61 protein-coding genes (2 of these 61 running past the window's edge) are annotated in these 57,671 nt (G+C 36.0%); 43 read left to right on the forward strand and 18 right to left on the reverse strand.

What is annotated here, in order from left to right; translation table 11 throughout:
* On the forward strand, positions 1–908 hold the 3' portion of the coding sequence (locus tag BLS35_RS09005) for a hypothetical protein (RefSeq protein ID WP_090780029.1). Its footprint begins 535 nt before the window's first position; the window shows 908 of its 1,443 coding nt (coding positions 536–1,443); the start codon falls outside the window, past its left edge; the stop codon is at positions 906–908.
* 131 nt (positions 909–1,039) lie between these two features.
* Positions 1,040–1,303, forward strand: a complete 264-nt coding sequence (locus BLS35_RS09010) for a hypothetical protein (RefSeq protein ID WP_090780030.1) — start codon at positions 1,040–1,042, stop codon at positions 1,301–1,303.
* Positions 1,304–1,306: 3 nt separating this feature from the next.
* Here the strand turns inward: BLS35_RS09010 and BLS35_RS09015 are convergent, their stop codons facing one another.
* Complete coding sequence (locus BLS35_RS09015) at positions 1,307–1,552, reverse strand: helix-turn-helix domain-containing protein (protein ID WP_090780032.1); 246 nt, start codon at positions 1,550–1,552, stop codon at positions 1,307–1,309.
* Positions 1,553–1,705: 153 nt separating this feature from the next.
* On the opposite strand from BLS35_RS09015, the gene BLS35_RS09020 reads away from it, so the two are divergent.
* The 6 genes from BLS35_RS09020 to BLS35_RS09050 all read left to right on the forward strand — a co-directional run bounded on the left by BLS35_RS09020 (position 1,706) and on the right by BLS35_RS09050 (position 4,847).
* Positions 1,706–2,218 (forward strand): hypothetical protein, encoded by a 513-nt coding sequence (locus tag BLS35_RS09020; protein ID WP_090780033.1) that lies wholly within the window; start codon positions 1,706–1,708, stop codon positions 2,216–2,218.
* Between the two features lie 4 nt (positions 2,219–2,222).
* Positions 2,223–2,444, forward strand: coding sequence for a hypothetical protein (locus BLS35_RS09025; RefSeq protein ID WP_132225972.1), 222 nt, complete (start codon positions 2,223–2,225; stop codon positions 2,442–2,444).
* A gap of 443 nt (positions 2,445–2,887) precedes the next feature.
* Positions 2,888–3,388, forward strand: coding sequence for a hypothetical protein (locus BLS35_RS09035; RefSeq protein WP_132225971.1), 501 nt, complete (start codon positions 2,888–2,890; stop codon positions 3,386–3,388).
* A 67-nt stretch (positions 3,389–3,455) separates the two neighbouring features.
* Complete coding sequence (locus BLS35_RS27715; protein WP_165973280.1) at positions 3,456–3,620, forward strand: hypothetical protein; 165 nt, start codon at positions 3,456–3,458, stop codon at positions 3,618–3,620.
* Between the two features lie 148 nt (positions 3,621–3,768).
* Complete coding sequence (locus BLS35_RS09040; RefSeq protein ID WP_090780042.1) at positions 3,769–4,218, forward strand: hypothetical protein; 450 nt, start codon at positions 3,769–3,771, stop codon at positions 4,216–4,218.
* 260 nt (positions 4,219–4,478) lie between these two features.
* Positions 4,479–4,847, forward strand: coding sequence for a hypothetical protein (locus tag BLS35_RS09050; protein WP_090780046.1), 369 nt, complete (start codon positions 4,479–4,481; stop codon positions 4,845–4,847).
* Between the two features lie 57 nt (positions 4,848–4,904).
* On the opposite strand, the gene BLS35_RS09055 is transcribed toward BLS35_RS09050, so the two are convergent.
* Positions 4,905–5,111, reverse strand: coding sequence for a hypothetical protein (locus BLS35_RS09055; RefSeq protein WP_090780048.1), 207 nt, complete (start codon positions 5,109–5,111; stop codon positions 4,905–4,907).
* 175 nt (positions 5,112–5,286) lie between these two features.
* Positions 5,287–5,793 (reverse strand): hypothetical protein, encoded by a 507-nt coding sequence (locus tag BLS35_RS09060; protein ID WP_132225970.1) that lies wholly within the window; start codon positions 5,791–5,793, stop codon positions 5,287–5,289.
* An 851-nt stretch (positions 5,794–6,644) separates the two neighbouring features.
* Between BLS35_RS09060 and BLS35_RS09065 the strand changes: the two genes are divergently transcribed.
* From BLS35_RS09065 to BLS35_RS09085, 5 genes are all read left to right on the forward strand, one after another.
* Positions 6,645–7,046, forward strand: a complete 402-nt coding sequence (locus BLS35_RS09065; protein ID WP_090780052.1) for a terminase small subunit — start codon at positions 6,645–6,647, stop codon at positions 7,044–7,046.
* Positions 7,047–8,345: a phage terminase large subunit gene (locus tag BLS35_RS09070; protein WP_090780055.1), complete on the forward strand. Its 1,299-nt coding sequence runs from the start codon at positions 7,047–7,049 to the stop codon at positions 8,343–8,345.
* A 69-nt stretch (positions 8,346–8,414) separates the two neighbouring features.
* Positions 8,415–9,767 (forward strand): phage portal protein, encoded by a 1,353-nt coding sequence (locus BLS35_RS09075; RefSeq protein ID WP_090780057.1) that lies wholly within the window; start codon positions 8,415–8,417, stop codon positions 9,765–9,767.
* 31 nt (positions 9,768–9,798) lie between these two features.
* Positions 9,799–11,475, forward strand: coding sequence for a phage minor head protein (locus BLS35_RS09080; RefSeq protein WP_090780059.1), 1,677 nt, complete (start codon positions 9,799–9,801; stop codon positions 11,473–11,475).
* Positions 11,476–11,487: 12 nt separating this feature from the next.
* Positions 11,488–11,727: a hypothetical protein gene (locus BLS35_RS09085; protein ID WP_090780061.1), complete on the forward strand. Its 240-nt coding sequence runs from the start codon at positions 11,488–11,490 to the stop codon at positions 11,725–11,727.
* A 1-nt stretch (position 11,728) separates the two neighbouring features.
* On the opposite strand, the gene BLS35_RS09090 is transcribed toward BLS35_RS09085, so the two are convergent.
* Together BLS35_RS09090 and BLS35_RS09095 are read right to left on the reverse strand one after the other, a co-directional pair.
* A complete protein-coding gene (locus tag BLS35_RS09090) occupies positions 11,729–12,124 on the reverse strand; it encodes a hypothetical protein (RefSeq protein WP_090780063.1) in 396 nt (131 codons plus the stop codon).
* Positions 12,124–12,579, reverse strand: coding sequence for a Panacea domain-containing protein (locus tag BLS35_RS09095; RefSeq protein WP_090780065.1), 456 nt, complete (start codon positions 12,577–12,579; stop codon positions 12,124–12,126). The genes BLS35_RS09090 and BLS35_RS09095 overlap by 1 nt, the downstream gene beginning before the upstream one ends.
* A 173-nt stretch (positions 12,580–12,752) precedes the next feature.
* Here BLS35_RS09095 and BLS35_RS09100 point away from each other — a divergent pair, with 173 nt between their 5' ends.
* The 7 genes from BLS35_RS09100 to BLS35_RS27495 all read left to right on the forward strand — a co-directional run bounded on the left by BLS35_RS09100 (position 12,753) and on the right by BLS35_RS27495 (position 18,308).
* Positions 12,753–13,502 carry an HK97 family phage prohead protease gene (locus BLS35_RS09100; protein WP_090780067.1) on the forward strand — a complete coding sequence of 250 codons (750 nt, stop codon included), beginning with the start codon at positions 12,753–12,755 and terminating at the stop codon, positions 13,500–13,502.
* 8 nt (positions 13,503–13,510) lie between these two features.
* Positions 13,511–14,608, forward strand: coding sequence for a phage major capsid protein (locus BLS35_RS09105; protein ID WP_090780069.1), 1,098 nt, complete (start codon positions 13,511–13,513; stop codon positions 14,606–14,608).
* A gap of 73 nt (positions 14,609–14,681) precedes the next feature.
* A complete protein-coding gene (locus BLS35_RS09110; RefSeq protein ID WP_090780071.1) occupies positions 14,682–14,972 on the forward strand; it encodes a head-tail connector protein in 291 nt (96 codons plus the stop codon).
* Entirely contained in the window at positions 14,972–15,346 is a 375-nt protein-coding gene (locus tag BLS35_RS09115; RefSeq protein WP_090780073.1) for a phage head completion protein, read from the forward strand. Before BLS35_RS09110 ends, BLS35_RS09115 begins: the two co-directional genes overlap by 1 nt.
* Before the next feature lie 93 nt (positions 15,347–15,439).
* Positions 15,440–16,648: a phage upper tail fiber protein gene (locus BLS35_RS09120; protein WP_090780075.1), complete on the forward strand. Its 1,209-nt coding sequence runs from the start codon at positions 15,440–15,442 to the stop codon at positions 16,646–16,648.
* Entirely contained in the window at positions 16,648–17,688 is a 1,041-nt protein-coding gene (locus BLS35_RS09125) for a hypothetical protein (RefSeq protein ID WP_090780078.1), read from the forward strand. The genes BLS35_RS09120 and BLS35_RS09125 overlap by 1 nt, the downstream gene beginning before the upstream one ends.
* Positions 17,689–18,122: 434 nt before the next feature.
* The gene (locus BLS35_RS27495; RefSeq protein WP_132225969.1) at positions 18,123–18,308 is read left to right on the forward strand and encodes a hypothetical protein; all 186 of its coding nucleotides are present in this window, start codon (positions 18,123–18,125) and stop codon (positions 18,306–18,308) included.
* A gap of 283 nt (positions 18,309–18,591) precedes the next feature.
* Here BLS35_RS27495 and BLS35_RS09130 read toward each other — a convergent pair whose 3' ends face one another.
* Positions 18,592–18,885, reverse strand: a complete 294-nt coding sequence (locus BLS35_RS09130) for a hypothetical protein (RefSeq protein WP_090780080.1) — start codon at positions 18,883–18,885, stop codon at positions 18,592–18,594.
* A gap of 25 nt (positions 18,886–18,910) precedes the next feature.
* Between BLS35_RS09130 and BLS35_RS09135 the strand changes: the two genes are divergently transcribed.
* From BLS35_RS09135 to BLS35_RS09190, 11 genes are all read left to right on the forward strand, one after another.
* Positions 18,911–19,408 carry an HK97 gp10 family phage protein gene (locus BLS35_RS09135; RefSeq protein ID WP_132225968.1) on the forward strand — a complete coding sequence of 166 codons (498 nt, stop codon included), beginning with the start codon at positions 18,911–18,913 and terminating at the stop codon, positions 19,406–19,408.
* A 622-nt stretch (positions 19,409–20,030) separates the two neighbouring features.
* Positions 20,031–20,468, forward strand: coding sequence for a DUF3168 domain-containing protein (locus BLS35_RS09145; RefSeq protein ID WP_090780085.1), 438 nt, complete (start codon positions 20,031–20,033; stop codon positions 20,466–20,468).
* Position 20,469: 1 nt separating this feature from the next.
* Entirely contained in the window at positions 20,470–24,207 is a 3,738-nt protein-coding gene (locus tag BLS35_RS09150; RefSeq protein ID WP_090780087.1) for a phage tail tube protein, read from the forward strand.
* 154 nt (positions 24,208–24,361) lie between these two features.
* On the forward strand, positions 24,362–24,781 hold the full coding sequence (locus tag BLS35_RS09155; protein WP_090780089.1) for a phage tail tube protein: 420 nt from the start codon (positions 24,362–24,364) through the stop codon (positions 24,779–24,781).
* A gap of 24 nt (positions 24,782–24,805) precedes the next feature.
* Positions 24,806–25,189 carry a hypothetical protein gene (locus BLS35_RS09160; protein ID WP_090780091.1) on the forward strand — a complete coding sequence of 128 codons (384 nt, stop codon included), beginning with the start codon at positions 24,806–24,808 and terminating at the stop codon, positions 25,187–25,189.
* A gap of 20 nt (positions 25,190–25,209) precedes the next feature.
* Entirely contained in the window at positions 25,210–25,500 is a 291-nt protein-coding gene (locus BLS35_RS09165) for a hypothetical protein (protein WP_090780092.1), read from the forward strand.
* Between the two features lie 59 nt (positions 25,501–25,559).
* Positions 25,560–28,040, forward strand: coding sequence for a tape measure protein (locus tag BLS35_RS09170; protein WP_090780094.1), 2,481 nt, complete (start codon positions 25,560–25,562; stop codon positions 28,038–28,040).
* Complete coding sequence (locus tag BLS35_RS09175; protein WP_090780096.1) at positions 28,040–30,007, forward strand: hypothetical protein; 1,968 nt, start codon at positions 28,040–28,042, stop codon at positions 30,005–30,007. Before BLS35_RS09170 ends, BLS35_RS09175 begins: the two co-directional genes overlap by 1 nt.
* A gap of 15 nt (positions 30,008–30,022) precedes the next feature.
* Entirely contained in the window at positions 30,023–30,466 is a 444-nt protein-coding gene (locus BLS35_RS09180; RefSeq protein ID WP_090780098.1) for a lysozyme, read from the forward strand.
* On the forward strand, positions 30,463–30,915 hold the full coding sequence (locus BLS35_RS09185; protein WP_132225966.1) for a hypothetical protein: 453 nt from the start codon (positions 30,463–30,465) through the stop codon (positions 30,913–30,915). Before BLS35_RS09180 ends, BLS35_RS09185 begins: the two co-directional genes overlap by 4 nt.
* Before the next feature lie 619 nt (positions 30,916–31,534).
* Positions 31,535–32,035, forward strand: a complete 501-nt coding sequence (locus tag BLS35_RS09190; protein WP_090780104.1) for an FKBP-type peptidyl-prolyl cis-trans isomerase — start codon at positions 31,535–31,537, stop codon at positions 32,033–32,035.
* Between the two features lie 3 nt (positions 32,036–32,038).
* Here BLS35_RS09190 and BLS35_RS09195 read toward each other — a convergent pair whose 3' ends face one another.
* From BLS35_RS09195 to BLS35_RS09215, 5 genes are all read right to left on the reverse strand, one after another.
* Positions 32,039–32,458, reverse strand: coding sequence for a Fur family transcriptional regulator (locus BLS35_RS09195; RefSeq protein ID WP_090780106.1), 420 nt, complete (start codon positions 32,456–32,458; stop codon positions 32,039–32,041).
* Between the two features lie 2 nt (positions 32,459–32,460).
* Positions 32,461–32,904 carry a hypothetical protein gene (locus BLS35_RS09200; RefSeq protein WP_090780108.1) on the reverse strand — a complete coding sequence of 148 codons (444 nt, stop codon included), beginning with the start codon at positions 32,902–32,904 and terminating at the stop codon, positions 32,461–32,463.
* Positions 32,905–32,927: 23 nt separating this feature from the next.
* Positions 32,928–34,187 (reverse strand): ABC transporter permease, encoded by a 1,260-nt coding sequence (locus BLS35_RS09205; protein ID WP_090780109.1) that lies wholly within the window; start codon positions 34,185–34,187, stop codon positions 32,928–32,930.
* A complete protein-coding gene (locus tag BLS35_RS09210; RefSeq protein ID WP_090780112.1) occupies positions 34,184–34,813 on the reverse strand; it encodes an ABC transporter ATP-binding protein in 630 nt (209 codons plus the stop codon). Before BLS35_RS09210 ends, BLS35_RS09205 begins: the two co-directional genes overlap by 4 nt.
* A gap of 206 nt (positions 34,814–35,019) precedes the next feature.
* The gene (locus BLS35_RS09215; protein WP_090780114.1) at positions 35,020–35,415 is read right to left on the reverse strand and encodes a MerC domain-containing protein; all 396 of its coding nucleotides are present in this window, start codon (positions 35,413–35,415) and stop codon (positions 35,020–35,022) included.
* Positions 35,416–35,517: 102 nt separating this feature from the next.
* Here BLS35_RS09215 and BLS35_RS09220 point away from each other — a divergent pair, with 102 nt between their 5' ends.
* Positions 35,518–36,711: a GTP-binding protein gene (locus tag BLS35_RS09220; protein WP_090780116.1), complete on the forward strand. Its 1,194-nt coding sequence runs from the start codon at positions 35,518–35,520 to the stop codon at positions 36,709–36,711.
* 201 nt (positions 36,712–36,912) lie between these two features.
* Here BLS35_RS09220 and BLS35_RS09225 read toward each other — a convergent pair whose 3' ends face one another.
* Positions 36,913–38,538 (reverse strand): ABC-F family ATP-binding cassette domain-containing protein, encoded by a 1,626-nt coding sequence (locus BLS35_RS09225; protein WP_090780118.1) that lies wholly within the window; start codon positions 38,536–38,538, stop codon positions 36,913–36,915.
* 90 nt (positions 38,539–38,628) lie between these two features.
* Between BLS35_RS09225 and BLS35_RS09230 the strand changes: the two genes are divergently transcribed.
* The 3 genes from BLS35_RS09230 to BLS35_RS09240 all read left to right on the forward strand — a co-directional run bounded on the left by BLS35_RS09230 (position 38,629) and on the right by BLS35_RS09240 (position 40,319).
* A complete protein-coding gene (locus tag BLS35_RS09230) occupies positions 38,629–39,192 on the forward strand; it encodes a hypothetical protein (protein WP_090780121.1) in 564 nt (187 codons plus the stop codon).
* 98 nt (positions 39,193–39,290) lie between these two features.
* Positions 39,291–39,869, forward strand: coding sequence for a nitroreductase family protein (locus tag BLS35_RS09235; RefSeq protein ID WP_090780124.1), 579 nt, complete (start codon positions 39,291–39,293; stop codon positions 39,867–39,869).
* A 3-nt stretch (positions 39,870–39,872) separates the two neighbouring features.
* Complete coding sequence (locus BLS35_RS09240; RefSeq protein WP_090780126.1) at positions 39,873–40,319, forward strand: 3-oxoacyl-ACP synthase; 447 nt, start codon at positions 39,873–39,875, stop codon at positions 40,317–40,319.
* A 2-nt stretch (positions 40,320–40,321) separates the two neighbouring features.
* Here the strand turns inward: BLS35_RS09240 and BLS35_RS09245 are convergent, their stop codons facing one another.
* Positions 40,322–41,179: a polysaccharide deacetylase family protein gene (locus tag BLS35_RS09245; RefSeq protein WP_090780128.1), complete on the reverse strand. Its 858-nt coding sequence runs from the start codon at positions 41,177–41,179 to the stop codon at positions 40,322–40,324.
* A 27-nt stretch (positions 41,180–41,206) separates the two neighbouring features.
* Entirely contained in the window at positions 41,207–42,112 is a 906-nt protein-coding gene (locus BLS35_RS09250; RefSeq protein ID WP_165973279.1) for a polysaccharide deacetylase family protein, read from the reverse strand.
* A 128-nt stretch (positions 42,113–42,240) separates the two neighbouring features.
* Between BLS35_RS09250 and BLS35_RS09255 the strand changes: the two genes are divergently transcribed.
* Positions 42,241–44,754, forward strand: a complete 2,514-nt coding sequence (locus tag BLS35_RS09255; RefSeq protein WP_254778783.1) for a S9 family peptidase — start codon at positions 42,241–42,243, stop codon at positions 44,752–44,754.
* Between the two features lie 49 nt (positions 44,755–44,803).
* On the opposite strand, the gene BLS35_RS09260 is transcribed toward BLS35_RS09255, so the two are convergent.
* Positions 44,804–45,910, reverse strand: a complete 1,107-nt coding sequence (locus BLS35_RS09260; protein WP_090780130.1) for a C1 family peptidase — start codon at positions 45,908–45,910, stop codon at positions 44,804–44,806.
* 129 nt (positions 45,911–46,039) lie between these two features.
* Positions 46,040–46,642, reverse strand: a complete 603-nt coding sequence (locus tag BLS35_RS09265) for an outer membrane beta-barrel protein (RefSeq protein ID WP_090780132.1) — start codon at positions 46,640–46,642, stop codon at positions 46,040–46,042.
* Positions 46,643–47,019: 377 nt separating this feature from the next.
* Between BLS35_RS09265 and BLS35_RS09270 the strand changes: the two genes are divergently transcribed.
* Positions 47,020–48,537: a glycoside hydrolase family 130 protein gene (locus BLS35_RS09270; RefSeq protein ID WP_090780134.1), complete on the forward strand. Its 1,518-nt coding sequence runs from the start codon at positions 47,020–47,022 to the stop codon at positions 48,535–48,537.
* Here the strand turns inward: BLS35_RS09270 and BLS35_RS09275 are convergent.
* Positions 48,534–50,810: a glycosyltransferase family 4 protein gene (locus BLS35_RS09275; protein ID WP_090780136.1), complete on the reverse strand. Its 2,277-nt coding sequence runs from the start codon at positions 50,808–50,810 to the stop codon at positions 48,534–48,536. The two genes, BLS35_RS09270 and BLS35_RS09275, sit on opposite strands and share 4 nt — an antisense overlap.
* Before the next feature lie 365 nt (positions 50,811–51,175).
* Between BLS35_RS09275 and BLS35_RS09280 the strand changes: the two genes are divergently transcribed.
* On the forward strand, positions 51,176–52,534 hold the full coding sequence (locus BLS35_RS09280; RefSeq protein ID WP_090780138.1) for a hypothetical protein: 1,359 nt from the start codon (positions 51,176–51,178) through the stop codon (positions 52,532–52,534).
* Between the two features lie 840 nt (positions 52,535–53,374).
* Here the strand turns inward: BLS35_RS09280 and BLS35_RS09285 are convergent.
* Positions 53,375–53,557: a hypothetical protein gene (locus BLS35_RS09285; RefSeq protein WP_090780140.1), complete on the reverse strand. Its 183-nt coding sequence runs from the start codon at positions 53,555–53,557 to the stop codon at positions 53,375–53,377.
* Between the two features lie 490 nt (positions 53,558–54,047).
* Here BLS35_RS09285 and BLS35_RS09290 point away from each other — a divergent pair, with 490 nt between their 5' ends.
* The 5 genes from BLS35_RS09290 to BLS35_RS09315 form a co-directional block, all read left to right on the forward strand.
* Positions 54,048–54,692, forward strand: coding sequence for a DUF6266 family protein (locus BLS35_RS09290; protein WP_090780142.1), 645 nt, complete (start codon positions 54,048–54,050; stop codon positions 54,690–54,692).
* Positions 54,689–55,846: a hypothetical protein gene (locus BLS35_RS09295; RefSeq protein ID WP_090780144.1), complete on the forward strand. Its 1,158-nt coding sequence runs from the start codon at positions 54,689–54,691 to the stop codon at positions 55,844–55,846. Before BLS35_RS09290 ends, BLS35_RS09295 begins: the two co-directional genes overlap by 4 nt.
* Positions 55,830–56,441, forward strand: coding sequence for a hypothetical protein (locus tag BLS35_RS09300; RefSeq protein WP_090780146.1), 612 nt, complete (start codon positions 55,830–55,832; stop codon positions 56,439–56,441). The genes BLS35_RS09295 and BLS35_RS09300 overlap by 17 nt, the downstream gene beginning before the upstream one ends.
* 263 nt (positions 56,442–56,704) lie before the next feature.
* A complete protein-coding gene (locus BLS35_RS09310) occupies positions 56,705–57,361 on the forward strand; it encodes a DUF6266 family protein (protein WP_090780149.1) in 657 nt (218 codons plus the stop codon).
* 61 nt (positions 57,362–57,422) lie between these two features.
* On the forward strand, positions 57,423–57,671 hold the 5' portion of the coding sequence (locus BLS35_RS09315) for a hypothetical protein (RefSeq protein WP_090780152.1). 120 nt of this gene lie beyond the right edge of the window; only the first 249 of its 369 coding nucleotides appear in the window; it begins with the start codon at positions 57,423–57,425; the stop codon falls past the right edge of the window.

A 57,671-nucleotide genomic window follows, 5' to 3' on the forward strand; every position in this document is an offset into this window, starting at 1 on the left:
ATATTTTTATTAATAATAATTCATTTGTTTATTCATCTATAAATGAAGAAAAATTAGATAACATTGAAAAATACCCCACTGGTCACATTAATATAAAAAAAGGAAAACATAATGTAACCGATGGGGTAAAAAATATATTAAAGTATAATAACCTAGATGATTTTGATTTTAATGGTAATGATTATATAGAAGACTGGTATAATGGATTACAATATGTGTACTGTACTAGACCATTCCAATTATTGACAGATGGAAGAAAAAGATATATGATAACTTATATAAGAAATCTTGTATGGTTAAACCCTACTGCAAGTAGGTGTCAAATATTAAATTCCGCAAAGTTTGTTAACCTTAGTATTAGCAATGAACCATTGCCAAATATTATAATAGAAAAGCAAGTAGATTCTATCTTTAAACAATTGAAAGATGGTACATTAGAACCAAAAGTTAAAATCAGAAAGATAATATTCAACCCTAAATGTTTGTTAACAAAGGATGAAAAACACAAGGTAAGATGTGAAAGACAGTCAATATATTATTCTGATGTATCCACTGGGAAAATCTATAATATCATTGAGGATTGGAATTTTGAATTTAATGGTAAAATTACAATTGCTACAGTTACTGATATATCAAAATTGGATGCGGAAACTAAATTAAATAAAAAAACTGTAGAAAAAAGATGGGGTAAAATTAAGGAATATATTAAATCATTAAATGAAGCTAGTAAAGATGAAATTAAGCGATTTAAAGATCTTAAATCTAAGACTGGTAAATCGCCTGATGATGAAGACTTAACCCAACTGATGACAGATATGGATGTTGTTACCATAACAGAACAGTCAATGATTGAATCACCAGAATATATATATGATGATGAAGATTTGGAATTTATCAATTTACATTAATTCACTTGATTTTTTTTCAGTATAATATTGTATCAAGTTGGACTAAGTGAAGTATCAGATATGTTTTTCTTGTCATTAAGGATAAGGTGGTGGCAATATGGCAATCACCTCTTTATTTTTATATTTACACTATGAGAAAGCACATACCAATTCTGGAATATCTAAATGAAATTGGAGCTAAAGAAATAAACTACAAACAAAGAAAAATAACAGCTATTGATGGAGATGGTAAAAATATCACCACAATTTATCTTGCAAAAAGTGTATTATCTAGTTTTAAACTTTCTGATATTTTAAAAAAGGATTTAAAAGAGGGAGATGTATGTTATCATATTCTAGAGGATGAAGATAAAAGTATCTGGCTTTATCCATTACTTATGGGAACAACATTATAATAATTATTCTTCTAATAGTTGAGCAGCTGTAGCGCCTAGGGCATTGGCAATGATTGCAATTGTACTGATTGTAGTATTACTGATATTACGTTCGATTCTACTGATTGTAATAGTATCAACCTCACATAGATCTGCTAAATCTTTTTGGGTCATATTACGCTCTAACCTGTATTTGCGCACATTTAATCCAAAAACCTCTATCAGCTTTTCATTCTTTTCTGGATTCTTTCTTTTCTCAATAATAGCCATCTGCACAAATCACCCAATTATTAATATTTTTATTGTAGACACTTGTGCCTATTTTTATTATCCTGATTAACAGTTAGATAACGATAATTGTAGTGTTCGTGTATTGATTTGATAGGCACAAGTGTTATATTTACATTGTCTAAACAATTGATAATGAAAAAAATAACGACTGTTAGCGTAGTGGCATTGCTATGCCTAAATTTTGGGGCAATTGCTCAACTACACCCGAGAAATATTACCTGCAAAAAAGATACTGTAACAAGCTACAAATATGGTTTTTCTCTATTCAAAACAGGGTATAAGTCATATACTAGGATCACACCATCGCAATTCGCAGGATGGCGTAGGATCATAAGCTACAATCAGACACTGGTAGAGTTATATGCTGTAGCCTTAGGTGCAGGTAATACATTTTCCAATGAGAGAGTTGTAATTGAGGTGAGAGAGCCAGAAAAATTGAATAAAAAATATTGTTACGAGTTGAATGTACCTGCTTATTTAGTTGATAATATGTTCGTAATAATGCACCAGAACCTATTATATCAATACCCAAAGTATGTTGCATCAGTGGTGTGTATCAATGGCTCAGCCTGGTTAAAGATAACTGATAAAGAAGAGGGAATATTACTTAATCCAATGGCGAAAAATGAGAATACTACTTATTAAATCAATGACGCTTCTACTTTGTATTGGCTTAGCGGGTTGCACAGATAATGAATATCCTAATCCCCCACAACCTACACCGAAACCTATACCAAAGGGATGTTTTGTAATTTATGAGAAGGAAGCGCAAGGGGATGTTTACAAGTTTTTCCCCCTGAATTTGCCACCAGAAACAGTAACTGGTATTGTATACATTAATTACAGGGTAGGGGATATTTATTGCCCATAAGACCATCAGTAATTAAATGGTGCCACGTGAATTTAGAAGAAGATAAATTATGGAATTTCAGAGAGAATTATACTTTTCGCAAACAGAAGCATGTCGAACTTATAAGATTTCAGTTCGAAAATTTAAAAAAATAATTAAAGAAAATGGCTTAAATGTAATTGAGGATGAGTTTATATCGCATACAATAGGTGGAAAACCATTTGAAGTAAAAACCATATTCGTTAAAAAGATAGACTTCATCAGAGCTTATATATAGACGTGGAAAAAAGACTTAACTTTCAAGTTATGACAGAACAAGAAAAGGAAGAAGCAATCAAAAAAATAAAAAGCGAGGCTCGTAGGTTACTTTATGCGATTATATTCTTCATAGTTGTTTACTTCACAGGCTGTTTTCAATTCGTTGGATGTTAGGTCTCAACATTAATTAGTAACTATTTATAATTATGAAAAAGATATATACAATATTAATTGTGCTGTTAGCGTGTAACATGCTTTTTGCACAGCAGCAAGCTCCAAAAGGATCAGATAAAATTATTATTAAAAATGATAAATCAGCATCAGATAACTTTATATCTGTAAAACTTATTTTAGCTGAGAAAGGCATCGAAATAGCCTCTCAGGACAAAGATATTTATCAGTTGAAGACTGGTGTTGCTCCTGTCACAAAGTACGGTGCAGGGGCTTATTATGTTGTCTTTTGCAAAGATAATAGCATACGCCTAACAGGCATGTTTAATACAGGTTTTCAATTAAATATGTTGGTAAAAGATACAGATCCATTGATTCAGATCGTTAATCGTGGGATGAAAGGAAGTTTGTTTAATGAAGCTTGGAAAGCGATGAATGAGCTTGCTGCAACACTTGGTGGTGATATTAGTTACACAGGTGGTATTGATGATATGGTAAAGATTAAGCCTGATCCAAAGAAGAATGATGTTTATTAATCCTAGTTTTTTAAAATAAATTTTTTAAAGCCTTAAAATTCTTCCACATTGCAAAAAACAAAAAAATATGGACATAGAAAACAAAGCACAAGGTGAAAAATTAGAAGATGATGCTGATGAAGAATTGGAACTGGAGCAAGGGACAGAACATTACGCAACTCCAAAAGTAATGCTTGATATGATGAAGCAAATAGTTGAGCAACAAAGGCAAGAGAGATTGAAAAATAAATAAACTACTCTTAAATAAATTATGGGAAATTTTTGACTGCCTCTGATGATAAATCAGGGGCTTTATTATTTAAGAATATTTTCACTTTTTTTTATCAAAAACTACATTTTCCTTTTCTGCCTACTATTTATATGTATAAACTAATTAAGTTATGCATATATATAATAACACAGCAACAAGAGTATCAGAAGCAGAACAAATAGGCCGAGATAAATTCATTAGCATCCATAGCGGGATGACCTGGACACCAATGCCTGATAGATATGAAGTCGTTGATCTAAGCGGAGCAACACATATCAACATGTATATTGAGGCCAAAGGCCGAAATATAAAGTCTACAGATTATGGTACAACATTTTTAGAGCTAAAAAAACTAGATAATTTACTGGATATAGCTAAAGCTAACAATGGTAAGGCATTTTATTTTGTAACCTATATCGATGGAAAATCATTCCTGTTTGACCTTACACATGTAAAAGAAAAATATTCAGTACAACAACAATGGATGAACGACATTACAATTGGTGATTATGCCACACAGAAGGTGTTAAAAGATGTGATACATCTGCCATTATTCGCAGCTGATAGGAGGTACAAATAATGATAATAGGTGCAATAATAATACTGATCTGGGTAATAGCGGAGGTACTATGATTTACACAACTCATTATTATGTCAATGGCTTCAGATGGTCAGGAGACAGAATATCAGCAATAAATTGGACTGATGCCGAATATCAGGCATCTATCAAAGGTCTGCATGTTACAGGTAAATTAATCCAAGAAATACCCTGCGATGACAACGGGGACAATATTCAATGGGATAACGCCATTGATTACAATGAAATAGAAAATAATTGAAATGAAAAACATTAAAGAATATAAAAGTATAAAAACTTACACAGCTGATCTACAGCTATCAAGACTAGAGCTAATCACTGATTTCGTGGTATACGAATACAAGATTGATAGAGCCGAATTATTTTCCAGAACACGCAAAAGGGTGATTAGTGAGGCTAGACGCAAGATTGCATTCTTAGGACGAATGTTCTACAATATATCAGGTGATATTATAGCCAAATACCTGCATGTTAATAACGAATGGATATGTCAGTTGATCTATACTGCGTGGGATTATGTTAGCGTAGATAAAGAATATTATGAAGAGATTCAGAAACTTATGGTAAAACTACAGATGTACCACAATGTAACTTTGAAGCCATTGATATAAACATAGAGGCTGCACATGATGCAGCCCATATAGCAACAATCTGTATCATTTTGTCGATCACATATCCAAAAATGATCCGTCAGATTTTGATATTAGATGCAGGTCTTCAACTTCAAACCAACTTTCTTTATGTGTTAGTTCCCGATCAAAATGACCACATAATGCTTTACCATTTTCCACATCAATCACTGTAGTCTCTAAACCGCTATTTATTAGAGGGTTTTTGTGTCTAACTCTATCCCCTGTTTCAATTGTATATTCCATATATTTTATTAAAATCAAATTTGGTTGGAATTTAAGAATTTTCTAATAAGTATGCAGAAAAATGGACAAATCAGGTTCATATGTGGCTTAGACATGTAAGGGGATAGATATCCGAGCGGTGAATGGTGCTACTAGGTCTGATGTTACTTCCTAGCATTAGTTTAGGAACATAGCACTAATCATCAGAATCCTCTCTATTAAGTTCGTAAACCTTTTTCTTAATTCTTGCAATCATTTTGATTTGATCCTTTTTTTCTTTGATCGCAAGTTTAATCTCTGCACGATATGCCTTTTCACTCATATTTGCTTCTGCACTTAACTTCTTAACCAGTAAGTTCTCATTCGTTAGAAAAATATTAATGTAAACTGATCTCATCATTACTGTAACTAGAACAACATATATATAAATGCTATTCCAAGTCCTGCCAGCACCAAATGTATAAAAAATGAGGATTGTGCAAAATGCAATGGAATAAATTCTGGTAAACCAAACTGCATATGGCCTATCAGGTAATAATTTCGTTATTTGTCGAATTGTAATATCCGAGGCAAATGTAAATATGATGTTGAAGGCGACCATCATTAAAAAACCAACTAATAAATAAATAATTACCAATGCAAATAGATTCATTTCTATCTCCAACATATCGAATTTTTGCTGAAGCCAAAAGCTAAGTTTCATTAGTAAGAAAAATTGGGTTGTGATATATAATATCATAGCCAGAGAATACAGCGGGTTTCTAAATTCGTGCATTATTTAGAGTTTAGGGATAGTTTGAGATTAGGTTAATTTTAATTCATTTGAAATTGGATGGCTAATGTAAATATATAAAAACAGATTAAAAGTAAAAGCCACCTGAACCTGCAAAAGGATTGATAACCATCTGCATTAATTTGTAGGTGGTTTTTTATTTAATTATGGCGGTTATAAAATTTAGTAATGCAGTAATCAGACTTAAGATTATTATAATCTCACTTATTGTTTTTTTTGAAAATATTTCTTTCATAGTATTAAGGGCGATATGTAGTCGTTGATTCAAGTAAATTTCCATTTTTGTCGTATTTCTTAGTTTCACTTAATGGGTGATTTCTCAACAGCCAAGTAAAAAAGCATTTTATGAGTGTTTTGAAAAACTCAAAGGGTGAAAATTTTATGTTCTTTAAAATCATAATCCAAAATTACCTATACAATTAATACGTTTTTATTTTTCTCATTTACTATCTAACGGGAGTAAATATCATAACCATTTTTATTTCTCTATCGTCTAAGTACCGACTATCTGCACCTAGTAAGTAATGGTAAATTTCTGTATTATTTATATCCCGATTTAGCGGAATTATAACGGAATTATAACGATGTAAATCATACTGTTTTTTCATATGCTAAAATTACCTCGGATTATGTTATGTGTCAATATGTACACCTTACAAAGGCTTTACGGTTTGGAGTTAATAAAGAAAAACTAAACTTTATTAAGTTGTTGCATCTCTAATAAGCCCTTATTGAAGCTATTTATCTGAAAGAATCAGGTAATGGCAGCAAAAAAAGACAATAAATATGCAGAAAAATGGACTAAACAAGTCGTTTTAGATCATTTAACACAAATTTTGCAAAAGGTAAAAACAGATAAGATTTTTTATCTGGGTGTTGCGTTGGCTGAACTAGACCTTTATCATCAAGTATGGTCAGAATGGACTAAAAAATTCGAGACTGATAAGCAAGTTTCCGACACAATAAAAAGGATTGAAGGTCTTATTGAAGCTAACATACTACAGCTTGCAGGTTCAAACAAGATGAATACTGCCATTGCAATATTTGTATTAAAAAATAAGTACAAATGGAGCGATAAACATGAGGTTGACCACACCAGTAAAGGTGAGTCAATTGTCTGGAATGAGGTGAAAACCTATGATAATGGAAAGGATTCTGAATAATTGAATCTAACCATTAAACAAACTATTGCACTAGACCTATTAGAGGATGATATCACTACTGAGATCATCTTTGGAGGTGGTGCAGGATCAGCAAAGTCATTCTTAGGATGTTATTGGGTTTTAAAAAACTGCTTAAAATACACTGGTTGCAGATATTTAATAGGTAGATCAAAATTAAAAAGCCTTAAAGAAACCACATTAAACAGCTTATTCGATGTCTGTAAATTACAGGGATTAGTACCAAATGAGCATTTCAATTATAACCAACAATCAGGTGTAATTAAGTTCTTCAATGGTTCTGAAATCATTCTTAAAGACTTATTCACATATCCAAGTGATCCAAATTTTGATTCATTAGGTTCATTAGAGATCACAGGAGCATTCATTGATGAGTGCAACCAGGTCAGCGAAAAGGCGTGGTTAATAGTGAAGTCACGTATCAGGTATAAATTAGATGAGTTTGACATTATTCCAAAGATTTTGGGCACATGTAACCCTAGTAAAAATTGGGTTTACAGTGAGTTTTATAAGAAAAGTAATGATGGCTCATTAGAGCAATATAAGAGGTTTATACAGGCTTTAGTAACAGATAACCCTTATATATCACAACATTATATTGATTCATTACACACCTTAGATCAGGCATCTAAGGAACGTTTATTATTCGGGAATTGGGATTATGATTCTGATCCATCAACACTCTTATCATTTGATCAGATATTGGATTTATTCACAAATAAACATGTTTCACCTGATCCTACAAAGAAAGCTATAACAGCAGATATAGCTATGCAGGGAGCTGATAAGTTGGTGATAACCTATTGGAATGGATTCATTGCAGAACAAATTAACGTAATACCAAAGAGTGATGGACCTGGAGTAATTACAGCAATAGAAAATATGTCTAACACCTATGGAGTGCCAAAGAGCAGAATAGTATATGATGCTGATGGTGTTGGCTCATTCGTAGGTGGATTCCTCCAAGGTGCAAAAGCATTCCATAATGGTGGTAAAGCCCTAAACAACGAAAACTATAAAAATCTTAAAACTCAATGTATCTACAAGTTTTGTGAGAGAGCATCATCTAGTGGTTATTACATCAAAGACCTAAGGTATAAACAAGATATAATAGTGGAATTAGAGCAGCTTAAACGCTGTAATATGGATAATGATACAGGTAAGTTGGAGGTGATCGGGAAAGATCAGATTAAACAGATCATAGGCCATAGCCCCGATTTTTCAGACAGTTTAATTATGCGTGAATACCTCGAATTAAAACAACCTTTCTTTTTCGTATAGAACAGACTATTTATAAACATATACCCTCATTACATGAGAGATTACAACAAAAGATTAAAACAATGAAGCGTGGCATTTTTAGACCTATTTTTTTACAACAATAAACCTGAGCCAATACGGCAAAAGGCACAAACAGCACCAATAGTATATCCATTGATCAATAATGGTGTGACGTGGTTTACCGATAATAGTACTCAGTACATTACAAACGGATATACAAGTAACCCTGTAATTTATTCGATAGTGAAGCAAATTTCAGATAAGATTGCAGCAGTGCCATTCTACTTATATACCATTGAAAAGGATAAACAGAAAGATTTCAAAAGGTATAAATCATTTAATACTAGTAACAACCTGATGAGCGTGGAAGCGTTCAAATGCAAGTCTTCATCAATGGTAGAAGTGCATAGCCACGCCATTATGAACATACTGGAACAACCGAATCCTAATCAGGGATGGTCTGATTTTGTGAAAGAGGTTGTTGGTTATAAGTTGGTTACTGGTAACAGTTACATATATGGTGCTAAGCCTGAGTTTGGGGTGAATAAGGATAAAATAATATCTCTTACAGCATTACCTGCTCAGTTAATGAATATTGTAGCAAGCAATAATCAGGTAGATTACTATAATCTAATTGGTAACAATCAAAGGTTGGAAAAGGAGAATATTCTGCATCTCAAATTTTGGAACCCTGACTTTTCATCAAGTCAAAATGTATATGGTATGTCACCATTACGTGCAGGACTTAAAGTAATGTCATTAAATAATGAGGCTTACAATGCACAAGCTAATGTGATGGCAAATAGAGGTGCATTTGGTATGTTGACCGCTTCAGGCGCTGAGAGTCCAGAGCAAATGGAACAAATGAAAGATCGGTTCAAAACTGCGTCAGCAGGTGAAATTATGATAGTTTCACAGGAATTATCGTGGACTCAATTTGGACAGCCATCAGATGAGTTACAGATTTTGGAATCAATGGATATTAATTTACGTGACTTATGTAATATTTACTCATTTCCATCTCTTTTACTTGGAAACACAAACGATAAAACATATTCCAACTACAGCGAAGCAGCCAAACAAATGGTATTTAACACATGTGTACCACTGTTAACTGAGTTAAGAGATAATTTGAATAAATGGCTTGTAGCACCATATAGTAAAGCCGATGGTAAGCAATATTATATAGATTTTGATATTACTGTTTTACCAGAATTAGCTCAAAACATCAATGAGTTGATTGATCAGCTCGAACGCCAATATTGGTTAACACCAAATGAGAAGAGAGCTGCAGTTAAATTTGGTACTCTTCCCGATCCTGCAATGGATAAAATATACATACCTAATAGTCTAGTACCAATTGATGAACAATCAATATCATTGGATAACACTAATAATCAGGATTTAAGCGATTATCAATAAGCTTTTCAAAGGATCACATAATATATAGATTATGAATGAAAAGCAGTATTACAGGGCTTATAGTAACCTGATTAAAAGACATGAGAGACTATCTTATCAGATTGTTTTAAAAGGATTTAAACAGATATATACTAAAGCAGCAAAGGAATATTTAAACAATCCATCTATTCCAATCGATCTATTGGTATCAGAATCTGATACATTAGATATTCTGGTTAACATATATAATAGTGTTGGTATGGCTACTGCATCTATGGTATTTCAATCATTGCCGAAGCAGAAAGCTAGTAATCTAATATTACAGACTAAAGCCAAAAAGCCAACTCAATACAAACCAACACCTGAACCACCAATAGATCATATCAATTACTGGAAAACTGAGTTTTTGCGGTTTACTCAAAGTAAGGATTGTGCAAAAAAGGTATCTGGTATAACCAAAACCACAAAGGAGCAGATCAGACAGGTGATGCAACAGGCAGTTGAAGAACAGTTATCACATAAACAAACTGCTAAGCTGATATTGGAAAAGGCTGATGCAATAGATACAAAGAAACGTGCATTGCTCATCGCCAGAACGGAAAATGCAGTTGGAAGTAACAAAGGAGCAATGTATGCTGCAAAATCTAGTGGTTTAGTTTTATACAAAAAATGGATAGCAAGATCTGGTGATAGTCGTACACGTGATGCGCATGCGGGGATGGTAGATTCTACACCGATTCCAATTGATCAGGCGTTTGAGGTTGGGGGTGAAAAGATGATGCAGCCAGGTGATAGCTCACTAGGTGCTAAAGCACATAATATATGTAATTGTAGATGCACCGTTGCATTTATCCCTGCGTCAGAAGTGATTCAACAAGGTGTTAACAATCCAGTGCCAGTTAAAAAACCAGTAAAACAACCTGATTTATTTGATAAACCAATTTTAATACAGGATCTGAATAGATTTAAACCTGCTTCAACAGTTAAGGAGGCACAACAATGGATTGTCAATAACCAAATAGCTAAAGAGGCAAACATTGATTGGATTAAAGATGTTGATGTAGCTAATGAGGTGAATGGGGTACTATTTGAACTTAAAAATAGATTTGGTTTTGATTCATTGGTACAAATCGGTAATAATCCTAAACAAAATAGTGCATTGATGAGTGCCAATTATAAGACTTTGAATATTAGAAACTCATATTGGAAGACCAACGATATTATAAAAAAGAACTACCAAAGTAATACATCAGAGGGGTATCAGGTAAGAATGACTAAAAATTTGGAGATTGCCAGACATAATTATGAAAGTACTAAGAATTACAGGTGGTTGAAAATAGTTAAGGAGTACGAAGAGCATATTAAATTCAAAAGATGGACAGTTGAATATGGTGCGGATAAATATCTGGAAACAACAATCCACCACGAATTTGGTCATATTCTACACGATCAATTAGCAGGTGGTATTAATGGTGCTAGGGTATTATCAGAAGCCCGTAAGGCAAAACAAGGCTATATCCAAATGGCTGAGCAATTGAATAATGAACAGATTGAAATATATAGACTTGCCAAAAAAAATGGCGATATTTATAAGGTTTCTGCGTATGGATCTTCTGATCACAGAGAGTTTTTTAGTGAAACCTTTGTAATGTATATGGCGAAAGATCCTGAGCTACCTGTTTACATCAGTAGTTTTTTTGATAAGTTTTTCACTTTATCAAAGATGTAAGTATTTATAAATATGATTAAAGACATAAAATATTGTAGTAAGTGCATTAATTTCAATGGTGATGATTTTACATGCGCAGCATTCCCGAATGGCATTCCTAATGAGATCTTATCTGGCAAAATAAAGCATATTTCAAAATTCCCAGAACAGATTGGTGATGATGTTTTCTTTGATAAGATTCAATTCCTTAAAGATGGTGGTATTGATACCAGAGACCTAGAAGAATGGGATGATATGATTATTGAGGATTAATTTATTGCTTACGTTTTTTCTTGATGGATGTTGAATCTTTAGAACTGGCTTCAACATTAAATAGATATTTTACGACAAATAATAGAAATCCACACACATTGGCAGTTGTTGTTCCGATTAATAAGGAAAGCACTGTGTCAGAGAGTTTTAAATCACCTCTACCAGCTGCAATTAAAATGATGAGAACCATAGTTAACCAAATGCATACTAATGAGAATATTAGGTCTGCATATACTTTTCTTTGTTCAATATTTTGTGCATAGTTTTTATTCATTAAAGAACGAGCTTCGAATTCCAAATCAAATACTTCAGCAATGCTCTTTTCATCAGCGTTATCCTTTATTTCTGGTTTTTCTACTGATTCTTCAAAAAGTTCTTCGGAAAATAGCTCAGGCATTATTTCTTTTTTAAAAATTTCTTGAAATAATCTATCATATATTCATTTGGGATTATTGGTTTTTGTTCCTGAACAGCCTTAGTCCAAGGTGAATCTTCTTTATGTGACCAATTTGATAATTGTATACCATCTTTATCTTTACATGCTTTCCAAGTAAATTCTAGTACTGCTTTTATATCTGAATCCGATAGATTAACGGGGGATGAGTATAGACTTAGCAAGTTGTTAGTTATCCTTCCGCTTCCAAATACTCTTAAAGAGTCATAAAGTGGCCTGATTACGGGGCCATAACTCCAAGCCTCTACATTTTCATTAACTAAAGGTTTTTCTTTTAAGGCTAAATAGAATCCATTGGCTATATAAACCATTTTTTGTAGTTGCATATTAGTAAGGCGAATATCTTCTTGAAAAGATTTCTCTATGAAATGTGAAGCTATTCCTAATGCTGATTCCATTGTTTAATTATTTTAATATAAATATCTACATATTTTTAATATTGTACATACTATTAAAGTAAAATTTGTCGGATGTATAAAGGAAGTCAGTGGTCTTAAGACTAATAATATTAAGTTTTAAGACTTAGTAAAGCCTATTCAACAGCCTATTTATCTGAAACAATCAGATATAAATGGCAAAAAAGTTACAGCACAAATCTTATGAATTTACTGATCTACAGGTAGACACAGACAGCAGAACCATCAGTGGTTATGCCTCTGTATTCAATGTTGTTGATTCCGATGGTGATCTGATCACAAAGGGATCATTCAGTAAAACACTATCTGGAAACAAAGCTCGTATTGTACACCTTTATCAACACAATCCAGTACAGTTACTTGGTCGTCCGACCATTTTACATGAGGATGAAAAAGGCTTATACTTTGAAACTACAATTGCCAAAACACAATTAGGTGATGAAGTTCTGGAGCTTTATAAGAATGGTACAATCAAAGAACATAGTATAGGATTTCAAACGGTTAAATCAACTAATAGAGGTTCTTATAATGAGATCAGTGAAGTGAAATTATTTGAGTTCTCCAGTGTTACGTGGGGAGCAAATAGTCAGGCTCAGTTTACAGGTTTCAAAAGCCAGTTTGCATCAGATACAATAATTGAGAACTGCGATAAAATGATAAAAATGTTGAAGTCAGATATCACAACTGATACTGTAGATCAACTAAACATATTTCTAAACCAAGTTAAAACCACACACTTAAACTTAACCGAAAAGTCAGTTGCTGATGAGTCAGACCCGTTGCAAAACAGTCAGGACACAGATAACCCGATGGTGATAGATGAAGTTGTTGAGGTAAAAAACAACGATTTAGAACTTATACAATCCTTTATAAAAGGATATAAAACACAATTAACATTCTCATAAACAAACAAATGGAATTAAACATTAAAAATGAATTGGAGCAATTAGGCGCAACAATTAAAACAGACTTAGAAAAGTCAAATATAGAATTAAAATCTGAGGTAAAAACTCAATTAGATGCATTGCAAGGTCAATTTGACCAATTAACTGCTAAAAATGCAGATATCGCAGCTAAAGGATTAACCTTTGGTGAAGAATTAAAAAATCAATTCAGCTCAACTAATCCCGATGTATTAGCTAAAGGATTCAAATTTGAATTAAAGGCATCAGTATTAAAGCCACAGGCTGATATTAATCCTGAGTATAAGCCAGGTATTACTGGTTATGCAAACCGTAAAGTAAATGCTAGACAATTGTTTGCTATTGGCTCTACATCGAGTGATGCAGTAAAATATGTAAAAGAATCTGGCTATGTGAATGGTGCAGCAATTAAAGAAGAAGGTGTTATCTCTGGTGAATCTAGCTTTGCTATCAACCAAGAAACTGCATTAGTTAAAACTATCTCTACCCACTTAATTGTCTCAAAAGAGATGTTAAATGACGTTGACGGTATTTCAAGTTATTTACAAAATCGTGTACCTGCAAAATTAGCGGAGAAAGAAGATCAGGAATTATTGTTTGGTACTGGTGATATCAAAGGTGTAGCGGTAACTGCTGTTCAATTTAGTGGAACTACTTTGACTATGGGTTCTGGTGCTACAGTTAACCAATACGATGTATTAAGAGTTGCTATCAATATGATTGCTAAAGCTGATTACACTGTATCTGCAATCTTGGTTAACCCGACAGATAAAACAAAATTAGAATTAGCTAAATCAAGCACTGGTGAATACTTGTTCCCATCTGGTAATATGAGTGTTGCAGGTGTTCCAATTGTAGAATCAAATGCTATTACCGAAGGAAAATTTTTAGTTGGATCGTTCCGTGATGGAGCAGAGATTAAAGAACGCCAAGGTGTTGCAATTTCTTACTATCCATCAGATGGTGAAAATGCTAAAAAAGGTTTAATCACTATCGTTGCAGAAGAGCGTTTAGCATTACCTGTATATCACAATGGTGCATTCGTTGCAGGTGATTTTACATCAGCAATGGCAAAATTAAAATCTTAATCACTGACCTGATTATTATACTCAATGAAGGTGGTGGAAATATCCATCACCTTTTTTATTTAAAGAAATATACATGTTAACCTTAGAACTTACAAAACAATACCTGAATATTCATCCTAGCAATACCACAGAAGATACATTAATTCAACTATTGATAGATGCAGCCGAAATACAGGCATATAAATTAATTAGCACAACAGAAGGAATGATAGATAATGCCTTGATTGATCTTGCTTTATTAAAAGATATTGCCTCAAATTATATGCACAGGGAAAACTATTTAGATAGTAAAAATGGTGGTTTAATATTGTCTAATGGTACTCTTTCAATTCTGAATCAATATAGAAAGGTCATTGTATACTAATGAAGAATGCAAAGAAATATAGCCAACTGATTGAATTCTGGAAAGAAAACAAGGTTCCCAATGGGCAGGGGGGGAGTTTTGCAACTTACATGTTAGATTTTCCTGATTATGCTCATATAGTTACAAAAGATGAAACCAAAACCCTACAAGAGGGACAATTAATATTGGAAGGGTTTTACGAGATCTATCTTAGATATAGATTTGATATTTCAATCCTGAAAAGCCATCAAATCAAACTAAAGGGTAGGAATTTAACGATTCATTCAATCGTAAACGTGGATGAATTAAACAAAGAATACAAGCTGATTGCGAGTGAATCAGATAACAATATAGAGGTTTTTGAAAATGAAAACCCTTATGAAAATTATGGGTGAAAAATAACCCTTAACAACTTAATGTTAAGGGTCGAAAAAATGGTAAATCAACCCCATTTTTAACGCTTTATCATTGCTAATATATATAAATAAATGAATATACAATATAATATAAAGACACAAATTGAAGATTATGATCCAAATTTGTGGAATGCTCAGGATGCGAATGAGGTAAAGACTGTAGTTAACAGCAAAGCAGATCTTACAGCATTACAATCTGAGATTGATAACAGGGTAAATGCACAAACAGATATCATCAATGATATTGTAGATCTGCAAGATCAAATTGGTAACTTATCTGGTAATACAGGCGGTGATTTGAGTAGTTACTATAACAAACAACAATCAGATTCAAGGTTCTTATCTATAACAGGTACTACATTGTTTTCTGGTGATTATAATTCATTGACCAATAAGCCAATAATACCATCAATCAGTGGGTTGGCAACTGAAACGTGGGTTAATTCGCAGGGGTTTTTAAAGAGTTTTGCTCAGGATTTCAACTATAATTCATTAACTAATAAACCAGATCTGAGTTTGAAAGTTGATAAGGTAGCAGGTAAATCATTATTAGCTGATACAGAGATTACCAGATTGTCAACAGTTGTTAATCAAGACTTAAGTGGTTTACAGGCGGTAGATCAAGATCTACAAAATCAGATAGATAGCTTATCTGGTGGTAATGCAGATTTAACAAATTATTACACAAAGGCACAAAGTGATGGTAAGTATATAGGTACTGGTACTACTATGTTTGATGGTAACTATAATTCACTATCCAACAAGCCTGATTTGGCCATAAAAGTTGATAAGGTTGCAGGTAAAGGATTATCAACAGAAGATTATTCAACAGTTGAAAAAAGTAAATTAGCTTCAATTGCTAGTGGCGCTACAGTTAACCAAACAAATACTTATCTATTAGACAGGGCTAACCATACAGGGGCACAAGCAGCAACAACAATAACACAAACAGCAACCGCAAGATTTGCAACTGATTCTGAAAAAACAACTTGGAATGCAGCAGTGCCAAGTACTAGAACAGTAGCAGGTAAAGCATTAAGTGCAAATATTACGCTTGTAAAGGGTGATGTAGGTCTGGCCAATGTAGATAATACAAGTGATGCAAATAAACCTGTAAGTACAGCAACTCAAACAGCTTTAAATCTTAAAGCAAATGTTGCAGATGTTATTAGTAATAGTTCAGATACGTATGGTACTAAAATAACCAATATTGTTAGCTGTACGCAAGCACAATATGATGGTCTAACACCTGATACAGGTACATTTTATATAATAATATAATGATTAAAATCAGTTCAACATCAATAGCCAAAGGATATATAGGATCTACCGAAGTTCAAAAAATAATGTTGGGTAGTTCATTAGTTTGGCAAAAGGAGAGTACGCCTATTGAAGATGGTTTATTGCCTGGTATGACGTTTATAGCCTTACCATCTGATAAATGGGCAGAAAATGCGCCACACGTATACACCCAAACCAGCAATGAAGGATTCGGTTTATTGCCTTATGAAATGGCAGGTGATGGTATTTTTGTTTACGAATACCACGGAGACGAAGTAACAGATTTTTATCTACGAAAAGTTGACCATAGCAGAGTTGATTTTTGGATTGAAAATAATGGAAGCATCATCATATTCGCAAATGATATAAGTGCTACATACATCACTACAGCATCAATAGGTACATATTATGGATATAGAAAAGTTGCAAATAACATTGATTTGATTAGCACTACAGATGGTGTAATATTTACCAGTTTATACAATTTTGGTTCAAGACCAAACCATAACCAAATAGCGACTTGGTATCAAAATATGAACAAAGGATTATACTACCTACAAGGTAATGGAATAATAAGCCCGTTACTGCCAGATGCTAATTATCTAACCCTACCATCAGAATATACAGAATCACCAAATAATGTTTACACAGCTATTACTGAAACTAGAATAACCCTAGATGCAAAGGTAGTCGGTGAAGGCTTCATAGCAATGAGGTATACTAATACAGATTATAGTGGTGAATTATTTTTAGGTACTTTGGATGATGTGGTAGGGCAGTCTGTAGGGTGCTTTTTTTATAATGGTGGGTTGTATTGGGAGGTTATAGATGGTGTAACTGAACTGGCTGTAAATATGTCAGAAGGAATGTTTGCCGTACTCCGAAAAACACCAACTAATATAGTTCTACAGACTACAACCGATGGTGTAAGCTTTGTAACCGTACACGATTTTGGTGTATTAAATTATGAATGTGTAAGGCTATTTACATCAGCAGGTGCTAAATATCATTACGTACAGGGTAAAGGTTTAACACTTTAACAGTGTTGTAGCCAGTTTTGGAACTATTGTAATGGTAACGAATCCTGCAAATGGGGAATCTGTAGATGTTGAGGTGAATAATAGGGTACAATATTCTAGGAAATTGGTGTTTGTTGGAAAGGAGTGGCTAAAGTTGAAGATGATGGCCGCTACGTAGCGGTAGCATTCATTAACTTTAATTTAGTTATATTCAGTTTCTTGAAATTTCTAACACTATTTCCAAAGTGTTTTATGTCATTAAAGCTAATAGATACCCCCGTTTAATGGTGGTTGGTGTGTCAATTTCTTCTTTTACTGTTGATAAAAATGCCCGCTTGTTAACAACTATTGTTCTCTTATCAGGGCTTATGAAAGTATATTTGTTTTCGTAAATGCAAAAGGGCTGATACCTTCAATATCAACCCATTTGGCTAAAAACATTTACATTAAAGCTTATGCTGAAAATTTTAATGCAAAAGAAGAGTTCTGGTTTCTCTTTCTACTACGAAAGTAGTAATTACAATTGTAAATACTTACAAGTGGAAATGTTGGAATTGTTAACAACAACCTCTGGTACGCTGTATTTCGTTGTTAAGATGTTGATTCATTTACAACTCTTACCGACACCATTTATTATGTAAATGATGTTTATTTTGGTTTAAACCAAGATTTTTTAAAAAAGCCACATTAATTTGTGGCTTTTTTTGTTCTTGCTGTTCTGCAATTTTTGTGTGGAAAATGTTTTTTTACTTTTTTATCTTTTTACTTTTTTATCCTTTTATCCTTTTGTTTTTTTATCCTTTTGTTTTTTTTAATTCGCTCAATGCAGCTTGGATGTTTATAAGACTAAAATTTTTACTGACACCTTACTTTATGTCAGATTAAAAGCTATCTTGAAAGAGTAGCTTCTTATTTATGCCTGTCTTAAGTATCTAATTTATGGTAAAATTCAGTAATCTCGTTCATTACTTCATTCATCATTTTTAGTGTTGGTTGTGCATAAGTTTCAACCCCAACGAAATCACCAAAATGACCACTAATTAATATAGTTATCCAAGCTTCATCATATTCTACTCTAATTGGATAAATAAGTTCGGTAAAAAATGGCCTTATCCCTCTACTTCCAGATTTTTTTTCTAATGGTTTGACCTTTATCAAAGGTATTGTTTTTAATTTCTCAATAAGCTTTTGGACGTTTGGGTGTATATATTCGCTCATATTGATCTAGTTAAAATTTCAATATATGAAATTTTTTTTGCTGCATTATTACCTCTTCATACTATTTATAGATATGAGAACCAGAAACGATTTCAACATCAAAATAAATGGATTAGATAAGTCATTAGACAATCTATCCAAATTAGCAAAACACAATGAAAAAGCAGTAAAGGATGCAATTGCAGAAACAGCTATCAACATTGAAAGAAAAGCAAAAGAAAATTTAGGGGCAACAGGATTTAAAGATTCAGTGGGTGGTATTGCACAATCAGGTTATATCCTATATAGAGCTGATCGTATGGGTGCAGAAGTAGGATTCAATAAATTCTACGCCCCATACATCGAGTTCGGAACTGGCGTAAACGTAGATGTACCATCAGGATTTGAGGATTTTGCTTGGCAGTTTAAAGGCGATGATTTAAGAGAGGTAAATATTAAACCGATGCCATATTTCCATCCTGCATTAAATAGCGAATTGGAAAACTTTAAACAGAAATTGAAGGATAGTTTGAAAAGACCTTAAAGAGGAATAAATAAATTTTTTATTATGGTAAAATAATTTCATATTTATTCTAATGCTATATTGGATAGCAGGTTAGAGAAATAGTGAGGATGAATATAAATTCCAAAAAAGTAACGAAGTTAACCGCTCTTGGTAGATTAGTTTTAGCTATTGTAAAAATTGTTAAAGAAGTTTATGTGATGTTAATGTAGTTATTAACGCTCCTAGTTTTATAGCTAGGAGTTTTTTTATTTTAGTGGGAATCATAATTCAATATTCCATTTGTGTTTGCAGTCTTTGCATCTGTGTTTATCCACCTTTGAGTATTTATATTTTCCACCTTCAATTATTACCATAAACAAGCACCAAAAAGCAAGGAAAACCCATATTGTTCTAAAGTCAAAATAAGCCAATAGGGTAAATGGTATAGTTAGCACAGCGCAAATTTTAATTCTGATCAGCATCTTTTTATGTGTGTCAGCCCAAGTGTTTTCACTTTGACAATTTGGGCAGGATGGGTTTTGAATCATAGCGTTTAATTTTTTATAAGTTTAGGAACAATTTTTCAATTATCGATATGGTAACTAAATAATATTAAGTTGTTTAAGTAATAAAATGCACCTCATTAGCCTATTTATGGTTAATGAATGAACATGCTTTAGACCCTTCCAACACTTACCGCAAGGCTTATTACGATAAGTTATACAATCAATTATCTGTTATTTCTGGTAAAACAATACCAGTGTATGATAGGGTAGATGATGCTGCGGTAGCTCCCTTTGTTGTACTCTCCAACATAACTTTAACCCCCCTTTTAAATACCACTGGATATGCGTTTAAAGCATCTATTGTACTAGATATAGTTACAAGATTCACCACATCAGGGGGTAAAAAGTTGGTTGATGATATCAGTAATCTGATTTTTCAAAAGATTCTTACTAGGGATGTTTTTTATTCTGTTGAGAATTGGAATATATACACCAGTAAGCTAGAAAGTACCAGATATATAGAGAGTGAATCAAATAGTGGTTACGTAATCCGCAAGCTCATCACCTTCAATAACAATATTCAACAACTATAATATGCAGAGGAACATCTTAACAGGATCTGAGTTCTTATTGTATAATATAGATAATGAACCAGTGGCATATTCAAAGAATTGTGCAATTAAAATAAATAATAGTCTAACTGATGTGACCACAAAATCATCTGATTCGTGGTCTGAATATATGGTTGGATTAAAGGATTGGAGTATTGAATTTGAGGGATTAGTATCATATGGCGATGATTTCAATACATCTTTTTTTGTTAACAAATTTCAAAATAGTGAGCCATTCTTTATAAGGTTTGGTGTAATCCAAGATAATTTCACACATGCATTTTTTGGTGAGGTTCATATTGAAAGTATAGATCAAAATGCAGATAATGGTGAACTAGTATCATATTCAGGATCATTTAAAGGTATTGGTAATCTAAGTTTTACAGATGAAGGTACACCTGAGCAATCAGGTTATATTAAAACAGAAACAGATCCTGTATTTCGTGGATCAGCAGCATATAATATAAGTGATGCAGATAAGGTTAAATGGCATGCTGCGCATGATAAAATTGTAAAAGAAATAAACTTCTTTACTGTAGGTGATATAACCACATTGAAACTAAAATTCCAAGATGGAATTGAATACACCTCATCTTTTAAAAACGTAACTGGTACAGTTGATCTAAGTGGATATTACACCAAAGGTCAGACTGATACAATGCTTGCAGTCACTCAGGTGGACATAGATAATGCAAATACATTATTATCCAACATTGCAAATGATAATAAATTAACTCCAAACGAAAAGGTTAATGTTCTAAAGGAATGGCAGATCATTATGGATGAGAAGCCTGTATTGGTACAGCAAGCAGTTACGTATGGATTGGAAACAATTGATTATGATGTATCATTCAATAGCTTAGAATTATACTTAGAACCATTGTTGTTATCGATGCTTACAACTAGTAACATTGAAGGCTTCGAACTACGTAATTATTTCAGAGCTTACTATGACCAAAAAGTTTTACTACTTAAAAAGGTAAGTGAAGCATCGAAACATTATACAGATGATTCAATTGATAAGATCAATATTGGAGGTAGAAATTACCACTTAAATGGTGATCAGGTTTTCACTATATCTCAATCTGTTAATCAACTAATACAGAGTGGTAACTATCCAATTAATAGCCAATTAGCTTTATCATTTTACGCTAAATCTATTGAAGGGATTAACAGGTTAAATCTTGAATTTGATGGACAAACAGGAAAAGAATTCTTCATAACAAATGCGTGGACACGCTATACATGTATATTAAACACTGGTGATATTCCAACATTGTTTGGTAGGCTTAAAGTTGTAAATCGTTTTCCTTACAAGTTTCCTGCAAGTTTTGGATCAGGTACATCCAACTCCGTTGAGGTAAAAGACATGATGGTAACATTGGGAAATAAGCCAATGGACTTTGTGCATGCACCAGCAGATTTTTTTGCAATAATTAATCAGGCAAAACTTGATGCTCAGGCAGCAGCAAAGTCATATACTGATGCTCAGGATTTATTTAATCAATCATTAATTGAGGCTTTAGTTGATGGAAAAATTGATGATATAGAGCAGATTAATCTGGATTTATTGGAATCTAATCTCCAAGCTGCAAAGGACTATTCAGACGTTGTATCATTAAATGCAAAGGTACTGGCAAATGCTTACGCTGATGGATTGATAACAGATTTTGAACAACAAATTATTGATGCTTCCAACGCTAATATCTTAGCTGCAAAGCAGTATACTGATACTCAAAGAGCATTAAGTGAGATAGTAACAAAGTCTTATGCAGATGGCATTGTCGATGCTACAGAAACAGCACTAATTAATAATGCTAATAATAATCTGGCAGCAGCGAAGGCATATAGCGATGCTCAGGATCTTTATACAAAAACACTAAGTGATGCATATGCAGATGGTAAGGTTTCAATTGAAGAACAAGCAAGAATCAATGCAATACAGGCATCATTGGATGCTGCCAAAGGCTATACAGATACACAGAGGGTATTGAGTGAAACAGTTACAAAAGCTTACGCTGATGGAATTGTAGATGATGTTGAAGCTGTATTAATTCAAAATTCTCAGGATAACCTTGCAGCAGCAAAGCAATATTCAGATGCACAGGACTTATTAACTAAAACATTATCCAATGCCTACGCAGATGGAAAAATAAGTACAGAAGAACAAAACAGAATCAATGCCGTACAAACATCATTGGATGCTGCAAAAGCATATACAGAAGCACAAAGGGAATTAAGCGAAACAGTTATAAAGGCGTATACAGATGGTGTTATAGATGATGAAGAGGCCAGAGCCATAGCTGATGCACAAGCAAAATTAATTGCTGCAAAAGCTTATTCTGATCAAAAATTATTAGAAGCAAAAACTGAAATAACTGATTATGTTGATGTTTCAATATTGGATAAAGCAAATGAAATCATAGCAAACACTACAGGTCAGATCAATGTAGCCAATACAGCAACATTACAAGCTGCAAATTCTGAGGCCGAAACAAAAGCCAATGCAGCAAAAGATGCTGCAATTGCATCAGCAAACAGTTATACAGCCGCTCAAAAAGTATTAGTAGAAGTTACAGCAGCCGCATACGCAGATGGAAAGGTAACAGCAGAAGAGCAAGCCAGATTAACACAAGCAGCAAATAACCTGCAAGCAGCCTACGATGATTCTACCAATAAAAGTAATGCAGCAGCTCAGTATGGTATAGCTGCACAGAATTTACATAATGCTTTAGTTTCAAATCTTAAATCGTTAGCGTACAGTGATATCGTTGAGGTTAGTAAATTAGGTAGCACAGTAATCGAAAATGGTGTGATTAAGACTAATCTACTTAGTGCAGATTATATCAAGAGTTCAATAATCAATTCAACTTATGTAAATACATTATCATTAGATGCTTCGGTAATTACATCTGGTCTTATTAGTGCAGATAGAATTGATGTTACTAATTTGGTTGCTACAAATATTGCTGCAACCACTGGAACTATTGGGCCACTTAATATTGGCTCATCTAACTTATGGTTAGGTAATGCTAACACGTGGACAGCTAACGAAAGTGTAGTATCATTGAATGCTGATTATCATTTGTTTCGTGAAAATGGTTCAATATCTGGACAGGTTCGAGAGGTTGCATTTAATTTAAATTCTGCTTTGGCAGGTGAAAATTACACAGCATACAAGATTGAAAACTCTATTCAAAATAATTCACCTTCACCTACATTTTGGAAAAATACTAACTATGGTGTTATTGTAGATGTAGCCAATGCCGATATAAATACTGGGGTATGGGTGAAAAATGGTGATGTTGGTATTGATAACGGTAATTTGAATGTTGTTAAGGATGTAATTGTATCTGGTAAAACTAATCTTGCAAGTGTCAGTTGTAGGCAGATGTCTACTAAATATAAATTAGTAGACCTAAGTAATAGCTTTGGTGCGGATTATACGCTGTCATCAAGTGATTATTTTTTAATAATCAACGCAAGCTCTACAGGAACATTCGCAAAAAAAATATTAGTTAATTATCTAAATGTGATTGATGGACAAATTTTTAAAATTATAAATGATACAAGTAATTCAGTGGTTATAGAAAGAGCAGGTGGGGCAACAACAGTAAATTTTAGGAAAGGTGGTGCTTATAGTACGACTTATACTCTTACAGCAGGGAGTACAGTTGATTTTCTATACAATGAAAATATGCGAGTGTATTATTTCATTTAACGAACGAAGGGGCTTTAATTAGCCCTTTTTTATGCCTTAGTAAAACTAATATTATTAAGTTTTATCATTCAGTAAACACCATTTAGCAAGCTATTTATCTGTAAATGCTCTCATTGACATGAGAGCCTAAAAACAGAAAAATACAAAAAAATAAATGGCAAATAATTTTCAAAATGGCTCAGACTTATTGATCTATATCGGATCAGGATCAACAGCAACACCAATCGCATTTTCTAGGAATTGCTCTATCTCAATGTCAACCAATATGGCTGATGCAACTACTAAAACTAACGATGGTTACACAGAAGTAATTCCTACCACAAAATCTTGGTCAATCGATACTGATGGACTTGGAGTTTGGAACAGTAACATCAAAGAATTTATGCAAATATATGATGATAGATCGCCTATTCAAGTTTCATTCAAACCACGTAATGTAGTCAGCGGAGACCTAGTCTATTCAGGTACAGCATATATTGAATCATTGGACATTGAAGCACCAATGGAGGATGGGGTTACTTACAAAATCAGTCTTAAGGGTAGCGGTAAGTTAGATTTTACTCCATCAGTATAATAATCAAAACATAGGAGAGAGAATATGAAAGGATTATTAACAATACCATTAGGAGGTGTAAAAACAAACGTTCAATTTGGCATGTATGCCATTAAATTATTGACTGAAAAAAGAGGTATTACCCTTAATGATCTAGGTGAGCTATTTACAGGAGTAGACACTGATCCATTGAAGAGTTTTGATTTGATGGTTGATTTGCTTTGGGCAGGAATCAGTAATTATAACCTAATTAATGGTGATAGTACACAGGTTAACTATTTCAAATTATATCAAGATTTTGGATCAGTTGATAAATCTGAATATGAGAAAATCTTTAAAGGATTCCTTGAAACTCAGATCAGTGGTCAGGCATTATCAGCATCCAACGATGAGATGGACAAAGAGCCAACAGATAAAAAAAAAGTTTAACGTTTGATGAGCTGCAAGGTATGGCAATAGGTGAGATAGGTTTAGGTCTGAAAGATTTTTACATGTTAACCTATAATGAATATCACTACATAGCAAAGGCTTACATGTTGAAGGATGAACGTGAATGGTTAAGGACAAGAATGCTTGCATCCTTACTTATCAATGTTCAAATGCCAAAGGATAAACATATCACACCTGAGCAACTGTTTGCATTACCATCAGATAGTCTCATCAAAAAGAAAAAGCCAACACCAACTAAATCAGAAATGATGGCAGCATTCGAAAGATACCGAAAGGATAAACAGGATTAAATCCTGATCAAAGCCCCTTAGCCTTAAACAAGATTAAGGGGTTTTTTAATACAATTAAATTGGCAAACGAAAATTTGAATTACGTATTTGGAGCAGATATCTCTGGCTTCCAAAATGCCATTAAATCAGTTGAAGCAGGACTAAAATCTACTGGTCAAAAGCTAAAAGACATTGGTGGTGATCTAAGTACTTACGTTTCTTTGCCATTGGCTGCATTGGGTGGTGCTGCAATCAAAGCCTTTGGAGACATTCAATCTTTAAAGAATGGATTAACAGTAGTTACAGGCTCAGCAAAAGAGACTGAAAAGCAATTTGGTAGACTTGTTGAATTAGCCAAGTTACCTGGACTCGGATTGCAAGAGGTAACCAAAGGTAGTATCAATTTACAGGTTATTGGTTTCACTGCTGAAAAAGCTGAAAAGAGTATCAAAGCCTTTGGAAACGCTGTTGCAACCGTAGGTGGTGGCCGTGATGAATTCCAAAGAGCAACCTATGGTTTAGCTCAATTGGCCAACACAGATTTTCCACTTGGAGAGGATTTAAATATCATTAAAGATGCAATTCCACAGGTTACACCACTTTTAAAGGAGGCCTTTGGAACTGCTAGAAGTGATGAATTGAAAGCTATGGGTGTATCATCTGCTCAGGTAGTCGATGCAATTGTAAATGGTTTGTCTAAATTGCCAACAGCAGCAGGTGGGGTAAATAATGCATTTGAAAATTTAAAGGATGGAGTATTCCAGAATTTGGCGGAGGTGGGTGATATAATCAATCAAAACCTAGATATATCTGCTTTATCAGATAAAATAGTATCTGGAATATCTTCAATTACAAATTGGTTTAAATCATTAAGTCCTGAAGTTCAAAAGGCAACCTTAATTTTTGCAGGTTTAGCAATCGTTATTCCACCAATTTTAGTTGCACTAGGTGCATTAATGTCTACAGTTATACCTGCATTAATAGCAGGATTTGCTGCATTGATTTCACCAGTAGGTTTAGTTGTTGCTGCACTTGTAGGTGCTGCAATATTAATCGTAAAGAATTGGGATACAGTAAGTGCATATTTTACTAGTGGTGAAGGATCTAAATTCTGGTCTACAGTTAAAGGATATGCTCAGGATCTTTGGGATAGTTTAAAATCTATTTTTAATTCAATTGTAAGCTTTGGAACATCGTTATGGAAAACCTTTGGTGATAATATTACCAATATTGTTGGGACAGCCTTTAAGTCACTACAAGATATAATTACAGCTGTTCTGGGTGTAATTAGTAATGTTTTTAAAGTATTTGCTTCGGTATTAAAGGGTGATTGGAGTGGCATGTGGGAAGGATTGAAGGGGATTACTGCAAGCATTTGGAATGGTATCATAAGTCTGATAAAGACCTTTGTAATTCAGGTTTCCAATGTATTAGCTGTCTTTTTTAAAGCTATTGGAGCTGATCAGATTAGCAGTTCATTATCTGGAATGAGTTCAGGAATTGATAAGCTATTTTCCAAAATACAAATACCTGTTAAGGCAGCTACAGAGAGCGTAAAGGACTTCAAAAAAGAATTATTAGGGGTTAATGATACATCTCCTTCAACAGGTAAAGCTGATCCAAAAGGTACTGGAAAATCTGATTCAGATAGTAAAGATAAAATCGCTGCGGTTTACAAAGATCTTGAAATAGGACTTAAACAAACTGATGTGCTTTTCGGAGCAAGCTTTGATGAAAAAGCAAAAAAACGTATTGATGAGTACCAACAAGCCATTAATAACCTTATCAAAAATGGTATTGATCCTGCTAGTGAGGCAATCAAACGTTTACATGCATTGCAAGTAGATAATGTACAATTATCATCTACAAAAGCAAAGGATGTTACAATAACAGATCCTAAACAAAAATTACCTACTGCAAAATTTGATGGTGCAACTAGAGTCGGTGATGCAGTAGCTACTATATCAGCAGAAAAAATCAAGCTTTTGCAGATTATGGATGAGATGAATGCAGGTATATCTGGTGCATTAACTTCTGGGATTGCTTCAATGGCTAGTGGCTTTGGTGAGATGATTGGTCAGATGGCATCAGGTAATATTGGAATGAAGAGTGTTGTATCTGGCCTGTTAGGGATAATGGCAGATATGGTTATACAAGTTGGTAAAATCGCTATTTCAACTGGTATAGCTGTAAAAGGGATAAAGATTGCTCTTCAATCTCTTAATCCAGTTGTTGCAATTGCTGCGGGTGTGGCATTGGTTGCCTTGGGGGGTGCGGTAAAAGGTAGTCTATCCAAAGCAGCAGAAGGTGGTTCTGGTGGCGGTGGAAGAACACCATTTGCTAAAGGTGGTATAGTGAGTTCTCCAACGAATGCAGTTTTCGGAGAGTATCCATCAGCAGGAAGGGGTAACCCCGAAGTCGTGACACCTCTAAACAACCTAAAAGGCATGTTGAGTGATATGGGTGGTTTTGGCTCAGGTACAGTAGACTTTAGAATCTCAGGTGATTCATTAGTGGGTACACTTAGTAACCACGACAAAAGAAATTATAGAACAAATTAATGGTAGGTTATGGAATAAAATATAAGTGTGAATTTGAATCACTTAAAGGATTAAATTATAGAGTGTATATCCTGCAAAGGGGGTATAATAGTGCTGTTTATGATCTAAGGATGGGAGGGAATCCCATTCAGATAAATTACACAAGTAGTTCAGAAAATAAATTTGAGGTCATTCGTGGATCTGAGTGTGTACTCAATTTTTTCAGTGAGTATGATGGTCAGTTTGCTGAGATTATGTATGCTGATAAGAATGATTTTTTGGTACAAGTCTTCATACGTGAAGACCTGCATTGGCAGGGGTATATAATAAATGATAACTATTCTGAGCCATTTGCATCAGCTCCTTATCCAATGTCGCTACGTGCAACTGATGGACTTGGAGATTTGAAACTCATTGATTTTGCAAAAGAAGATGGTACAGTATTCCTCTCCAATATTACATTCGCTGAGGCCATTTTAAACTGCTTAGCCTTACTTAAAAACGGTACGCAACTAGTAACATCAAATGATCTTTTTGAGTTTAGTATTGATCGTAATGTGCTTACGAATGAAGCATTTAATCATACAACTGTTAGCCCATTTATGTTTTTGAAGGATGAATTGAATCCTAAAAAATGTTCTGAAATTATAAAGATGATTTTGGAGTTATTCCAATGCTATATCTACTATAAGGCAGGTAAATACTACATTGAGCGGGTAAATTATAAGCTTAATGAAACAATAAGCAGAAGGACATATAATATTAATTTTACTGGTGATCAGTCTATTGTTAATACATTTTCAACTGAAAATATCAGGGGTGAAATTGAAAGAAATGGATCTTTAACATTTATAAATTTTGATCATAATTCAACGTTTGTACCCCCGTTTAATAAGATAACCGTTGAGAATTCAACCATCGACCCAAATAATACTGTAATCAATAATTACTTTCGGTATTGGGATGAATCTAATATCCCTAAGTATTGGGTAAAGTCTGGAAATATATCCATTGCAAAAAAAGAGTTATCTGGTGAAAAGGATATTTTGCAAATCATCACCAAAGCTAATGACAACCAAATAGGCTATTCAACAAACATGTTGAGTGCTTCGAAAACTAGCTATAATGGTAGAATGTCAATTACATCACCTGATGAGCTAGCAATATCTATCCAACATAAAGGCAATGTTAGGTTAATGGTGAGGGCAACAGATAGTAGGGTGTCATATTATCTGAGTTGTGAGACATTTGTTGAAGATAATGAAGTTTCATATACTGCTAAATTTGATGCAACAGCAAATCATTGCAAAATCAAGCACAATACAATAGTAGGTACTAATAATTGGGCTACTGCTACACTGAATGTGAAGATGCCAAACCTTGCCACAAAGTTTGAAATAGCAGTATTACCCTCATTTGTAAGTGATACTTATTCAGGTGATTGCTACATCAGAGAAGTGACAGCAACAGTTGTAGCAGGAAAAGGTGCAAGGACGAATGGTTATAATTATTCAATTATATCAACTAGGAATACTAGAGAAACTTACGATCAATTTTCACCTCAATTAGGTGAATTTGGAAATTTAGGGATTGTGAATCAAATCTTGATGAATACTAAAGATGGTAGAGTTAATCCATTATGGTGGTTCAGAAGTAATAAAACAGAAAGTAAAGCTTTGTTGGAAATAGGTGTTCATAGTATTCTAAATCAATACAGAACAGCATTTAGATTATTTTCAGGTTCATTTAATGGCGATTTTGATTATAGTAAAGTCTATCAAATTGAAACTTTAGGTGGTGTTTACATGCCTTACAAGGCATCATCAGACTTAAAGTATGATACACATAAGGTAGATCTTTTTGAACTACTAGATGATACTGATGTAGAATCAGATAAGTACGAGCGTATGAGAAAATTTGTTGATGGTAAATATACCATTGCCAATGCTGCTTATAGTACTGGTACGCCACGCCCTAGCAGGGGATAATAATTAACAGTTTTAATGAACATTAACAAAACAGGAAGGGACTTCATATATAAGGAGGAAGGAGTTTTACTTACAGCATATAAGTGTCAAGCAGATATTCCCACCATTGGTGTTGGGTTTACGTACTACCCAAATACAGGTCGAAAAGTACAAATGGGGGATAAGATAACACAGGTTGAATGTGATTTGATTTTCAAAGAAATCATTAAGGTTTATGAAGAAGCGGTTAACAGGTCAATCAAGGTTGTATTAACCCAAAACCAGTTCAATGCATTGGTATCATTGGCTTTCAATATTGGTTGTGGTGCTTTTGCAGGTTCTACACTGGTTAAGAAAATCAATGCAAAAGTAGGTTTAGATGAAATTGAAAAGTGGTTATGTATTTGGAAAAACGCAGGTGGAAAACCTATTTTATTGTCTAGGAGACAAAGAGAGTTTAAATTATATACTACAGTATGATGGGCATGTTAGATCAATTCTTTAGCCTTAAACTTTGGTTTTTCAAGTTGTTGACTTTGTTTTTAGTATTCTTTGAACCTGCAAAGGAGAGTGCATTATTATTGCTGTTCTTAATCGTTGTTGATGCTGCTACTGGTATTTGGATTAAAATAAAAAGTAGTGAAAAGATTAATGTAAAATCCTTTTTGATGAAGGTAATGCAGGATGTAACCCTGTTCTTCATTTACATCTTAACAATCCATTATTTTCAGGTTAGCTACTTAAAAGAAACCTTCACTGCATTCAAGCTTTTGGCAGGAATTCCGATTATTGCATTGTTGAGCCAGATAATTGTGAATGTTGAAAGTTTAACTGGTGTTCAGATTGCGACCAAAGCAAAGAATATGTTAAATGATATATTTAATGCCCTTACCAAAAAAGCTATTCCTAAATCAGATGATTCTAATTAACGACAAAGGGGACTAATAGTCCCCCTTGTTTTAATAGTTTATTTACGGTCTTTTAACAGCGATTCTTGTTATACTCATTTAGATAGTGGTAGCGCTTCTTTAAAAAATCTAAGAGTAAGTCAAAGCAAAATCCATTTGTTTTGCTTAGTTTTTCAAGGGATTCGTAACAATCCCTTTCTAGCTTAATTAATTGTTTCATCTATATAATAGATTAAATGATAACCGATTTTAAAATTTACAATCTTTAAATGCACTAGATTTAACTGATATTTTCTAAAATAGGTATTTGTTTATAATTAACCTAATTCATACATTTACTTCGAGAGCGTTAATTTAACGGGGGGTAATTTTTAGGATTTATCCCCCGTTTCTTATTATATACATTAACTGACTTTTCAGATTATTTTAATACTAGATTTAGTACTAGTACTAAAATTTAAAGCGGTTTATCGAACAATAGAGGTCATTTAATTGTTGGATTTAAAAATAGATTGTAATCCTTATGTTTAATGAAAGCGGGTTTACCAAAATCTGGTTATATTTGCCGAAATAAAGTATGCCAGTTGCCAGTAGCTACTGTTGATGAAGCATTAAAATTGATAAATTAAAAAACATCACAATGAGTATTAAACCCAATACAGTAGTATCATTAACGTACGAATTGCATACGACTAATGAAGAAGGACAGCAAGTTTTTGTAGAAAAAACGGATAAAGAAAATCCATTAGTTTTTTTATATGGTACAGGAATGATGCTTCCAAAATTTGAAGAGCATTTGGCTGGTTTAAATGTTGGTGATTCTTATGGTTTCGAACTTTCTGCTGCTGATGGTTACGGAGAAATTGATCCAGGAGCATTTGCTGATTTGCCAATCGATATGTTTAAAGAAGCTGGTTTACCTGCTGTAGGTGATGTAATTCCTTTGCAAGATAACCAAGGAAATCATTTCAGAGCTGGTGTTACTGCTATCCATGAGGATGTAGTTAACGTGGATTTGAACCACCCAATGGCTGGTAAAGACTTGATTTTTGCTGGTGAGATATTAGCAGTGCGTGAAGCTACTCAAGACGAGTTAGCTCATGGACATGCACACGGTGCTGATGGCCATTCAGGTCACTAATCATTAAATAGCATTACATTTTTCGCAAATGCCGTAAGCAATAGAGCTTACGGTCTTTGCGGTAAATCCTTTAGGCATCTTAATTCTAGGCGCCTCTACTTCTAAACAGTAAATCTTATTACAATTTGTACAGTTGAAATGTACATGTTCATCATGGTGGTGATCTTCTGAACAGGAAGAGGTACAAACTGCATAATTGGCTGTTCCATTCATATCCATAATCCTGTGTAGGATTCCCTTCTCCTGATAAGTATTTAGTATCCGGTACAACGTTACCCGATCAATCTCCTTACCTAGTTTTTTCTCCAGATCGGGTTGTGAAATGGCTACTGAATCTAAAGCAATCTCCTCTAAAACACGTACCCGCTGTTTGGTGTGTTTTAAATCATGCTCTTTTAGTATGCTTACCGGATTGATATTCATGATTATATGATTTTAGCGGCAATTAATGCAATCGGCGGATTGTCCATTGCATTGCCCGAATTTAATTTTAATGTGCCCTTGATCGTTACTGTTTTGTAAGTAAACTTGATTGGTTCGCTCATTTCTACCAGCACCATAATGGGTACTCCATTTTTTCCGCAATAGAAACATTGATTGATAGGTAGGGTAGATAGCATGAACTTGGTTTGTTTCATCCCATCTTTAATGGGTACAATGTAGCCTTCCAATTCAAATGCTTTATTGGCGTACTTTTTTATTTCAGGTGAAAAAATCGCCTGCATTTCGGTGTCTTTAACAATCTTAAAGTCTACACCGCCTACAATATCCCAGTTGTCCGAGTTAATTTGGTCGTTTGGATTGTGTTGTGCTTTAACAGCAAAGCTTGTAAAAAGTAAAACAACCAATATCATTCTCTTTATCATCATCGTATCTATTTTATAATAAATTTCTAGTTCTTAGCTAATATCTTCGAAATGTTAGACTTGTAAGCCTGTATTGCAGGGATTATAGCAGCAAATATACCAATAGCAAGTCCGGCAACAAATAGGTATATTTCATTGTAAAGTAAAACAAAGCCCGTAAGCTGAGCCTGACTGCTCTCTTGATTACTACCAATAAATTCCAAAACTAAATGTCCCAGGAGAATTCCAATTATGGTACCTGCCAATGTCAACATAATGCCTTCGGCAATAATGATCAGGAATAGCTTCGTTCTCGAAGCGCCCAGGGTACGCATAATGGCCAGATCGTAATTCCGCTCTTTTAAAGAGTTATAAAGATTTACGAACACACTTATGGCTGCGATGAACATGATGAGTATAGCGAACCACTGAAGGGTATCTACGCCGACGCCAATTAGGGAGAACAGGCGGGTGCTTTCTTGTGCTGGAGAAGCTGCCTGCATATTGGTGGTTTCGTTGACCAATCGTGGGAACATGGCTACTGACATGGGCGAGCGATATTGAATCAATAGGGAGGTTAATTCGCGCGATTCATCATTGGACTGATCTTCTGTCTCATGTTCGTGTCCTTCGTGTGCTTTGTGATCATGCCCTGCATGATCCTCATCTGCTTTGTGCTCATGATCTTCATGCTCATCATGCATTTTCCAAACGCTGGCCACATTGGTCAGGATCAGGTTGTCGGTTACATTTCCCTGTGGGGTTAGGACACCAGATACCACATATGGATGATTCTTGTGTACGTCACTGCTACTACTTAACCCATGTGCACCAAAAAAGGTATCTCCAACTTTTAGGTTTTGGCTTTTAGCCACTGTAGCTCCAATAGTAGCTTCAAAATCTTTTTGCCAGAACTTTCCCTGCGCGGTTTTTAATTTATAGAGGCTTACAAAATTGCTGTCGGTACCAACGATGCGTGTACCATTGTAATTGTCGCCTAATGCCAGTGGAACAGCGCGCTTTACGAAAGGGCTATGCGCCAGCTCCATCGCTTGTTTTAAAGGGATATTTCCGGTTGGGAAATCTATGTAATAAATACTGCTTAAAATCAATTGCAGCGGGCTGCCTTTGGCGCCTACAACCAAATCAATATCTTTTGAGTTGTTGTCTAGTTTCTCACTAATCTGTGTAGATGCCAATAGCAGGATGGTTAAAATTCCCGTTCCAAAGGCAATAAGCATGATATTTAATGCCGAAGATAGGGGCTTAGACCATAAGCTTTTCCAGCTGATTTTTAATGGACTCATGCTAATTCGTAAGTATTTGTAAATGCATCTTTAACTCTTTTGTCGTGGGTAGCTATCACTAAAGTAGCCTGGTTGATAGCCGATTGCTGTAGCAAAAGTTCTAACACCGCCGTCGCATTTTTATCGTCCAGACTAGATGTAGGCTCATCTGCAATGACTAGTTCCGGTTTATTAATCACAGCTCTTGCAATAGAAACACGTTGTAATTGCCCCTGACTCAGCTCATTTGGATAGGCTTTTTTCTTGTCTGCAATCCCTAAGGATGTTAAAACTTCATTTACCCGATCTAAGTCAGTTGGCAGTCCCGCAAAGCTCTGTGCCAATACCAGATTGTCTGAAATACTTAAACTCTTAATCAAATGCGGACGTTGAAAGATAATCCCAATATTTCGACCTCTAAATTGATCCAGGGCTTTAGAAGATAATCCATAAATGGAAGTTCCATTAATTACAACTTCTCCCGCCGATGGTTTAAGTATACCCGTTAATATGTGTAGTAGGGTAGTCTTTCCACTGCCCGACTCACCCAACAACAACCATTGGTCGCCACGGTTGATCTGCCAGTCTTTAAACGCTATGCGATGCCCGCCAGGATAGTCGTGGGAAATGGATTTTAATGTAATCATTTCAATTTATTTGTGTAGGTGGTTGTTTAAATACCTTAAATAAAGCTTTTTGCCATCTATTTTATCATGCTTGCAACCAGGGTTGATCATGCTTACAAATAGTAAAAATACACCGAATATTAGTTTCTTGTTCATATGAGCTAATGTAATGTTACAAAAATAGTATATGCAATTAAATTGCATATACTATTCATGTAAAGTATTTGCTACGGCTGCGGGGTTTGGTGGTGACTACAGTTCCGATTGTATTTCCAGTTCAGGTAATGGGCGGTTGCAATGGTAAATCCACCTAGAGGAATCAGCGCTGCTTCTAGACTTTCTAAGGCATAATGACCCGTTGCGATTAAGGCAAAGCCGATGATCAGTACTAATATAGGAGTTAGGCTTCTGTGCTTTGGAAAAGAGCTGACCAGGGAGTATATACCTATGAGTAATGAAAGGCAAATCATACTCAGTTCAACCCAGCTGTGGGCGAGGAATTCAAGACCCCAGAGTGGTAAAGTCGTAATGAAAAATGGAAGTGCTGCACAATGGATTGCACAGGCTAGTGAGGCTGTCATTCCCAATTGATCTAGTGCACAAGATTTAACAGATGGTTTCATATCGTTTATTGCTTTTGTTTTTTCTGTTACAAATATAAATGCAATTTAATTGCATTTATGATTATTATTGAAATATATTTGCAACCTAATTGCATCTGTAGTATGAAAAAGTTACCTGTAACGGTGCTCAGCGGTTTTCTGGGCAGTGGTAAAACAACTTTATTAAACCACCTTCTTCAAAATAGAGAAGGGCTGAAAGTGGCACTTATCGTAAATGATTTGAGTGAAATTAATATTGATTCGAAAACAGTCCATCAACAAAATAAGCTTTCGAGGACTGAAGAAAGACTTGTTGAAATGAGTAACGGTTGTATTTGTTGCACTTTAAGAGAAGATTTAATCGTTGAGGTGGAGAAATTAGCGAATGAGAATTGTTTTGATTACCTGATCATTGAGAGTACAGGGATTTCAGAACCTATACCTGTTGCACAAACTTTTAATTATGTAGATGCCAATTTGGGTATTGATCTGAGTAGGTTTAGTCGGCTTGATACGATGGTGACGGTTGTAGACTGTTTTAACTTTAAAAAGGATTTCGGTACCAATGAGTTACTTTTGGATAGGAAATGGGCTGAAGATCATTCGGACAGGCGAACAATTGTTAATTTGCTTACCGATCAGATTGAATTCGCAAATGTTATTGTCTTGAATAAAATAGATTTGATCGGTGAAGACGATCTTAAGTTGATTAAAGCTGTGATCAAAAAATTTAACCCTGCAGCTAAACAATTGGTCACCTCTTTTGGTAAGATCGATTTGAAGGAAATTCTGAATACTGGGTTATTTGATTTTGAAGAATCAGCTCAAGGTGCAGGTTGGATACGTGAACTGAATGCCATTCATGAGGCTGAAACTGAAGAATATGGAATCAGTAGTATGGTGTTCAGATCTCCAAGACCTTTTCATCCTGAACGTTTATGGGATTTTTTAAACAGAGATTTTCCAGCGAATGTGATTCGTACCAAAGGGTTATTCTGGCTTGCTGCGATGCCAGATTTCGCACTTAGTTTTTCACAGGCCGGTGGTTCACTAAGGATTGAAAAGGCGGGAAACTGGTGGGCTGCGATACCTGATGCGGAACGGCTAGGGTATACAGATTATTTGGATAATCGCACTAAAATTGAAGGCCAGTGGCATACGGAATACGGTGACAGGTTGAATGAGTTGGTTTTTATAGCCCAGGATTTGGAAAAGGTAGAATTGAACGCGGCACTGGCTGCCTGTTTACTTAATGATATTGAATTGTGTAATTATAGTTCTGTATCCTATGCTAATCCTTTTGAAACACTACTTTAAGATAATAGTATACAGAAAAGAGGGTAATCATAATTTAGTTATAAAATACTGAACAAAAAAAGAGGTTGATTAATACAACCTCTTTTTTTAGCGCGCCATACTTGGTGCAGTATTAAACATAAAATATGCCTTCTGTGAACCGACTGAAAGGAGCTCATTGAGACCTATGAGAATATGGAGGCTACGAAATAATAGAATGGCTTATTTTGAGTACATTTTTGCTCTTAACTCCGCAACATCCGGACTAGTAATATACTCGTCATATGTCATCATTTTATCAATTGCACCTTTAGGTGTCAATTCAATAACGCGAGTGGCAACAGATTCCGTCAAGGCATGATCTCGTGAAGTAAACAATGCTGTTCCTCTAAAATCTTTCATGCCGTTGTTTAAAGCGGTGATCGACTCCAGATCCAGGTGATTCGTTGGCTCGTCAAACATTAACAAGTTAGCATGTTTCAACATCATTTGAGAGAACATACAACGCATTTTCTCACCACCTGATAATACCTTTACATTTTTCAATACCTCTTCACCAGAGAAAAGCATTCTACCTAAAAAGCTTCTTACAAATTGCTCATCCTGATCTGTACCAGAATACTCACGCAACCAGTCAACCAAGTTTTCATCTTTACCTTCAAAATAAGGAGAGTTGTCGTTCGGGATGTCGGCTGTATTAATGGTTACACCAAACTTAAATTCACCAGTATAATTCTTTTCACGTCCAGTAAGCACATTGTAGAATGCTGTAGTGGCTAAACTATTTTGAGATAGAACTGCAATCTTATCACCTTTATTAACCATGAAGTTGATATCCTTAAACATCACCTCACCATTTAAAGTACAAGAAAGATTCTCTACCTGTAAAATCTGATCACCAGCTTCTCTACCTAAATTGTTGAATAGGATAGCAGGGTATTTGCGACTTGAAGCCTTAATCTCAGAAATATCAATTTTATCCAAAGCCTTTTTACGGGAAGTAGCCTGTTTAGATTTAGAAGCATTGGCACTAAAGCGCTGAATAAACTCCTGTAACTCTTTAACTTTCTCTTCCAGTTTTTTGTTTTGGTCGCCACGTTGTTTTAAAGCCAATTGACTCGACTCATACCAGAAGCTATAGTTACCAGAATAAATACTCATTTTACTGAAGTCAATGTCAACAATATGCGTACAAACTGCATCTAAAAAGTGCCTATCGTGAGATACAACCAATACGATGCTTTGATAATCCGCAAGGAAATTTTCTAACCAGGCGATGGTATCAATGTCCAAGTCGTTGGTTGGCTCATCCAGTAATAAGATATCAGGGTTACCAAACAGGGCTTGTGCCAATAACACACGTACCTTTTGGTTACCATCTAATTCTTTTAGTTGTTTATAATGGTGTTCTTCTTTTATACCCAAGTTGCTTAACATGGTCGCTGCATTGCTCTCCATGTTCCAGCCGTCCATTTCAGCAAATCTGTTTTCCAGTTCGCCTGCACGTTCACCATCTTTATCAGAAAAATCTTCTTTCAAATAGATAGCATCTTTCTCTTTCATGATGTCGTACAATTCCTTGTGACCCATCATTACAGTTTCGATTACGGTAAATTCATCAAATTCATAATGGTTTTGTTTTAAAACCGCCATGCGTTCTCCAGGTGTAAAAGCTACGGTACCAGAAGTTTGGTTCACTTCACCAGATAAAATTTTAAGGAAAGTGGATTTACCTGCGCCATTAGCTCCAATTACGCCATAGCAGTTGCCCTGGTTAAATTTTAAGTTAACATCCTCAAATAAAGTTCTCTTTCCGTAACGGAGTGATAAATTAGAAACTGAAATCATATTGTTGAAAAATAAGCCGCAAAGGTAGTCATAATTTATAAAATGGTTTTCATGAGCGTATATTTGTTTTGACATTTAGATTTTACATTTGTGGATAAAGAAGAATTAATTGCAAGGCTGGAATCCGTTAAATTCCAGATGGTAGCTGATTGCACAGCTATTGTTGAAGGCAACGAAATAAATATTGAAGATTTGCTTGAGGTCACTTTTCATAAAAAGAAAGAGATTGCTTTTAGGGCTGCATGGATGTTAGAATATATTGTTACCCATCATCCTATGCAGTTTTATGAAGGGATAGAAGGGTTCTTATTGTTGTTCCCCAGTCAGAAAAATCCTTCAGCCATGCGCCATTATGCGAAAATTTTGGCCTTAATGACGGAACGAAAGTCGAGCTTATTGTATAAAGAGGCCTTGAGCAGGTTGAATATAGAGCCGGTAATTGAAGTCATGTTTATCTGGCTGGTTGATCCTGAAACGCTTGTTGCAACTAAAGTCCATTGTATGCAGGCACTCGCAAATCTTACACCACAGTACGATTGGATTAAGGAAGATTTACTGGAAACCGTTGATTATTTAATGGGAATAGAGAGCATTGCCTTTTTTGCAAGAGCTAAAATGGTCAAAAAGCAATTGAAAAAAGGTGTGGAGAAATAATGCTATCGTCTATTGATCAAAAGTATTACATCACTTATACACTTTGACTGAATAGAAATTATATTTTTGTAGCAAAGAGGCGCTCGATCAGATGAATTATGGAAGAAGAAATAACGGTTTTAACCAACATCATACAACGTAGGAGAAGTATATTTCCTGTTAGCTACACCAAAGAGGAAATCCCTGTAGCAATAATTAAACAGATCCTGGAAAGTGCGAATTATGCACCAACACATAAGCTTACTGAGCCTTGGCGTTTCATCGTATTTAGAAATGAGGGGAAACTAAAACTTGGTCAGGAATTGGCACGTCTATATAAAGAAACTACTCCTGCACATCAGTTTTTGCAGAAAAAATACGACAGTATCATAGAAAAGGCACAACAGTCCAGTTGCATCATCACCTTAAATGCCCAATTAAATTCAGATAAAGTTCCTGAATGGGAAGAGTTGGCCGCTTTGGCTTGTGCGGTACAAAATATGGCACTTACTGCCGAAGCGCTGAAGGTTGGCGCTTATTGGAGTTCGCCGGGTATGATTGCAGATTTGAAAGATTATCTTAACTTAGGTAACACGGAAAAATGTTTTGGCCTCTTTTATATGGGTTATCATAATGAAGAACCTAGAGCAGCAAAGCGTGGAGCAATAGAAGAGAAAATTAAATGGGTAGAGTCGTAGTATATGAATAAAGAAAATCTGTACCAGCTTTGTTTAAAGTTTATAGAACAAAGAATCGAGACTGCTGAAACAGCATTGAAACAGGCTCGTGAGGCCAGCAATGATGATACGAAGAGCAGCGCGGGCGATAAATATGAAACCAGCAGAGAAATGATGCAGCAGGATATTGATCGTAATAAACGACTGTTGATTGATGCAGAAGACAATAGAAAAGTGCTGGAATCAATTGGACATGCAGCGGTAACTGATAGTATTAGAGGTGGCAGTTTGGTATATACCAATCAGGGCATCTTTTACATTAGCATCAGTGCCGGTCAGCTGTTGTCCGAAGGTAAAACGGTATTTGCTATTTCAGCAGCTTCGCCAATTGGCAAACTGATGTTGGGCAAACAAAAGAAAGACAGCTTCGATTTTAACGGCAAAAAATACGTAATCGAAGATCTGGCTTAGTGCTATTTAAAACTCTTATTGATGCTATGATATAGATTCCTGGCCGTATAAGTTCCAGGGTCTATAATGCGTCTGATGGTATACATCGGGTAGTTTTCGTCGCGCTTGGTCGACAGTATAAACGCCGCTTTAAATCCGTGTTCTTTTAATTTAGAGAGGGAAGATGCTTTGAAAACACCGTATGGGTAGGCGAAGTATTCAACCTTTTTTCCTGTAATCGCTTCCAACGTTTTTGTTGGCTTATCGATTTGTATGTCCCAATCTTCATCCGTAAACTGAGCAAAGTTTTTATGGTTCCAGGTGTGACTTGCAATTACATGGCCATCATCAGATAGTTCCTTAATTTGGGCTTTGCTCATATATCTTGGTCTGCCGATGGATACCGTCATGATGAAAAATACACCTCTAAATCCGTGTTTCTTTAATTCTTTAGCACCAACTGTGTACTGATCAAGATCCGTATCGTCAAAAGTGATCATGATCGGTTTTTCTGGTAGGACAGTCCCATAATTCAGGTAGTCGTAAAGTTGATCGGGTAAAATGGTACGGTAGCCACTATCTGCAAGCATTTTCATATGCTCTGCAAACTTGGCAGGCGGCATGATGTCATCATGAGCGCGTTTAGAGTCGCTAGCTTTCCAATCTCTAATTTGATGGTAGCACAATACCGGGACTTCTTTTTTACTTAAAATTTCGGCCGCAGTAGCTTCCTTTTTAAGAGTAGTATCTGGTTTTGGATCTGTTATTTCCGTATTGGTGGTAATCAGTTCGGCCTTATGGCCTTTGTTTTTGATTGCGTTGGTACAAGCTGCTGTGGAAAGCACAGCAGCTATAATGCCTGTAAAGAAAATGTACTTCATTATTGGTTTTGCTAAAATGAATTAGCATTAAAAGCTTTTAACGATGCTGTTGTGTAGTGTTTTAGGACTCCAGTATCCACTTGCGATAATTCTTCTAACTGTAAATAGTGGATCGTTCTGGTCACGTTTGTCAGCCAATGAGAAAGCCATCCTAAAACCTCGCTTTTTAAGCTCAGGGATGCCTTCAGCATTCCATAATCCAAATGGATAAGCGAACTCTGTCATTTTCTTACCTGTAATTTCTTCTAGTTTCTTTGTTGGCTTATCTAGTTGCTCTTCCCAGTCCTTACCTTGATATTTTTTAAAGTTTTTATGATCATAAGTATGACTACCAATCACGTTGCCTTCATCAGAAAGTTGTTTGATCTGCTCTTTGGTCATGTAATCTACAAACTTGCCTTTTTTGCCAATAGAAACCGTCATGATAAAATACACAGCTTTATAGCCATATTTTTTAAGTGTTGGTGCGGCAACTGTAAACTGATCCATGTCTGTATCGTCGAAAGTAAACATGATCGGTTTAGAAGGAAGTGGGGCGCCTGTATTTAAATAAGCATATAACTGATCAGGTAAAATAGAATGATAACCGCTATCGGCCAGCATTTTAACCTGATCTTTGAAGTTCTGAATCTCAACAATATAATCTTTACCTACTTTTCCGTCTGTAGGTTTCCAGTTACGCACCTGGTGGTAACACAAAATAGGAACCTGTTTGCGGGCTAAAATGGTCTTTGCATCCGCAACTTTTATTTTTGAAACATCAACAGCAGGGGGTTGCTCAGTTTCTGAATTGGTTGGGGTATTAGCTGTTGTCGTCTCTTCTGCAGCTACGGCGGTTTTATCTGTTCCACCTGTACTAGATTGCGATTTAGACTGGCAGCCGGCAGCAAGAATTACAGCTGCCGCGATAAAGGTTAAAAAATGCTTATTCATAGGTTCTTTATTTGATACAAAACTAAAAAATCAAACTTAATAAAAGATAGCTATCGCATTTATTACAAAGAAATTTAACCCTCGTAATGGGATTAATCAATATTTTTATCGGTATAAACTAATTCATAATGAACAAACTTTACCTGCCACTGGCTGCAGTGCTTACTATGCTCTCTATTGATTTGAGTGTAAATGCACAAACCAAAACATTTACGATTACCGAAACGCTGCAATCTGCTCCCAAAGCAAATTATCAATTGGCTTCCAGATATTCGCCTAATAAGCTGAAAAAGCTGATTTATACTACCGCTGTTGATCCACATTGGCTTAAGCTAAGTAAGCGTTTTTGGTATGAGTATGAAACGCCGGCCGGTAAAGAATGGTACCTGATTGATCCTGTAAGTAAAAACAAACGCAAGATATTCGATAATGCGGCTCTTGCTGCTGCAATAACAACCGTTATCCGAGATCCTTTTGATGCGCAACACCTGCCTTTAGAAAATCTAAAGTTCTCTGCTGACGAGAAACACATCACATTTGAAGTGAAAAGTACGATAGACGAATTAAAGAAGGACCGTAAGGATAAGAAGGCGGCGGACTCTATGCAAAAGAAGATCTTTTATTTTAACTACGAGATCAGTAAATCCAAAGTAACCGAAATTCCCAATTATACGAAGCCAAAGGCTAAGCCAAGTTGGGGATCTGTAGCGCCTGATTCTTCGGCAATTGTTTTTTCGAAAAACTTTAACCTGTACTGGATGGATAAAGAGAATTACAAAAAGGCAGTGAAGAACGAAGAGGATAGCACCATTGTAGAGCATCAGCTGACTAAAGATGGTGTTAAGTTCTATCCTTATGGGGCTAATGGTGATGGTGAGAACAACGAGGAAAACGAAAAGAACAATAAAAAAAGAAGAGCTGCGTATGTAATGTGGTCACCAGATTCTAAGCATTTTGTGCTGAATAGAACTGATTCCCGTAAGGTAAAGGACCTTTGGGTAATCAACAATGTGGCAGCAGGCCGACCTACACTGGAGACATATAAATACCAGATGCCGGGTGAAAAGGAAGCACCTATAAGTGAAATTCTGCTTTTCGATTTTGCTGCAAAAAGTTATAAGAAACTGAACACTGCTGCTTTTAAAGACCAAACGGTATCTGTATGGGCTGCGCCTTTACTCAATAAGGATCGGGACAATGAATTTAGGCCGTCGATTTGGTTGGGTAATAACAATAAGGTGTACTTCCAGCGTACTAGTCGAGATTTAAAACGTATAGATGTATGTATGATTGATATTCATACAGGGGTAGTGACGCCATTGATCGATGAGCGTTTTAATACTTATGTAGAAGTGAACAGACCTGGTTTAGTCAATGATGGCAAGGAATTAATTCATTGGTCGGAGCGTGATGGTTGGGCTCACTTTTATTTATTTGATGGCAATGGTAAATTGAAAAATCAGATCACCAAAGGTGCTTTCCATTGTGAGGAAATTATAAACATAGATGAAAAAAATAGGGTGCTTTACTTTACCGCGAATGGCAGGGAGGCTAAAGAAGACCCTTATTATGTACATCTGTATCGTATTAATTTTGATGGATCGGGACTTAAGTTATTAAATGCTGGTGATTTTGATCATGCCATCAGTATGAATGATGAAGCTAAATTCTTTGTCGATAACTTCTCCAGAGTCAATACTGTTCCTAAATCTGTGCTAATGGATAACAATGGCAGGGTAGTGATGAATTTGGAAACTGCTGATTTGTCGCTATTGATGGCAACCGGCTATAAATTTCCTGAACCTTTTAAGGTAAAGGCTGACGATGGAATTACGGATATTTATGGCGTAATGTATAAGCCTTTCGATTTTGATCCCAATAAGAAGTATCCTGTGATTGAATATGTTTATCCTGGTCCACAAACAGAGGCTGTAAATAAATCATTTACCAAAAGCATGGACAGGACTGACAGATTGGCTCAATTTGGTTATATCGTAGTTACTGTGGGTAATCGTGGCGGAAATCCTGCCAGGTCTAAATGGTACCATACCTATGGTTATGGGAATTTAAGAGATTATGGTTTGGCTGATAAAAAAGCTGCCGTAGAGCAGCTTGCGGATAGGTATTCATTTATTGACGCGAGTAAAGTGGGAATTACAGGCCATTCTGGCGGAGGCTTTATGTCTACTGCTGCAATGCTGGTTTATCCTGATTTCTTTAAAGCTGCGGTATCTAATGCGGGGAATCATGACAATAGTATTTATAATCGTTGGTGGAGTGAAAAACATCATGGGGTAAAGGAAGTTGTGTCTGCAAAAGGAGATACCACATTTACTTATAACATTGATAAGAACCCTGATTTGGCTAGAAACCTAAAAGGGAATCTGCTGTTGATGACAGGAGATGTGGATAATAATGTACACCCGGCAAATACCATTAGAGTGGCAAATGCACTGATGAAAGCGGGTAAAAGATTTGAACTGGTCATCGTTCCAGGACAGCGACACGGTTTTGGTGATTTGACAGAATATACTTTCTGGAAGCTCGCAGACCACTTTAATAAATACCTGATCGGTGATTTTTCACAGGTCGGTCAGGCAAATATTGTAGAGATGGATAGGGAAGTGGAACAGAAGAAATAAAAAAAAGGGGATGATAATTCATCCCCTTTTTTGTTATCATAAAAAGGACTTATTTTAAGCCTAATTTGTTTTTTAATTCTTTTGAAAGTGCTGCTTTTGGTACAACTAAACTCACTGTATTAATTGCGAAATAAGGCTCTGATACTTGTATGTAACCTTTAAAAGGTCCAACAGCTCCCCATGAGTTTTTTACTTTAAAGAATAGCTTTCCATTTGCGGATTGCTCCAGACCAATAAGGTGCATCAAGTGATCATCCTGAGTTGTTAAATTCTCATATAGTTGTTGACGTAACTCTGGTGAATATGCAATTTCTTTCACCTCAGGGTTTAGCTCTTTCTGTTTTACATCAGCAGTATCTGCAAATAACATTGCATAACCTTTCTGCTGTTGGAAATTTTTGTTGCTTACGTCAGCATCCCACATAATGGTGTAACCATTTTTAACAGCAGTGGTGGTTAAAGATAGCATCTCAGCTAATGGCAGGTTGTAAAATGAACCGTTTGCAAAATTATCAGGTGCCTCTAAAACAAACTGACTATAATAAGGGTGGTGGGTAAATGAAGTAATGTTTACATAATCATTTGCGTCAAATTTTAATACCTCCTGAGCAAAGGTTTTTGCCGTATAGCTTTTGCCTTTATATTCAAAATTAGTTGGAGGAGCTCCAATTTTCTGATCAAGAATCTCTACGTAGCCTTTTAGCCAATCATTATCAAGAGGACGTTTTTTAAGTACAGCATCAAGATATGTTTTTAAAGCAGTTTCCAATCCAGCGTGGTTAGGTATTTCGCCACTAAGGCCTTGAAAAGCTTCCTGAGGCATTGCGCCATAAAGCGATATTGACCTGATAAGATCATGGCCAAGACCTCCTTCTCCAAACTGTGCTTTGCCCTGACGTAAAATATAGTTCTTGGCTTTTTCTATATACACATTCCGTGCGGTAAACATTTCTGATATGTTCAGTTCTCCTAAACCTTTACGCAGTCCTTCTGATTCGATAAGGGAAGTGGTTGAATAGTTCCAGCAAGTGCCTGACTGACCTTGATTTTTAACTGAGGTGGCAAGGTTTTCTTTAACAGGTTTTAATGTCTGACTTTGTGCTTGTGCAGATAAAGCAAACCCAAATGCAATTGCGAATAATATGTTTTTCTTCATTTTTAATGAGCTAGTTTTTCAAAAATAGCAAACCATCATGAGTTTTTATGAAAATGGCCATAAAAAAAGCCCTTGCAATTGCAAAGGGCCTTTTTCAAACCAAAATAAACTGTTTTGTAAGTAGCTATCTTAAAAATGGAACTGCACACCCAATTTTGGGGCAAAAGTATCGGCTTCTAAACCAAATGCATTGGTTTTAGTTTTAATTCCGGTTAATTCATCTTTAACTGAACTGTTGTTGTAACCTAATCCGTTAACTGAGAATTCGATACCAATTCTTTTAGTAGGGAAGAAAGCAAATCCTGGAGCGATATTTACACCTATATCAGTTGTAGTACCTTTTTTTGCACCTGTATTTCCGTCTGCGTCTAATGCTTTCTCTGTACCAAATGACATAGGAACTGATAACTGACCAAAGAATTTAAACTGATCGGATAAACCTACATAGTAACGTCCAAAAGGAGCAACTTTAAAAGCCTCGTTTAATTTTAAATCACTTACTTCTTTATTATAAGTATAACCTACCCCTGTACCGATCGCAAAATTATCGCTGATAAAATATCCCGCACTTGGAACAACATTAAAGCTGAAATCTGATTTGTTGGCACCATCAACTTTTTCTGAGCTGAATCCAACACTACCACCTACCATAATTTTTCCTTTTTCAGTTTGAGCTTGAGTACTAAATGCGAATGCAGAAACTGCAACTAATGATAATAATAATTTTTTCATCTTCTTATTTTTTAATTTATAATCTGGTCATTTAAGTTTTTATATCCTGACCATTTACGTTATATAGTCAATGTGTATGCCAAACTAAATGTCCCTCTCATCGTCTATTAAATAGGGATTTACGTAACTTGCTAGTTTGTAATGGAATAAGGTTTTTTGTTCTGGAGTTTATTATTTTGCAATGACAATTCAACTTAAATTATGACAAATCTGCTCCTGACAAAATGATTCATTCTGACTTTTTTAGTTGTATTGTCAGTTATTTTGTTGTCTGTTTTGGGCGACATGTTAACAAAAACACTCAGTCCGAATTAATTTTCTTTTTAAAAAACATTAAATTCATAAATCATTGTGCTCCTTTAATGTGTTATAGGGTTATGAGATTGCAAATAGAAAGAAAACCGATAAAAGTATATCCTGATCCTAAGCGGGTAATAGCCCGATTCTTTTTTAATGGAGAGGAGCGGGCAATGGAAGTTGTTAAGCAGGTAATGGGGCTTTCATCCAAAGAGGTGTTTAACTTAATTTCTCCTTTATTGCAGGAATATTCCAAACGGCACCGTAACATCACCAAAATACTAACGCGCCATTGCAAAAAGATAAAGCCATGTATAGAGAAGGCTGGTTACGAGTTCGACTCGCTGGATAAATACGAAAAACTTTTGCTGGGTTCTTATTTCACGCATGAGTATTCTATAGAATCAGCTGCCTTTTTTAATCCTTCAGTAGTCGAGGATCCAGATCAATCTGACCTCGTAGAGGGCGAAAAGCGCTTGATCATCAGTTTTAGGGCGGTAGGCGAAGGTCACATCTCCTCAGTAGTGTTTAGACGGGCGCTGATAGATCGCGATCACAATATCACAGTTCTACCAGCAGGGAATTATATTGATGAAGCTGAGATCATTAAAAATGCCATTTACAACAAGAAACTCTTTCTTAAAAAGGCTGCAGATTCGAGGATTGATATAGAAATTTTAGATGAGATGGGCAACAAACTGAATGATAAGTTTGATTATGCCACATTAAGAAAGGTGATTCTAGATGGGAAGGGGCTGCAGGAAGATAACATGAAGAAGTTGGAGTACGATAAGATTCTCTGGTTATCTGATACTTATCACGAGATCAGTTTCTCCCGGGATACGGATATCTCGGATAGGGTGATCTTTCCTATTTCAGAATTTGAACGTAAAGGTATTGAGGATGCCAGATTTGTGCGTTTTGTGAAGGAGGATGGTAGTGTGATTTTTTATGCGACTTACACGGCCTTTGATGGGGCTATGATCATGCCTAAATTGCTGCAGACCACTGATTTTTATGATTTCAAAATCAGTCCATTGCATGGCGTAGGTGCTCAAAATAAGAACCTGGCCTTGTTTCCACGTAAAATAAAAGGTAAGTATGCGATGATGTCTCGGATTGATGGATGGAATAATTATTTAATGTATTCGGACAAATTGACGGTGTGGGACAATCCAGTGAAACTGCAGTCGCCTATATTTCCATGGGAGTTTATACAGATTGGTAATTGTGGGTCACCTATAGAGACTGAAGCAGGTTGGTTGCTAATCACGCATGGGGTAGGACCAATGCGACGCTATGTTTTAGGCGCCAGTTTATTTGATTTAGAAGATCCCTCAGTTGAGATTGGTCGTTTAAACGAACCGCTGGTAATTCCCAATACTGACGAACGTGAAGGATATGTACCAAACGTGCTTTACTCTTGTGGCTCAATCATTCACAATGGTGAATTGATTATCCCTTACGGCCTTTCAGATTACTGTTCTTCCTTTGCAACTGTTAACCTTAATCTCTTACTACATAAACTAAAGAGTTCAAACTGTGCAGTTAGTCGTGAGGCTACTGTGGAAACTGAAGAACAGCTTTCTGCGGATTAATTTAACACCTGTTTCTGTGCAGCAACCAAATCGCTGATTTGAATAGATTCAAATTCAAGTGCTTTTAATACTACCAAATGAGAGATCCAATAAGCAAGGGTACTCTCTGCGCCTTGGTTTCGGTTTACACCATGTGGTTGTAAGCCGTCGCCACAACCTTTGGTTTCATGATCAAATAATGGAAGGTGTAAGCTGTTTTCCCCTAAGAACCATTGGTAGCACAAGTACATCTGTTTAATATAGGTGATATCGTGGGTAATTTCATAAGCTTTAAAGTACATCAGCACCATGGCCATTGTTTCAATAGCTTGTTGGTCGTACATCGCCATCTCCGGGCCGTCTTTGTAAAGCCAGCCGTCGTTGCCAACTGGATTTAAATAGCCCTGAGATAAGGTTTTCTGGGTTAAAAAATTCATGCTTTCCAGTGCAATGCCCAATGATTCGGCATCTTTGCTCGTTTGATAATAGCAAAGCAAAGCTAGTGGCAGTATGGCATTGTCATAAGTCATTTTATCCTCGAACCAATGCCAATGGCCATGACTATTTACCCGATAAGCTTCTTTAAGCGGCTCTGCGAGTTGGTCAAATTGCTCTCTGATGGGGTCGTCGCCGGGATGGCCTTTCAGGTAATCGGATAAGCCGATCATGGTATTGCCTATCCCTCTTAGGTGCTTCAGGTTTTTAAAATGTGGTACAGATTTGTTAAATAACTCTCTTGCAAACTCCCGGTACGAGTTATTGGGAGCATTATTGATCAGGTAGCCGAGCGACCAAATGGTACGTCCGAAAGAATCTTCTGAGCCTACTTCATCCAGGTATTCTCTCGTAAAGCTTAAGAAATTTCTGAAACTGCCATCGTCACATTGCATATATTGAATGTAGCTTAAATAAACTGGCAATAGCTCTAAAGCGACTTTACTCTTATTTTGTTGGTAGGCCAGAATCGCCATAATCAGCGCTCTGGCATTATCGTCCAGACAATAGCCCTCTTTAAGATTTGGAATCCCATACTTAGCATGTTGTACAATACCGGTATCATCTGTCAACCGTCGTACATGTGCGAGGTTAAAGGACGGCATAGCATCTGGATCTATGATTTGTTCGGTATCTTCTTTTTCAGAAAGTGATTTAAGGATGGCTTCGTCCAGTACTTCAACAAAAATTCTTCCAATAGCTGGCCAGCGTAAGTTCAGTCCATATTCGTAGGCATTTGCTTTAAGCTGACTGAGCTTGTCCTCATCTTTAAACAATTCATTTACAATTGTGGCAAGGGCATCGGCGTCTTTAAAATCAAATAACCGACCTCTGTTATCCGCCAGTAGCTCCTGGGCATGCCAGTAGGGGGTGGAGATTACAGCAGCACCTGCACCTACGGCATACGATAATGTTCCACTGGTAATCTGGGCTTCGTTTAAGTAAGGGGTGATATACATGCCGCAGGCTGTTAAATAATCAAACAGCTGTTTTTCTGACACAAATTTATTGATAAAAGTAAGGTGCTCTTCAACGTTGAGTTTTCGGGCTAGCCTTTTCAAACTATCTCGATATTCTTCTCCCGAACTACGTATTACTCCGGGGTGCGTAGTCCCCAGAATCACATACATTACATCAGGATTTTGGGCAACTATCTGGGGTAGGGCTTCAATAACCGTCTCCAGACCTTTGTTTCTACTAATCAATCCGAAAGTAAACAGTACTTTTTTATTTTTAAAAGGGAAGGCGTTTTTAACTGGATTATCTATTTCGGCTTCCAGGTCAGGAACACCATGTTCAATCAGTTGAATTTTGTTGAATGAAATTCCGTATATACTGGTTAAGAAACCAACAGCCCGGTAGCTCATCACTACTATCCGTGAGGAATGTTTTGCGATTTCCCTGATAATAGTTAATTGCATATAGCTCGGATCTTTTAATACCGTATGTAGAATGGTTACCAGCGGTTTTTGTAATCTAGCAATTAACGGAAGGATATAAACCCCATCTTTACCTCCATAAATGCCAAATTCATGCTCCATAATACAGGCATCTACCAAGCTGGTATTGATGTAATCAGCTGCACGGATATAGTCCTTTTGATTTTCCTGTCGGATTTTATATTTAACTTCTGGGGGATACTCGTAAGTATCTATGTGTTCAGAATCATTCAGTGCAACTACATAACTATCATCCGAAACAGTCGATTTGTCGTAACCAATTGCCCGAAGTAGGTTATGGTTAAACGTAGCGATGCCGCATTCACGTGGTGGATAGGTGGATATATAAGCAATTTTCATATGGATTGAGGGATCTTTGTACGGTATTAACAGTTCTTCAATTGAATTGTTCTAAATAGTTGGTTTATTTACATAATTTTGATTATAGGTGTGTAGGTTGTCTTTGTACATTACAAAATAGGATGTCTAGCCGAGATCTCTTTTTTTTATTGCATACTGCCTTAAGTGAAGACTTCTAGACCGTTAGCCGATTGAAAACTCATGTTCAGCATTGATTATTTAGTTTATCTAACTATCTTAGAAGCCAAAGCATTTGACTAGGAAAACCTTTGCCGCTGGAAACGTAAACAAAAGGTTACGATAATACCTTATGGCCGGATTAGGCTAATCATTGAATAAACAAACACAAAATCTAAATTAACGCTATGAAAAAAGAGTCGCTCAGCCATGAAACCCATCAAAAGATAATTGATGCTGCTGAATTATTTTTAAAGCGGGATCAAGGTAAGCCGGTTAACCTCATTGATGCAGTGGATTGGATGACCCAGATCGCCAGTAGCGGAGATTTAAATCGAGTTACTGATATTTACCTATACGAAGATGGGTTTAGTGACACTGAAAAAGCGCTAAAAGATACTATTCTTCATGCGATCACTTCCATTGTCGCATTTGAATACCAAGAGCAAAACTTCACTTATCTTGAAAATATGGTACTCGCCGATCACAGTATACAAAGTGACCACGCCTTAGATTATTTTTTAAAAATAGGCCGCTACCACGAGAAATTCAAGGATGGCACATTGGCTTTTGTGGAAAGAAGCTTTGATGTCTTTTCAGAAAATCAACTTAACATTTCAGCTTTCTATTTACTAAAACTCTACAAAGAAGAAAAAAGGGTGACAGACCTCTTTCATAAAATACGCACACTTAACGATGAAAAATACCGGAAGAAAGAATTTATTCTCAACGCATCGGAAGGGGGTGATGAGGCTTCAAAAGAGATTAGAATAGGTAAATTCTTTTCTGAAATATTGAAAGGAAACCCAATTGATAATGTTGTTTTTTCCAAATATGTCTACCAGGAAGAATTTTTTGAGGGATTAAAACTGTATAAAAAACATGAACACTCGGCCACTGAAGACCAATTAGCCAAATTTGTCAATATTTTGACCGTCCTTGCAGACGAAATGGCAAATTTTATCCACTCTTTAGCCAAAAATGCGATGGATGCGGGTTTTCACTTATCGAATTTCGATCATCAATATAAGTTTAATCCCGAAATAAGGAAGCAATTACAACAGCTTATTGATTTGCTCAAAGCTAAAAAAAGGAAAGCCGCTAATATTGATATTGCGAACCTTTGCTCAGCCAAGGCAAAAATCAGTACTTCAATCCCGAATTTATTAAAAAAAGAGGAAATCGGGGAGGATATGCTTCAGCTGGCCAAATCATTTGAAAAAGTAGATTCTGATGCCGTAGCAATCAAACTTTATGAATCTATTATGAATGATTTCCAGGCAGAATCTTCAAGGTTATCAAGCGGACTATTTCCTGAAATTTCCTACATTGATTCCAGGCCCAAACGGGAAATCGAAATATTTGAAATGGCAAATGCGTCTCATAAAAAGCTAACAGCCCAAAATAGTATCGAGAATACACCTCGAACAGTTAAAAAAGAAGATTTAGTTCCTGCTGGTGAACCATCACAGGAAGAAATTGAAAATATGCCAGCAAAAGCTGAAAATAGTTTTTTTGCACGTCTGAAGCGGCTATTTAAGAATTAGACAACCATTTTTAGGACAAAAGGACATTTTTATTGTTTTTCAATCATTGTTATAACACTTCTCGTTTATAAATCCTTAATCACCTCACCTCTGTCAAATTAAAGTTCACTTATGGCATGGTGGGGATGCGTGAAATCGCCTTATGGTAATTAGAGAATCAATAATGCCGGTTTTGGCGACGAGATGAAAGACATCAGTCAACATGAAAAATAGGACTAAATACGGATTGGCAAATATCTTACAATAGATGCTATTAAGCTCTTAAGAACGAAATAGAACAAGTTGCCTAAATCAATATAATAAAACCTGTTCCAGCTAGCGCCTTTCAGAAGAGGTTGACTGTTTGATAAATTTGAGTTGGTCTCTTTTTTTTTAAAAGTGCTCAATTATCTTCTTTTGGAAAATGGACTTTTGGGTAAAAATAAGTTCGGTTTTTAGCGATTTTTAACCCAAAAGTCCATTGTTGTTTTGACATATTTTGCTATGTATTACAGTGCCGAATGGCTCTTGAAACAAGGCGAACTTAAAAATACTCCTATTGGTTTGAGCAAAGTTGATGGTGATTTCCTTGTTTAATACATTCTCAACTGATCGATAGGGACCTTGTAATGGCTGTGCGACTGTGTTAGGATTTGTGCTTTAGGTGTAGTAATTAAGTTTGCTAGCGCATATTGAACGGGCCAGCTACAAAAATGGGATAAGCGATCTCCGCTGATACTTTCAGTAACAGCTGCCACAAAATTAAGTATAAGGGGTAATTGCGAAGAAGGCGTTATTTTTTTCTTTTATTAAGATGACGCAGTCGAATAAAAAACTGATCTGCGTCATTGGAGATGAACGTTAATCCAGATCGATCAGATCAGGATCAATACCAGTGTAATCACAAAACTCTTTTACCGTAATAAACTGATGATCCTCTTTGTTGAGTTCAATTCTGATTGCTCTTAGTAGACGCCGAGCTTGGCGCTCGCTACGTCCAGTAGCTTTACAAACATCTTTTGCGTAAATACATACTCTTTCCATATCATGGCTGATTGTACCGTAACAGATCAAGTGGCGCTAGCAAAAAGGTTGAGAGCCTTAATGGAACCTTACTGGCGGTTGGTTCGTAATTGGGTTGATTGGCTTCAATATATGTATATTTTTTTACTCTTAAGATAACTTTGTGTGCTAGAGTGTCATTTCCGGACAAATTCGGCCAAATGTGGCGCAATTGGACAAAAGCGTCATTTTCGGACTACCACCATTTTTTCGTGGTCTATATTTATTCCATGAGCACAAAACAAATAGAAAAAAAGAAATTAAAAGTGGCTGTGGAAAGGCCTTGGATTGGTTCGGTAATCCTTCGGGAATGGTCTTGGGCAGGTAGGAGTTCGAAAGGAGTTTGGTAGGAGTTTGAAAGGACTCTGATAGGACCCTAGCTCCTTCGAGATTCCTTTCGAAGTCCTTTTGCATTCCTTGTATCTAAAGGGGAATTATAACCAAAGTATAAACGACTAAAAAATTAAAGATTATGGCAAAAATGAAAAAAGGCATTTTCGGTCCTTTATCCGGGAAAATTGGACCTTTAATAGTTTCACGATGGAAAGGTATTAACTATGTGAAAGAGGCTGCACAAAAGCCCGCTGAGCCATTGCCCAGATCTACAGCGCAGATTGCCAACGAACAGAAGATGAAGTTTACCAATGACTTACTTCAACCTTTTCATCCGTATGTAAATATTGGCTTTGAAAATATGGCGGTAGATAAAACTGCGCTAAGTGTGGCTTACTCATTTAACTTTCACAAAGCGGTTATGGGTGAGTATCCTAATCTTAGTGTTGACTATAGTAAAATGGTGATCAGCTGCGGTTTGCTTCCACAATTGAATCAACCGGCGCTAAAGTTAATTGCCCCGGATGTTCTGCAATTGACCTGGCAGCAAAATACAAATTCTAATGCTGCATTCGACGATCAGGTAATGCTGGTATTGTATAGTCCAGAACTTAAAATAACAGATGGCTTTACCGGTGGGGCCAAAAGAACAGCAAGACAGTGTCTATTCAAATTTGACCCGGAGCTAGTGGGGACTCCTTTGGAAGTGTACTTAAGTGTGACATCGATGAATAGGAAAAAAGTAGCAGACAGCATATACATGGGAAGGGTTGAGCCATTATGAAAACCCATACCACCACCACACTCCAGTACCTGGTACTGGAGTGTCTGGCACCGAATTGTCCAGAACTGAGTGATGAGGAGATTGAGGACTGGATGGAAAGGCTTCCCTGCATAAGGCAGGACATGTTGCAGCTGATGAACTTTGCTCTTTTTGGTAGTTTTGGGAATAAGTTGGTAAAACGGCACATGGTCCAGATTTGTAAAGAATGTACCTTGATGCTGGATGCCTTGCATGGCTACCCTGATTTTCCGGAAAGGATGATACCCTTGTATCAGCAAGTGTTGGATTGCCTGGGACAAATTTTGATGCATCAACAAGAACATTATGCGCAATATTTGGATCCTTTAGCCAAAATGCCGCTAATTTATTACCATAAGGCTGCAGAGGCAATAGAAGCAAAGGTAGAAGCTTTGGTGATTGCAATGACCCGGTACTATGCCGATAAGACCCTTCAGTCGTTGGTAGTTGGCAAAATGACTGGCTTATTAAAAAATGGGAGCGGTAGCTGGCAACAGATCAATTGTCTTGAAAATTTACAAGAAAAAATTATGGACCTGTGTATTGGACGCAGTTATAACATGACTTCGGGTCTTAAAGATTTGCTGATTAGGCTAAATTTTAATACACCAGGCTTTCTTGCTTATTGCAAAGAAAGTATTGTAACCGACCTGGACAAGGATTATGAACTTAACCATAAGTATAATTTTCTTTTTCATTGTCAGCGGGAATTTACCAGGTTAACAAAGAAGTACGATGGTGTAAGACTTGAACCTTCTTTCCCAAAAATAAAAGACTCGTTGCTCGAATTTGTAACCGCAGAATTGGCTTGTTTGGATAGAAAGCGACGTTTGGAGACCGTGGTCATAGATCCTTTGGCTCCAACAACGTTTAGCAGGTTACCTGTTTCCATTTCTGTAGATGTACTGGCTTACTTTTTTAAGCTATTGGTAAAGGTTAGGGTGGTAATGCCCTCAGGTAAGAGTGGATTGATGCTGTTTATTTCCAAAAGTTTTCAGACGCCAGGAATAAAAAATGCAGAGATCTCTCCAAAGAGTCTCGAAAGTAAATACAGACAGGTAACAAAGAGCACGGCAGTTGCAATCAGGTCAATTTTAGTAAACATGTTAAATCAAGTAGATGAAGAATTTGGATAATGAATTGGAAATAATTGTAAAGGCCGGTTATTGGTTAATTGCCAGAGTTCAAAGAGAGTTTATTGTTTCGGGAATGAGAATTGCATTGGCCAAAGAACTTAGGGATATTAAAATGCTGGTAGATCCTGAAGATATCTCTGTTTACGATGCAGAATTACTGGAGACATTAAAAGAGCCTCATGTAAAGCTGGTTTGTGACCTCGTCAATCATATTGAAGATGTAGTTGCGAGGGAATATAGAATCGTGAATGGATTGGATCAGGAGGAGTTGTTTAATAATGAACTTGTAGCCAAAAGTGCAAATAATTTGTTCGAACGGTTTGTCTTTTGGAGGATGAAGCATAGGCGGCGCGATCGCTATATTAATTTTAATCAGGTACTGTTTACCTCCCAGCGGGCGCTATATGAATGGTGTAAGCTGAGATTAACTGGAGAAACCAGAGCCCTGGATATGACCTATCGTTGTAACTATAGTGCGGGTAGGCTCAAGGCATTGGTAGCTGGTTGTACAGATTATAATGTGCTGACCATGGTTGAATTGATTGAGTATTTGAAAGATCAAGAGGCAAAGAGTCGTTCAATTGTGCCAAAATAATTTTTTTTCAAAAAAATGCGTGGGCATAGAATGTAGTTTAAACCTCGTTTTTGCTTGATTTTGCCCAAGCGGGTCTCCGACCCCGGGAGACTGGACAAGGGCCTCTTTTTGTTGTCTCTTTGTTTCGGCAATTGGAGGTAGGAACACTGCAGGATTCTGATCTGAAGCGTGCCGGCCATCATAACTTTGGCTTTCCCTAATGAGATTAGGAAAGTGCAAATGATGGGAGCTAACAAATTTTTTAACTATTAAATTTTAAAAAAATGGGAATTATCAGACAAGGAATCCTTGGCGGATTCAGAAAGAAAACCGGAACCGTGGTCGGAGCACGTTACCGTAACAGAGATGTAATCAGAGGTCTACCTAGGCCTAGCAGTAAGCCTGCTACGGAGTTACAGACTAGTCAACGATCCAGGTTTGGCTTGGTTACAGGAGTTTTAAGTTGGATTAGTGAATATATCGAGTTGTTTTATGGCAATAGATCGGATGCAAATTCGCCTATGAACGAAGCAGTTGCTTATCATTTGAAAGAAGCCATTAAAGTTGTTGGATCAAGCATTGAGATGGACTATACAAAGTTAATGTTTGCCCGTGGTAGATTGAAGTTGCCTCCAACGTTGCGCCTTGCCGCTAGTGTGGAAGGTAAAGTAGATTTTGAATGGAGCAATGAGGTGGGGGCAGATAACAAGTTTAGAGATGCAACAGATATGGCAAATTTGTTGGTGTACAATCCTGCAAAGGATGAATTTGTTAGTCTGATGGCAGCTGCACCGCGCTCTGCTGGGATCTTTAAATTGCAGCTACCCCTGGAATATGGAGAGGATGATGTTTATTGCTACATCAACTTCAGTTCGACACTTACAAAAGGACTCGTATCCGAGAGTCGCTATGTAGGAAAAATCCAGATCGTGGCTACCTAAATTAATGGGGGGCCGGAAACGGCCTCTCTATTTTCTTAACAATACCTAAAAACAAGATATCATGAATACTTTAAAAATATCAAAGGCTGATGTTTCTGGTAGAAACTATACACCTTATCTATTATTTGGAGGGCTCTTATTAACCTGTCCACTGTTACAAGTCCTGATCATGAGTTGGGACCCTATGATGGGTTTTATTGATCCAAATATTTGGTTGCTAATCTTAATGAGCCTGATCTGCTTTCTGGCGGTGACGGGCTTAAGCTGGTGGCTATTGCAAAGGTTCTGGACCAGGCTGGGGCTACCTTTA

The sequence above is a fragment of the Pedobacter sp. ok626 genome, assembly GCF_900100435.1.
Classification (GTDB): domain Bacteria; phylum Bacteroidota; class Bacteroidia; order Sphingobacteriales; family Sphingobacteriaceae; genus Pedobacter.

Coding starts and splice junctions, on each gene's coding strand:
- BLS35_RS09010 (WP_090780030.1), top strand. CDS start 1,040: ATGAGAAAGCACATACCAATTCTGGAATATCTAAATGAAATTGGAGCT.
- BLS35_RS09015 (WP_090780032.1), bottom strand. CDS start 1,552: ATGGCTATTATTGAGAAAAGAAAGAATCCAGAAAAGAATGAAAAGCTG.
- BLS35_RS09020 (WP_090780033.1), top strand. CDS start 1,706: ATGAAAAAAATAACGACTGTTAGCGTAGTGGCATTGCTATGCCTAAAT.
- BLS35_RS09025 (WP_132225972.1), top strand. CDS start 2,223: ATGACGCTTCTACTTTGTATTGGCTTAGCGGGTTGCACAGATAATGAA.
- BLS35_RS09035 (WP_132225971.1), top strand. CDS start 2,888: ATGAAAAAGATATATACAATATTAATTGTGCTGTTAGCGTGTAACATG.
- BLS35_RS27715 (WP_165973280.1), top strand. CDS start 3,456: ATGGACATAGAAAACAAAGCACAAGGTGAAAAATTAGAAGATGATGCT.
- BLS35_RS09040 (WP_090780042.1), top strand. CDS start 3,769: ATGCATATATATAATAACACAGCAACAAGAGTATCAGAAGCAGAACAA.
- BLS35_RS09050 (WP_090780046.1), top strand. CDS start 4,479: ATGAAAAACATTAAAGAATATAAAAGTATAAAAACTTACACAGCTGAT.
- BLS35_RS09055 (WP_090780048.1), bottom strand. CDS start 5,111: ATGGAATATACAATTGAAACAGGGGATAGAGTTAGACACAAAAACCCT.
- BLS35_RS09060 (WP_132225970.1), bottom strand. CDS start 5,793: ATGAAACTTAGCTTTTGGCTTCAGCAAAAATTCGATATGTTGGAGATA.
- BLS35_RS09065 (WP_090780052.1), top strand. CDS start 6,645: ATGGCAGCAAAAAAAGACAATAAATATGCAGAAAAATGGACTAAACAA.
- BLS35_RS09080 (WP_090780059.1), top strand. CDS start 9,799: ATGAATGAAAAGCAGTATTACAGGGCTTATAGTAACCTGATTAAAAGA.
- BLS35_RS09085 (WP_090780061.1), top strand. CDS start 11,488: ATGATTAAAGACATAAAATATTGTAGTAAGTGCATTAATTTCAATGGT.
- BLS35_RS09090 (WP_090780063.1), bottom strand. CDS start 12,124: ATGCCTGAGCTATTTTCCGAAGAACTTTTTGAAGAATCAGTAGAAAAA.
- BLS35_RS09095 (WP_090780065.1), bottom strand. CDS start 12,579: ATGGAATCAGCATTAGGAATAGCTTCACATTTCATAGAGAAATCTTTT.
- BLS35_RS09100 (WP_090780067.1), top strand. CDS start 12,753: ATGGCAAAAAAGTTACAGCACAAATCTTATGAATTTACTGATCTACAG.
- BLS35_RS09105 (WP_090780069.1), top strand. CDS start 13,511: ATGGAATTAAACATTAAAAATGAATTGGAGCAATTAGGCGCAACAATT.
- BLS35_RS09110 (WP_090780071.1), top strand. CDS start 14,682: ATGTTAACCTTAGAACTTACAAAACAATACCTGAATATTCATCCTAGC.
- BLS35_RS09115 (WP_090780073.1), top strand. CDS start 14,972: ATGAAGAATGCAAAGAAATATAGCCAACTGATTGAATTCTGGAAAGAA.
- BLS35_RS09120 (WP_090780075.1), top strand. CDS start 15,440: ATGAATATACAATATAATATAAAGACACAAATTGAAGATTATGATCCA.
- BLS35_RS09125 (WP_090780078.1), top strand. CDS start 16,648: ATGATTAAAATCAGTTCAACATCAATAGCCAAAGGATATATAGGATCT.
- BLS35_RS27495 (WP_132225969.1), top strand. CDS start 18,123: ATGCTGAAAATTTTAATGCAAAAGAAGAGTTCTGGTTTCTCTTTCTAC.
- BLS35_RS09130 (WP_090780080.1), bottom strand. CDS start 18,885: ATGAGCGAATATATACACCCAAACGTCCAAAAGCTTATTGAGAAATTA.
- BLS35_RS09135 (WP_132225968.1), top strand. CDS start 18,911: ATGAAATTTTTTTTGCTGCATTATTACCTCTTCATACTATTTATAGAT.
- BLS35_RS09145 (WP_090780085.1), top strand. CDS start 20,031: ATGAATGAACATGCTTTAGACCCTTCCAACACTTACCGCAAGGCTTAT.
- BLS35_RS09150 (WP_090780087.1), top strand. CDS start 20,470: ATGCAGAGGAACATCTTAACAGGATCTGAGTTCTTATTGTATAATATA.
- BLS35_RS09155 (WP_090780089.1), top strand. CDS start 24,362: ATGGCAAATAATTTTCAAAATGGCTCAGACTTATTGATCTATATCGGA.
- BLS35_RS09160 (WP_090780091.1), top strand. CDS start 24,806: ATGAAAGGATTATTAACAATACCATTAGGAGGTGTAAAAACAAACGTT.
- BLS35_RS09165 (WP_090780092.1), top strand. CDS start 25,210: ATGGCAATAGGTGAGATAGGTTTAGGTCTGAAAGATTTTTACATGTTA.
- BLS35_RS09175 (WP_090780096.1), top strand. CDS start 28,040: ATGGTAGGTTATGGAATAAAATATAAGTGTGAATTTGAATCACTTAAA.
- BLS35_RS09180 (WP_090780098.1), top strand. CDS start 30,023: ATGAACATTAACAAAACAGGAAGGGACTTCATATATAAGGAGGAAGGA.
- BLS35_RS09185 (WP_132225966.1), top strand. CDS start 30,463: ATGATGGGCATGTTAGATCAATTCTTTAGCCTTAAACTTTGGTTTTTC.
- BLS35_RS09190 (WP_090780104.1), top strand. CDS start 31,535: ATGAGTATTAAACCCAATACAGTAGTATCATTAACGTACGAATTGCAT.
- BLS35_RS09195 (WP_090780106.1), bottom strand. CDS start 32,458: ATGAATATCAATCCGGTAAGCATACTAAAAGAGCATGATTTAAAACAC.
- BLS35_RS09200 (WP_090780108.1), bottom strand. CDS start 32,904: ATGATGATAAAGAGAATGATATTGGTTGTTTTACTTTTTACAAGCTTT.
- BLS35_RS09205 (WP_090780109.1), bottom strand. CDS start 34,187: ATGAGTCCATTAAAAATCAGCTGGAAAAGCTTATGGTCTAAGCCCCTA.
- BLS35_RS09210 (WP_090780112.1), bottom strand. CDS start 34,813: ATGATTACATTAAAATCCATTTCCCACGACTATCCTGGCGGGCATCGC.
- BLS35_RS09215 (WP_090780114.1), bottom strand. CDS start 35,415: ATGAAACCATCTGTTAAATCTTGTGCACTAGATCAATTGGGAATGACA.
- BLS35_RS09220 (WP_090780116.1), top strand. CDS start 35,518: ATGAAAAAGTTACCTGTAACGGTGCTCAGCGGTTTTCTGGGCAGTGGT.
- BLS35_RS09225 (WP_090780118.1), bottom strand. CDS start 38,538: ATGATTTCAGTTTCTAATTTATCACTCCGTTACGGAAAGAGAACTTTA.
- BLS35_RS09235 (WP_090780124.1), top strand. CDS start 39,291: ATGGAAGAAGAAATAACGGTTTTAACCAACATCATACAACGTAGGAGA.
- BLS35_RS09240 (WP_090780126.1), top strand. CDS start 39,873: ATGAATAAAGAAAATCTGTACCAGCTTTGTTTAAAGTTTATAGAACAA.
- BLS35_RS09245 (WP_090780128.1), bottom strand. CDS start 41,179: ATGAAGTACATTTTCTTTACAGGCATTATAGCTGCTGTGCTTTCCACA.
- BLS35_RS09250 (WP_165973279.1), bottom strand. CDS start 42,112: ATGAATAAGCATTTTTTAACCTTTATCGCGGCAGCTGTAATTCTTGCT.
- BLS35_RS09255 (WP_254778783.1), top strand. CDS start 42,241: ATGAACAAACTTTACCTGCCACTGGCTGCAGTGCTTACTATGCTCTCT.
- BLS35_RS09260 (WP_090780130.1), bottom strand. CDS start 45,910: ATGAAGAAAAACATATTATTCGCAATTGCATTTGGGTTTGCTTTATCT.
- BLS35_RS09265 (WP_090780132.1), bottom strand. CDS start 46,642: ATGAAAAAATTATTATTATCATTAGTTGCAGTTTCTGCATTCGCATTT.
- BLS35_RS09270 (WP_090780134.1), top strand. CDS start 47,020: ATGAGATTGCAAATAGAAAGAAAACCGATAAAAGTATATCCTGATCCT.
- BLS35_RS09275 (WP_090780136.1), bottom strand. CDS start 50,810: ATGAAAATTGCTTATATATCCACCTATCCACCACGTGAATGCGGCATC.
- BLS35_RS09280 (WP_090780138.1), top strand. CDS start 51,176: ATGAAAAAAGAGTCGCTCAGCCATGAAACCCATCAAAAGATAATTGAT.
- BLS35_RS09285 (WP_090780140.1), bottom strand. CDS start 53,557: ATGGAAAGAGTATGTATTTACGCAAAAGATGTTTGTAAAGCTACTGGA.
- BLS35_RS09290 (WP_090780142.1), top strand. CDS start 54,048: ATGGCAAAAATGAAAAAAGGCATTTTCGGTCCTTTATCCGGGAAAATT.
- BLS35_RS09295 (WP_090780144.1), top strand. CDS start 54,689: ATGAAAACCCATACCACCACCACACTCCAGTACCTGGTACTGGAGTGT.
- BLS35_RS09300 (WP_090780146.1), top strand. CDS start 55,830: ATGAAGAATTTGGATAATGAATTGGAAATAATTGTAAAGGCCGGTTAT.
- BLS35_RS09310 (WP_090780149.1), top strand. CDS start 56,705: ATGGGAATTATCAGACAAGGAATCCTTGGCGGATTCAGAAAGAAAACC.